Below are 57,671 nucleotides of genomic sequence, written 5' to 3'. Positions count from 1 at the left end.
AATGCTGGAATAACTGGTGTGATGCATATAGGAATAGATACACATGCCTTATCCACTCCTGCGCAAATTACTGCTTTACAAGTATTTTTAGCAAATGAAGTAGCTTGTAAAATAGCAAAAAAAGAGGAGTATACACCAACTCCTGTATTGTCTTTTACAATTTTAGAATCAAATAAAAACACTGATATTTTAAATGATGGTGTAGTTATAACACCTTCACATAATCCTCCAAGTGATGGTGGATTTAAATACAATATGCCAAATGGTGGACCTGCTGATACAGATGTAACTTCACTAATTGAAAATAGAGCGAACCAAATACTTCAAAACGATCTTGTAGATGTAAAACTTATAAGTAAAGATGAGATATTTAACTCTTCATTTTTAGAAGTTTGTGATTTTATAACTCCTTATGTAAAAGCATTAGACACAATTATTGATATGGATATTATAAAAGAAGCAAATCTTAAAATTGGAGTTGACCCTTTAGGTGGTTCTGGATTAGAAGTTTATAAAAAAATACAAGAGATTTATGGAATCAAACTTGATATTGTAAATGAAAAAATTGACCCTACTTTCTCTTTTATGTCTTGTGACCATGATGGTAAAATTAGAATGGATTGTTCCTCAAAATATGCAATGGCTTCACTAATTAAATTAGCCAAGGAATATGATATTGCATTTGCTAATGACCCAGATTTTGATAGACATGGAATAGTTACAAAAAGTGTAGGACTTATGAATCCAAATCACTACTTATCAGTTGTTATTTGGTATCTATTCTCAAGCAGAAATTGGGGAGAAGATTTAGGTATTGGTAAAACTTTAGTTTCAAGTTCTATGATTGATAAAGTTGTTAATTCTTTAGATAAAAAGCTATATGAAGTACCTGTGGGATTTAAATGGTTTGTTGATGGTTTATATAAAGGAACACTAGCTTTTGGTGGAGAAGAGAGTGCTGGAGCATCTTTCTTAAGAAAAGATGGAAGTGTTTGGTCTACAGATAAAGATGGCATCATTTTAAATCTTTTAGCTGCTGAAATGACTTCTAAACTAAAAAGAGACCCAGGTGAAATTTACCAAGAGTTTGAAGAAGAGTTTGGGAAATCTTATTATAGAAGAGTTGATGCACCTGCTAGTTTTGAACAAAAAGCAAAATTAAAAAATCTAAGTGTAGAAGATATTACATCTAAAACATTAGCAAATGAAGAAATAGAAAATATATATACAAATGCAAGCGGAAATAATGCAAGTATTGGTGGACTAAAGGTTACAACTAAAAATGGTTGGTTTGCTGCACGTCCTTCAGGTACTGAAGACATCTATAAGATTTATGCAGAAAGCTTTATAAATGAAGAGCATTTAGAACTACTTATAAAAGAAGCACAGGCTTTAGTTAGTAAAAGTATAGAAAACTAATAAATACTCAATTACACAATTAATAAACTTTTATATTATAAAATATTTTTTAATATAAAGGATTATTAATGAAACTATTAACATTTATTATTGGTATTTCAATTCCACTTTTTGCACTTTTTATTGCCTTACAACTTTCTCCTACTATTGGAAATATTTTAATAAAACCAATCTCATATATATCAAATTTTTTAGAACAAAACTTTAATGAATTATCATATACGACTCATGCATTATTGATTTTTTCTATGGCTATTTTTTCAATATTATTATTCATATTTTCTTCAAAATTCTTTATGAAAAAAATACTAAATAAGATATAATTACTAAAATCTAATTTATATATTAATTTTGCAAAGCCTATGGAATAGTCATTGTCATATATTGTCGTGTATTTTCGTAACCGACAAGCTTAAAAAAACTGTACTATTCGTTTATTAATATAAAGGAAGACAATGAGTATAAAAAACTTAAGAATAAAAAAAGGTTTATCGCAAGAACAATTAGCTGAACTTTCTAATTTAAGTTCAAGAACTATTCAAAGAATTGAAAAAGATAATAAAGCAAGTTGCGAATCATTGACTGCAATTGCAAAAGTATTTGAAATAGAAGTAAATGAACTTGAAAATATTATGAATAAGAAAAATATAAATAGCGATGAAGTAAAAGCTAGTAAAAAAGAGGATAAGAGCTTCTTTTTATATCTAAAAAGCAGTACTAAGACATTTAAATTTCTTATTATAAATATATTTCTAATAGTATTAAATTTAAGTACAAATAGTGAGAATTTATGGTTTCCATATATTTTAATAGGATGGGGATTTTTTCATTTTTATAAAAGATTTATAGAGTATACAGAATATAAAAACCTTAAGTAACTATAATTAGTTACTTAAGAATTTTTACCATCAAAGTTGTTTTTATTTACATTTTCAACAACATCAAGTGCTATACGATTAGTCTCTTTAGCAATTGAATTTGCTCTATCAGCAACTGAAGCATTTTCTTGAGTAAAGCTATCTAATTGATTAATTGCATCTGAAACTTGTGTCATACCAATACTTTGCTCTTTAGCAGCATTTGTAACATCATCAATTAATTTATTAGTTGCAGTAATTTTTTCTTCTAAAGAAGTGAAGCCTTCAATCATTTCAGAACTAATTCTTTTACCTGTATTTGTTTTATCAGTTGCACTTTCAACTAACTCTTTTATCTCTTTAGCAGCTTCAGCAGATCTACTTGCAAGATTTCTTACTTCTTGTGCAACAACAGCAAAACCTTTTCCAGCCTCACCTGCAGTTGCTGCTTCTACAGCTGCATTTAATGAAAGAATATTTGTTTGGAAAGCAATTTGATCAATTACAGAAATAGATTCATTAATATAAATAACTGTATTATTAATATCTTCCATTGCTTTTACTGTGTCACTAGCAAGTTTTTGTCCTTCATTTGCAGAAGATTTTGTATCATTTGAAATATTTGACATTTCTTGAGCTTTTTGGCTTGTTTGCTCAATATTACTTGTTATTTCATCAATTGATGCAGCTGTCTCTTCTAAACTTGCAGCTTGTGATGTTGCATTGTTTGATAAGGTACTTACATTTCGTGTAAGCTCATCTGCGCTTGATTGAAGTAACATTCCATCTTTTTGATTTGTTTGTAAAATCTCTGTAATCATTTGATTCATTTCTATAATTTTATTACCAATATCACCAGATGTTTTAGGGTCTAAGTTAGCTGTAAAATCTCTTTGAGAGTATTTAGATAAAACATCTGTTATTTTTGTTAAATCTTTTCCTACTAAAGACTCAAGATTATCTAACATATCATTTAAAAGATTTTTTAGTAATTCAACACTTTCATTAGATGTTTTTCCCTTAATTCTACTTGCCATATTACCTTTGTTAACTTCTTTAACAATATCAATAGTTGAATTAATAATTACTTCACTCTCTTTTTGTTCTTGATTTATCTTATCCATAGAGTCTTCAGATTCTAACTGTAAACTTTGAGCTAAAATAAACTGTTCAATAGTTGAATAAACAATATAGGCTAATAAAATCACTTCAATTGCAAACATTACAATATGTACAAATGTGATTTCCCAACTACATCCATAACTAAAATATAAAAGGTCATAACCATTTATTTGAACTTGATTTAATTGAATAAAAGTAAATATAATATGTCCAAGTGCAGCTGTTAAGGTTGCTGTTAAAATTGCAGTTAAATCTTTATAAACAGTTAATGCAGCAGCTAAAATAAAGTAACCAAAGTGCATTTCAATCATTCCCATATTTTGAATAATCATTATTGATGGATAACTCATCATAACAATACCAGCAACTGCTCTTGAAACAACTGTTCCTCTAAAAAATCTATAAGAGATAAAAGAGATTAAAAGTAATGGCGCTCCACATACAATACCAATTAAATAAGTATCATAAGGTACTGCTGAAACTGTTGAAACAATAGCAAATAAAATAACAGAAAGTATTAATATATACTTGTCACTTTTTGCATAATCATTTATTAAAGCCTCTTTTATCTTTTTATCTAAATTCATTGTTATAGGAAAGAAAGCAAATAATTTTTTTAACATTAGTAATCCTTTAAAATTTCATTTATGTCATCTTTAATCATATTAAGTTCATAAGAACTACTAAGATACACATATTTTTGAATGTAATTGTCTTTTTCGTTTACAAGTAGATATAAAAAACTTGAGTGATTCATCTCTTTTTCATTAAATATAGATTTAGAAAAGTTTACTTTTAATTTACTAGTAACTAATGAAAGTTCTTTTTTATTAAGAGTTACAGGATTAAAATTTTTATTAAATGAATAGACATAATCTTCTGTATCTTTTTCAGATACATCATCAAGTAGATTTATAAAATAAATAGAAACTTTTTCTTTTTCTAATAGAGGATAGAGTTTATTTAGCCTATTTAAGGCCATTACACAAACATCTGAACAATGTGTATATCCAAAATATAAAAGAACAATAGGCTTTTGTTCTTTTTGTAAAAACTTAAAGTTTGTAGCTACTTTTTTTTCTAATTTTCCACTATCATTAAAAAACAATAAAATAGAATTAATAAAAAAAAACATAAAAAAAGTTATAAGTACTAAGAGTATTCCATATAACTTTTTTGATTTAAATATATTCATATTTTAAAGCCTTGTATTTTAATAAGACATAATTTATCTTTTATAACTAAACTTTATCATTATTTGTCTTTAAAAACAAGTTTATTTATAAGTTTTTTTAATAAATAATTTTTATTAAAAAGAAAATAATTTCATAAACTATTTTAATGATAAAAGTAATTCTGAAATATATTTATTTGATTCTTCTTTTGTGATACCAAATTCTAATGCACCTTCTTTTACTTCTAATTCTTTTATTTTTATTATTGAGCTATCATCTTGAATTTTAAATATAAAATACTTAGTTTGAGTATCATCATTAATATTTAATAACTTAGTGAATTTTCCACTAGTATCATTAATCATAGGGATATTTGAATTTGCATTTAATTCTTCTAATTTACCATTTACTGCAAGTTTTTTAATAAACCATGGAGTTTTTGAGATATTTGCAACTAAAACTATATCTTTTCTATTCTTTAGCTTTAAAGGCTCAACTAGTGATAAAGAGTCGTGATTTAAAACAATAATATATTTTCTATCAACTTTTTTAAATAAATCATATTTTTTTACATATCCTCCAACACCAACAACTTCAAAATGACTTGGAAATAAAGAGGTATTTAAATCAGTATTCTTTACTATTTCACTTTTATTTTCTTGTTCTGGTGCAGTTAAATATACCAATAATCCAAAACCTACTATTCCTAAAAAAACTATTTTCAAAGTATTTATCATTATCTATATTCCTATTATTTTAATTATTGATTTTTGTTCTTTTGTTTTTTTGTTTTTTTGCCCATCTTTTAAATAAACGATATGTAGATATGCTATCTTCAATCTCTTTATTATTTATTATATTTTCAACAAGCTCATTTGCTAAGTATGGGGATAAAACAAAGCCTCTACCACCTACTCCATTAAGGACATAAAGACTTTCAATTTTTTCTAACATCTCTTCTTTTATATGTGTTCCGTTTATTAAATGGGGAAACTTTAAAAAACTTTTTTCTGAGTCAATTAATTTTCCAAGCATTGGAAAATAATCAGTACTTGAAGCTCTAGCTCCAATTTTAACATCTATAACATTTACATCATCTAATTTTATAATATCATTAGCTAATTTTATTAATTTTAGTGAGTCTTTATCCACTATCTGTTTTGAATAACATTTAGCACAATCTTTATTAAGATTTGCAACTTCCACACAATAGTTACAAATATTTTTATCACAATCAAACCTATGATGTGTTGCACCAATAGAAACTTTAAATAATTTTTCATTATCAGATTTTATAGCTTTTGAAACTGAGCACTCTTTATGATAATTCATAAGAACATTAGTACTAGTTGTAATATCTATTTTTTGTCCCCAAACAGCTCTTATATAAAAATATTTTTCTTTTATCAGTTTTGTATTTGCACCTGTACAAAGGATAAGATTTTTTGTTTTAATCTCATTATTTAAAATCCATAAATTCTCTTTTTTCTCAATTAAAGAAATATCATAGGATAATCTTTTATTAATATCTTTTGTAAGTAAATCACATACTTCTAAAGGATTAATCCAAGAACCAATATCAAAAAAATAGCCATCATTTAAGTCTCTATATTCAAAATCCATATAAGGTTTATAAGAGTTGAACTTTTCTCTATCTTCCTCATTTTTAGGAATTCTACAGACACCATCATTTTTAAAAGATTTACTTTTGATTTCTTTATAGAAGCTAGTTGAAAAGTTTAAAGATTTACTAATTAAATCTTTAAACTTATTAGGTTTACCTAATAATGGTGATAAAAAAGCACCTGCAGCTCCACTTGCTCCAAAAGCAACTTTTTCATTTTTATCAATAAGCAAAATTGAATTGGAGTATTTAGATAAAAAATATGCAGTTGAACTTCCTGCAATTCCAGCACCAACAATTACATAGTCATACTCTTCTTGATTAGACATTTTTATCCATTTCATCAAGTAATTGATAATTAGGTCGCCAGTACCCTCTTCCACCTCGTAAACTTATACATTTATAATCAGGAAACTTCTTTTTATAATAAGATAATCTCTCTTTTGTAGTTTTTCCAGTATCACAATAAAAGACAAAAATAGAGCCTTTTGGCATTAAATTCATTTCATAAGGGTTGTAAGTAATAGTCTCAATTCTATCAAGTGGCTTTAAAATAGTATCAATAAGAATAACTTGTATATCCTCTTTTTCTAATTGCTTTGAATATTTGTATAACTCTTGTTGTGTCCACTCATCTTTTTCAAACATTTTAAATACCTATTACTATAAATTGCTAAAATCCTAACTAAATACTTAGAAAATAAGGCTTAAACACTAAAGTTTTTATAAAAAATTATCAATTAATAGATATAATTGCTAATATTAATTCTAAACTTGATTGACTTTGACTCAAGTATTAGATATAATAAAGAAAATTTTAAGAAAATATATTTAAATTTTATAGGAAAAAAAATGGCAAAAAGTTTATATGAGACACTTGAAGTTAGTGAAAATGCATCAAAAGATGAAATAAAAAAAGCATATAGAAAACTAGCAAGAAAATATCATCCAGATGTGAATAAAGATAAAGAAGCAGAAGAAAAATTTAAAGAGATAAATGCTGCTTATGAAGTATTAAGTGATGAGCAAAAGAAACTACAATATGATCAACATGGTGACTCAATGTTTGGAGATCAAAACTTCCATGACTTTGCACAAAGACAAGGTTCAAATGCAGATTTAGATGATATTTTAAGACAAATGTTTGGTCAAGGTGGAGGTGGCTTTGGAGGTGGTGGTTTCTCTCAAGGCGGTTTTGGTGGCTTTAATGAACCAGATTTAGATACAAGTGCACAACTTACTATTGCTTTTGATGTATCAGTTTTAGGTGGAAAGCAACATGTAACTTTAAATAACGACTCTTTTGATATTAAAATTCCAGAGGGGATTCAAGATGGTCAAAAAATAAGAGCAAAAGGAAAAGGGAAGTCTTATCAAGGACAAAGAGGAGATTTAATCTTAAAGATTGTTGTAGCACCCTCACCTGAATATGAAAGAGAAGATGATACTTTAATCAAAAAGTTTGATATTCCTTTAAAAGTTGCATTATTTGGTGGAAAAGTTGAAATCAAAACAATTCATAAAGATATCACTTTAAAAGTTCCACAAAATACTAAACAAAACCAAAAATTTAGAGTTAAAGAGCTTGGAGTTTTAAATAGAAAAGCTGGGGTTAAAGGTGATTTATACTTAAAAGCAAATATCATATTACCTAAAGTTGAAGACTTAGATGAAGATTTAATTGAAGTTCTAAAAGAGAAACTTCCAGAAAACTAAAAGGATTAATCAATGGAAACAAATAGTTATGTTGAACCTGTTTTTTTAATATCAGCAGTTGCTGAAATTTTAGATATTCATCCTCAAACTTTAAGACAATATGAAAGAGAGGGATTAATTACTCCCTCTAGGACAAATGGTAAAATAAGACTCTATTCTCAAAAAGACATAGACCATATAAAATATGTTTTAACACTAACAAGAAAGCTTGGAGTTAATCTAGCAGGTGTTGATGTGATTTTACAGTTAAATGAAAGAATAGCTTCTTTAGAAGAAGAGATACATGCATACAAAGTAAAAATAAAAAATATAAATAATTTAGCAGTAGTTCCAGATACAAAAGCCTTAGTTGTTCAACAAACTTCTTTTGATATTGTAATTGTAGAAAAAAATGAAGAAGATTAATTCTTCATTTTTATTTTTGTAGTCTTATAATTGATATTGTACTACGTAGTCTCTCATTAATGGTGGTACATCTAAATAATTATCATCAGCAGATGACATAGTATTTTGTGTTCCTTCTTCTGTATTTTCAGTACTCTCTTCATGTTCATCATTTTTAGATTCAAATCCAGTTGCCACTATTGTAATTTTAACTTCATCTGTTTCAAGTGTTGAATCAGAAGTAGTTCCAAAGATAATCTCAGCATTTGAATCCATTCTATCATTTATAGTTCCCATTACATCATTAATAGCAAATAGTGATACTTGAGGATGGATATTAAAGTGTATTAAAATACCTTTTGCACCATTTAATGATACTTTATCAAGTAAAGGAGAATCAATAGCATCTTCTAAAGCTCTTTGAGCTGCGTCTTCACCTTTTGCCTTACCAATTCCCATTAAAGCCATACCACGATGTTGCATTATTGTTTTAACATCAGCAAAATCTGTATTAATATCTGAATTTCCTGGATTTAAAATAACCTCAGACATTCCATTTACTGCTTGGAATAAAATATTATCAATAATTTTGAAAGCATCTTTCATACCAACATTTTCATCAATAATTTCTAGTAATCTATCATTAGGAACAACTATAATTGAATCAGATACTTTTTTAAGTTCTTCCAGACCTAAGTTTGCTAAGCCTGCTCTTTTCTTACCTTCCCAAGTAAATGGTTTAGTAACAACAGAAACAGTAAGTGCTCCTATTTCTTTTGCAGCTTTTGCAATAATAGCAGCAGCTCCAGTTCCAGTACCTCCACCAAGACCAGCAGCAATAAAGATAATATCAGCACCTTTTAGTGCAGTTTTAATATCTTCATATGATTCAACAGCAGAATCTCTACCAATTTCTGGTTTCATACCAGCACCTAAACCTTTAGTAAGTTTAAGTCCTAATTGGATTTTTTTAGGTGCTTTTGAAATATGTAAAACTTGTAAATCAGTATTAGCTGCGATTAAATCAATTTTATGAGAACCTTCTTTAATCATGTGGTTAATCATATTACAACCACCACCACCAACTCCAATAACAGCAATTTTTGCTACATTGTCTGATAAAACTTTATTTGGCATATCTTCTTTTATATCTTCTACTTTAAATAAGTTATCCATTAAAACCACTCCGATACTTTACTCCAGAATTTTGAAACACCTTTTTTCTTATCTTTTCTTAAAGGTGTTAAAACTGTGGGATCATCTTTTAAGTTTAAATCTTCTCTGTGATTGTTAGGAGTAGATTTAGTATTAATTGAATCATTGTTTATTACTTTTTCTTCAGCAATAGCCTGTTTTTTAACTGGTTTCATTAATTTTTTACTTGAGTCTAATTCGTAACTTCTGTTAATTCCTAAAGAGTATACAAGTAATCCTATAATTGTTGACATCTTTGGATCATCAAAACTCATATATCCATTTTCAATATTCTTTGGATTTGATAAAGAAATAGGTATTCCATCATAAATTTTTACAGCAAGAGATTTAATACCTTCAAGATTACTCATCCCACCAGTTATAACAATTCCTGAGCCTACATTATCTAGAATTCCACTTTTCTTTAATTGATTTTTCACAAGAATTAATATCTCTTCTATTCTTGCATGAATAATTGTTTGGATATGGTCTAATGCCACTTCAGAATGTGTATCTTCATCTCCGATTCTAGGTATTTTAACTTTTGTAACACCTAAATCATTTGATGAAGAGTAATCTTTTGTTAAAGAACCATATTCTGTTTTAATTTTTTCAGCTGCTGCTGGTGGTGTATGAAGCATTACAGATAAGTCATTTGTTATATGATTTGATCCAACTGGAATAAATCCATTATAAATTAATGAGTTACCTTTATAACATACAAATTCAGTTGTTGTTGAACCTATGTTAATAACAGTTGCTCCAAACTTTTTTTGTTGTTCATCTAAAATAGAGATTGCTGATGCATAACCATCTAAAACAAATCTAGTAATATCAACACCTGATATTTTAAGAGCAGATTTTATGTTAGTTAATGCTGTTCTTTTTGCAGTTACAATATATACAGAAACTTCAAGTCTTGAACCATTCATGTTAAGAGGATTATCAACATCAACAGAATCATCAACTTTAAAGAATATAGGTACAACGTGAACTACTTCATACTCAGGAACTATAGTTGCATTATATAATGCCATTTGCATTACTTGATTAATCTCAGTTTCAGTAATTAGACCATTTGGAACATTTACAGAACCAGAACTTCTAATACTTTTTGTGTAAGAACCTGAAATAGAAACAACAGAGGTATCAATAACTTCTGTAGAACTTCTTTTTGCTATATTAATGGCATCTTTTATAGCTTTAGAAGCCTCTTCTATATTTATGATTATACCTTTATTAACACCCTCACTCTTTTGTACGCCAGTACCAAGGATATTAATATTAGATTCTAAATCATGCTTTGCAATAACAGCTGTTATTGCAGATGAACCAATATCAATTGCTAAAAGAGTATTATTCAATTATTATTCCTTTATTTCTATAGATGATTGTATTTCGTATTTATTTTCTAATCTTTTTACAAGATTATTCATTAATTCTTCACTTTGTAATTGTACAATTGTGCTTTTAATAGACTCATCTCTTGCTTTATCATAAGTTCCAAATTTAGAATTATCAATTCTAAATAATACAACTTTATCATTAACTTTTATTGTTCCAGTTTTTTCTGTAGCTACAAATAATCTACTTAAGAAATCTGCTGCTTCTTGAGGCTCTAATCCTGCAATTTTTGCAATTGATTGTCTTGTAATACCTTTAACTTCTGTACCAACAAAATTTTCTAGTTCTTTTTGTGCTAATTCATCAAGTTTTTTAGCTTTTGCAACTTTTTCATATGAAACCTTTACATCTTCTAATGCTTTTTCGTAAGATAAAGGCTTTGATTCATTTTTAGCAAGTACTCTTACAATAACAAACTTATCATCTTCTAAAAATGGCTTAAGTAAATCACCTGGCTTAGAATCAATTATCTTTTGATTATTAAGAGTAGAGAATGGAAGCTTACTTTCATCAATTGTAGTTGAAGCAGTTAATGTTTCTTCAGCTTTTTTTACTTTTAGATATTTTTTCAATGCTTCTTTTTTTGTAAATTTATTATCTAATTCTTTTATAACTTCAGCTTTTGCTTCATCGAAAGATTTAATTTTTCCATCTTCTTTTTTATAATCAGTTTTAAATTTACTATGATGTTTTTCAATATCTTCAGCACTTGAATTCGAACTTACAACAGGAACATCTACTCTTTCAAAAACATAAGAAACTTCTGACATATAAGCATTTTTATTAGCTTCCCAATGTTTCTTTAAATCATCCTCTGTAGGATTTACAGTAATATCTTTGATATTTAAGATTTTGTAAGAGATATCATCTTCAATGAATAATAACTTACTTAAGTTTTCAACTTCTACACTATTTGGTTTAATATCAAATAATAATTGAACTTTTTGTAATAGAATATTTCTTTTTAATGAATCTTCAAATTTAACAGGAGTAGTTCTATTTTGAGATAAAACTTTTACATAAGTTGCTTTATCAAATTTTCCATCTACCATAAAGGCATTATATTTTAATAACTCTTTTGCAATATCTTGATCTGTTACATCTAAACCTAAAGAATCAGCATAAGATAAAATTAGATTTTTTTGAATTACTTGCTTATATGCAACATCTTTTAAATTTAATTTATCAGCCATATCTTTGTTAAATGTTTCACCAAATAATCTTGCATATTGATCATAAAGACTTGAGTACTCTTGTTGATATTCTTCAACAGAAACTTCTCTATCAGCTACAACGGCTACTGTTCCGCCATCTTTTCCATAATCATAAGAACCCCAGCCCACAAAGCCAGCTCCTACAAACGCTATAGTACTTATCCAAATTGTAATCACAAGCCATCTTTTATGTCTTTGCATCCACGTAATCATAAAATATAATCCTCTTAAAAATTTTAGTTATATTACTAAAGATTTGCTTGAATATTAGTTAAAGATCTATTAGTTTATTTTTAATTTGTGGCTTAGATAATAAATCATTAATAACAGATTCTCTAATTGTAATTTCTAATTTTTTACAAGCACTAATAAAAGCCTCTTCTTCCCCTACTATAAAACACATTCTTTTAGCTCTTGTAATTGCAGTATAAAGTAACTTTGTATTATGCATAATGTAATGTGAAAAGCTCATTGGAATTAAAGCATTTTCATACTCCATTCCTTGTGTTTTATGAATAGTTAAACAGTAAGCTAATGAAAGTAATGATGCAACAGTATCAAAGTCATAAAAGACTACCATATCATCATTTGGATATAACACAATACATTTATTTTCATCAAAATCTAACTTAATTATTAATCCTAATTGTCCATTAAATACTCTTTTTTCAATAAAATCACTTGAACCACTTTTATACATACTCATAGTTTGTGAACGCATATTTTCATTTTTGATATGTATTACTTTATCAGTAATTTTATACTCATAAAGCTTAGTAGAATATGCTTTTCCTTTTGTATGATTAAAAAGTTTTTGAAGTTGCATATTTAAGTTTTCAACTCCTAATAATCCACCTTTCATTGGTGTAATTACTTGAAATAAAGTTAAGGCTTTATTTATTTTTTTACCTTTTATTAAATCAAAATAGTTTTGAATATAAGTTGCAGAAATATTTAATATATTATTTAAAATATATTCTGAATTTTCACCTCTAATGTCAGCAAATTCATTTGAAGAATTAGAGTTTTTTTGTGAGTAATAATTTGCAATTGAAACATTTACAAACTTGAAATCTTCATAATCTTCATCATATTTAGGAACCTCACCTTTTCTTATATCATTTGCAATAACTGCTATTGCTTGATTTTCATTTTGACGATATATTTTTGTTAATTTACAAATAGGAGCTAAATCATATTTTATAGAATCAGCTAAAATATTTCCTGCTCCAATTGCAGGTAATTGTCCATCATCACCAACAATTATAAAGACAGTATCATCATCAATTTTTGAAATAATTTGATAAAAAGTTACTGAGTTAACCATTGAGGCTTCATCAAGTAAAATTACTTTATAAGGAAAAAAATCTTTTTCTTTGTGTTTTACTAATAAAGATTGAATTGTTGCAGATGCATAACCTGTAGTATCAGAAATTCTCTGAGAAGCTATTCCACTTAAGGCAATAGTAATAATATCATCATAAGAAACAACCTCTTCAAGTAACTGTAAAATTGCTTTACTTGATGTTGATTTACCAGTTCCTGCGTAACCTATTAAAAAAAGTGTATTATGCCCCTTATTTATTAGCTCAACTGCTTTCTTTTGCTCGCTACTTAATTCAAAGCCTAAGGTTAATTGCTTTTTAACTAAATAATCATCAAAAGAAGCAATAATTTTACGATTAAGTTCTCCTTCTCTTCTTTGAAAAAACTCTAAAATTCTTTTTTCTGCATAATATAATATTGAAGGTGCATAACGATTCTCTTTTGTTACAAAAATCTCTTCTTCAACTAGCATTTTTGTAAGTGATTCTTCATATAAATCATTTTTGTCACTAAATCTTAAAGAATCATCTAAAAGTTTATATAAATGAAATTTATCAATAGAAGAGTTACCATTGTTATCACAATATTCTCTTAAAGTATAATTTAAACAAGCCATTATTCTAAATTCTGAATATGGGTCAATTCCTAAAGCTTTTGCAATTTCATCTGCACGTTTAAAACCTATTCCTTTTATATTAATTAAAAGATATGGATTCTTTTTGATTTTTTCTATTAAGTTATCTACTTCACCTAAACTTGAGTATATTCGCGTGATTAAATTTGAAGTTACACCAAATTTTGCTAGAAAAGAGCCAAGTTCTCTTAAGTGTTTAAATTTTTGCCAAGAAGAAACAATCATATTAAGTTTCTTCTCTTTTATACCTTTAAATTTTAATAACTCTTCTGGCTTTTCATTTAGTATTTTTACTAACTCTTCTTCAGAATATTTATCAACTAATTCTTTTGCAAATTTTTTACCAACACCTTTTACAATTTTTGTTAAAAAAAAGAATATTTCTGCTTCTTTAAGCTCTAAAGTATCAAATTCAAATTGAACTCCATATTTTTTATGAGTAGTCCAGTTTCCTTTTAAAACAACTTCTTCTCCAACAATTTTTTCAATATCTGTATCAAAATATGCACCACAGATTTTTTGATTATTTTCTAAAACTGCAATTATATACTTAGTCTCTTCATTTGTATAAAGTACTTTTTTTATAACTCCTGAGAGTTTGAAGGTTTTATATTCTTCTTCTTTGGCCATTAGTATTCATCATTAAATTTATTGTTTTTATGTTTGTCTTTACTATAAGATTGATTGTTCTTTTGTTTTTGTAAAAGGTTTGCATCTTTTAATAAAATAGCTCTTTCATTCTCAAAAGTTTTTGAGTGTTCATTTACAAACATCATTGTTTTCTCAATAAAGTTTTTTATATCAGTCATGTAAGAAGAGTATAGTTCCATTTCTTCAGCTTTTTTAAAATCTTCATAGTTTTTTATTGTTCTAATTTTAAATTTTTCATGGTCAAAATTCTCTAATTTTAATAAAGACACTGTTCTAGTAAAGAATTTTTCTGAAACTCTTATATATCTGATTCTTAGCTGTTTTACATGTATTTCTTTAATAATAACTCCATATTTTCAATTGGTCTTGCAATTACTGCTTCATTAGCAATTATAATTATTGGTCTTTCAATTAACTTTGGGTTTTCATACATTGCAGTAATTAGTTCATCTTCATTATCAACATTTTTTAAATCTAATTCTTTATAAACTTTTTCTCCAGTTCTTAAAAGCTCTTTTGCGCTGATTTTTAACAATTTTAAAACATTTGTGATTTGTTCTTTTGAAGGATTTTCTTCTAAGTATTTAAATACTTTTTTATTTATCTTTTTTTCTTCTATTAAGTTTAAAGCATTTCTTGATTTTGAGCATCTAGGATTATGCCAAATTGTTATATCTTCCATATTTAAATAAACCTTTTTCTATAATTATTGTGATTATAGCTAAAAGTTTTTTATAGTATATAAAATTATTACACTTTGTAATGTTTAATATTAAAAGCTTGTGCTAATTCCTACAGTTGGGCCTTTAAATTCAAGTTTTGTATTATCATAATCAACTGTTCTATTTTTGTATCCAAGGTTAAAAATTAAATTATCATTATTAAATATTTTATATCCGAGATTTAAATAATATTCATATGCACTTTTGATTTCATCACTATTTTTTCCATAAAATCCACCATACTCAACAAGAAATCGATCTCGATTATTTTTCATATGAAATTCAAATGTGGGAAATTTTTCTGAATTTTTATCAGATATCCCTAATAAAGATAATTCTAATTTTAAAGAATTAAATCCTAAACCAACATTTAGGTTCTCTATTTTATGCAAATATATCAAACGATACCAATCAGTATCATAATTAAAGGAATTGAGTAATTTTCTATTTACATTAAAATAATCAGCCTTTAAAGTATGATTTTTATATGTAAAAGATATTTCAGGAATAATTTCATGCGTTTTATCAGTATCTTCATCTTCTATTGATGAGGATACATGCATATATGAAAGTTTTGGAGTTATTTTAATATCTTTAATAAAAGTATTATTTGTGATTTTTGTATTATCATTTAAAATATTTTCTTTTTTATATTCTTTTATAGCTTCACTGTTTTTAATATTTACAGTATTTTGAGATATTTGTTTTCTAATTTGACTTTTTTTAATTAGATTTGCTTCATTAGCTTTTTTATAATTTCTAATTTGTGTTTTCTTGATTTTTTTTACTTCTGGAATTTTTTCATTACTATTTTTTTCAATTTTAATAAAGTTATATTCAACTTGTTTTTCTTTTGAAAATTTGCTAAAAGGTACATAATCTGAGCTCGCAAATAAGCTTGCACCAATTGAAAGTAATAAAAATCCTCTAATCATATAAAACACTCCGTAATAAAAAATTTTAAGATTCTATCATAAAAATTATTAAATCATAATTTTGGAAGTAAAGCATCAAAGTTTTCTAAACCTAAATCATTTGCATCTAAGTGGATTTGTCCCATTTTTAAACTTTTATTATTTAAAATTATTGGAGAAAAAGTATTTAAAGAGTTTTCACTATTTGTTCCTTGCAGAACAAATACATAATAAATAGAGATATCATCCATATTTGTAATTTCTAATTTATTCATAAATTCATCAGGTAAGGTAAAAGATATATTCTTTAAAGCACCAAAGCTCATAAGTCTTATCTCTTTTTGCTCTTCTATTGTAGTGATTGTAGAAAAGAAGTCATCGACTTTTTTAAAAATAAACTCTTTTTCATCTTTAAAACCATCAAGAGGTACAGCAACTTCAAACTTCATCTATTTGCCTTAGAATAATTTTGTTATTACATTGTATAAAAATAATTCTTAATATTCTAATAATAAATTTATGAATTATTAATTTTATTAACTTAGTCTTTTATGATATACTTCTTCTATGTTAGTTGCCCAGAATCCATTATTAAATATACTTTTACCAAAAGAGAATAAAGCTCTTAAAACTGTACTTAAAGAAGCTGATGCAAAAACACTTCAACAAATGGTACAAAAAGAATCAGCCTCACCTGCTCAGGTATTAAAAAATCTATTTGACCAAGTAAAAGGTGACTCAAAAGCAAACTCAACAATTGAAAATATGCTTAAAAACTCTTCTTTATTTAAAGACTTAGGCTCTTTTTCTAAAGCTACAACTACACTTTTAAATCAAATTGATTCAAATAGTAGTCTTGCAAAATTCAAGCCATTATTAGAAAACTTTTTAAAAGATATTAAAAATTTAGATGCAAATAGTTTAAAAGAACAATTAGGAAAATCAGGAGTATTTCTTGAATCAAAAATTTCTCAAAATGCACAAAAAGGATTAGGTAGCGGTGTAGATAAAATATTAAGTCAAATACAAAATATTATAAAAGATATAAATTCACCACAAACAAAACAAATAAATGATTTAATTACAAAACTAACAACACCAAATAATCAAACAACAAATACAAATCAATTATCAAATATGAAAAGTTTAGTTTCATTATTACAAAACTTAAGTACTTCAATAGCAGATAAAGGAACACAAAATTTATCAAATTTAACAAATCAATTAAGCTCTTTGATTAACAAAGGTTCTTTAGTAGAATCTAAAATGCAAACATCTCAAAATAGCCAATTAATAGAGAATAAAAACACACTAAATAGTCAAACAAAAGAGCTATTATCACAAATTAAAAATGAAGTTCTAAGCAACAATCCTCAAAATCAAACTAAAAACCTTTTATCACAAATAGATTCTTTAATTAAAACAAATGATTTATTTACAAAAAGTGATAAATTAATTGAGCCAAAAGTACTATTAAATCAACTTATAAATTCAAATGAAATAAAAAATGCTTCTAATACAAACAGTAATATTTCATCTTTAGTTTTAAACCTAAAAAATATTTCTAGTGAAATAACAAACTTAGAACAAAAAGTATTAAATTCACAAACAATAGTAAATGATAAAGTATCACTAATAGATAATTTAAAGCAAAACTTAGGACAATTAAAAACAGAATTATCTAATATGAACAATATTGATAGTAAATCTTTAAATCAAATGATTTCAAAACTTGAAAATATCCAAACTCTTTTTTCAAAAATAGAAAATCCAATTTCTAATTTACAAACAAATATTTCAAGTAATTTAAATAATATAAGTACCTTTACAAATAATTTTGCATCAAATTTATCTACATTACTATTATCTTTAAAAGAAGATATAACAAATTTATCTACTAATCAAAACAACTCTAATACTCAAAATAGTTTACTAAAAGTTGTTGATAAAATCGAAAATATACTTAGAGAAAATATTACAAATACAAACTTAGGACAAAATCTTACAAGAAATGAGACAAACCCCATATCAAATGATATGAAATCAGTTCTATTACAAATGCAAGATGATTTAGCTTCTAAACTTGATCCAAAATCACAAGAGATGTTTAAGCAAGTAGATAAGATGTTAACACAAATAGATTATCATCAACTTCTATCTCATTCTGGAAATTCTAATAATGTTTATGTTCCTTTTTTATGGGATATGCTAGAAGATGGAACAATAAGCATGAAAAAAACTGAAGAAGAAAAGTTTTACTGTCAGATTGATTTAACACTAAAAGATTTTGGAAAAGTTGATTTAATGATGGCTTTATATGATAAAAATAAGATTGATTTAACTATTCATGCTCAAAGAGAACATTTTAAAGTAGCAGTAAGAGACAATCTTATAAATCTAAAAAAAGCTCTTAATGATGTAGATTTAATACCTGTAAATATAAAACTTCTTGATTTAAAAGAAGATAATGAAAAAACAAATATAGAGAAAAAAACTGATGCCTTTGTAAATCCTTACAATAATCAAAATAGTACAAGTGTTGATATAAGAGTTTAAAATGGAAGAAAAAAATATAAAACAAAACCAAAGTACTCCTGCTAAAGCTGTTGCTTTAAAATATGATATTGAAAAAGACAATGCACCTAGTATTCTTGCAAAAGGAAAAGGTGAAACTGCCTCAAATATTATTAAACTTGCAAATGAACATGATATTCCAATTAAAAAAGATGAAGATTTAGTTGAGCTTTTATCTCAAATTGATATAGATAAAGAAATACCTGGAAGTATGTATAAAGCAGTTGCTGAAGTATTCTCTTTTATTTATGATTTATCTAATAAAAATAAAAAGTAATTTGATATAGGTATAAGACTCTTTATAATATAATCGCGATAAATTAAAAAGAAGTATTATATTTTATGACTCGAAACAATTTAGATAATCCTATTTTTCTATTTACCTTATTACTAGTAATAATTACTATAAATACGATATCTTCAATACATTTTTTATTGATTATGATTGCTGGAGTTACTTTTATTTCATTTTATGTATGTCTTAAAAGAAAATATCTTTATTCACTTTTTTTTATAGTTTTAACATTTATTTTTATAGAAATAAACTCAGGGTTAAGACCTTTATCTTTAACCTTATTATCACTATTTATTTATATTTTTATTATTCCAAATATCGATAGAATGATGTCCTTTAGTAAATTAAATGAATATATTTATATTTTAATTTTTTACCTTGGTGTATTTTTTATTTGGGTTATGACAATTGGAATGTCTGATAGTTTTATTGCTATAATATTTGTAAATATTATTATTGATTTATTATTTTTTGGAGTATTTATTTGATAAACAGACTAAATATTATATTTTTATTTATTATTATTATTATGATTACTTTACTTTCAAGAGTATATTTTTTAAGTATAAAATCAAATACTTACTATGAAGAACTATCAAAAAGAAACTATATTAGTAGAGTACAAAAAATTCCTGTTAGAGGAGTTATTGAAGATAGACATGGAAAAAAATTAGCTGTAAATCAAATGGGATTTTCAATTCTTATCAAGCCACACTTAAACTCTAAAAAAAATAAACAAAAACTAGAAGATGCACTTGATTTAATAGTTGAACACTTTCCAGATATTGAAAAGAAAAAACTTCTAAAAACATATAACAGAAAAAACTCAGCTTATAATCACGATTTTGTAAAAGTTGTGGAGTATATTCCTTATCAAGATTTTTTTCCTAAATATACTCTATTTTCATCAAAAGATTCAATGAAAATTGAATCAGCTGTAAAAAGATTTTATCCATATAGAAAAGCAGCTTCACATGTTATTGGTTATGTAGGAAAAGCTTCAAGATTAGATATTTTGAAAAATGAACTTTCAGCTCATAATGGAATTATTGGTAAAAATGGTTTAGAAAAGTTTTATAATGACAAGCTTCAAGGGCAAATTGGATACAAAGATATTAAAGTAAATGCATTAAATAAAGAAATTGCAATAATTGATGAAAAAGAACCCTCAATTGACAATAGTATTAAAATATCATTAGATATCGAACTTCAAAAATATATTCAAAAGATTTTTGGGAAAAGAAGTGGTGCAATTATTGTAATGGATGCAAATAATGGTGAAATATTATCTGCAACTTCTATGCCTGAGTTTGATAATAATATTTTTGCTTCTGGAATCTCGGTTAAAGAGTGGAATATTATGAGAAATGACCTTAATCATCCTTTTACAAATAAACTAATTAATGGGTTATATCCTCCAGGTTCTATTATTAAAATGGGAGTTGCCTTATCCTTTTTAGAGAATGGAATAGAAGATAATTATACTATTAATTGTTCTGGTTCTATTAGAATAGGAAATAGAAACTTTAGATGTTGGAAAAGATTTGGACATGGAAAAGTAGATTTTAGAAAAGCTATTAGAGAAAGTTGTGATGATTTCTTTTATAAAGGTAGTCTTAGAATTGGAATTAATAAAATATCTCAAACATTAGATAAATTTGGCTTTGGTAGACAAACAGGTGTTGATCAAGTAAATGAGTTTTTTGGTGTAAATCCAAATAAATTATGGAAAGAAAAAAAGTTTAAACAACCTTGGTATGTAGGTGAGACAGTTATTACATCTATTGGACAAGGGAATATGCTAGTAACTCCTATGCAAATGGCAAGATATACTGCTTTTATTGCTACAGGAAAACTTCCTAAACCACATTTTTATAAAGCAAATTATGAAGAACCAGAAGATTTAAAAATGCCTGAAGCACAATTAAATACCTTAAGACGTGGAATGTATGATGTAATTCATCATCCTAAAGGAACAGCTACTAAATATGTTAAAACAAAAATAGCAATAGCAGGGAAAACAGGAACAGCACAAGTTGTTAGTATTCCTCAATCAGAAAAAGTAAGAATGAAAGAGAGTGAACTTAAATACTTTCAAAGATCACATGCATGGCTTACTACTTATGGACCTTATAAAAATCCTAAATATGTTGTAAATGTATTAGTAGAACATGGAGGACATGGTGGTTCAGCAGCAGGTGAAGTTGTAAGTAAAATATACGATAAGCTTTATGAGATGGGATATATAAAAAGTAGAAACTAACTATTTTTTTGATATTATGATTTTAATTATTACATAGGAATTTTTTTGAAACTTTTATTAACACTATTACTTTTTACTGTATACACTTTTGCTGCTGATACAGCTCCTATTGTAAACCTTTCTGTTGCAGCGCTTGATGACCCAGCACAGTTTGTAAAAACAATCAATATTGCAATTATTTTAACACTATTTGTACTAGCTCCAACGCTAATTTTAATGGTTACATCATTTACAAGAATTGTAATCGTTTTTTCACTTTTAAGACAAGCTATGGGACTACAGCAAACACCTCCAACACAAATAGTAATCTCTCTTGCATTAATATTAACTATTTTTATTATGGAACCTTATGCAAAAAAATCATGGGAAGATGGTATTGAACCATATATGGATAAAAAAATTGGTTATGAATTAGCATTTGAAAGGGGTATTAAACCTTTTAAAGAGTTTATGATAAAAAACACAAGAGAATCTGATATCGCCCTATTTTACCGTATAAAAAAAGAACCAAATCCTAAAAATATAGATGATGTTCCTTTAACATTATTAATGCCTGCATTTATAGTAAGTGAACTTAGAACAGCTTTTGAGATAGGGTTTTTAATTTTCTTACCATTTTTAGTTATTGATATTATTGTAGCCTCTATTCTTATGTCCTTAGGTATGATGATGTTACCTCCTGTAATGATATCCTTACCTATTAAAATCATCTTCTTTATTGTAATAGATGGTTGGCAATTAATTATTGGAAATCTCGCCCAGTCCTTTAAGTGATGGGCTAAAAAACACTCTTTTACTAAAGTAAAGAATCAATCTTAACTTTATAATCTAAATCTTTTCCAGCTAGAGGATGATTAAAATCAACAGTAACTTGTGTTTCATTTATCTCTTTTACAATAATTTGAGTAAGTTCACCATCATCATCTTCACCTTGAATTTGCATTCCAACTTTTAGATTTTCTATATTCGCGAACTCTTCTATAGGTAATACTTGAATGGCAGAAGGATCATACTCACCATAAGCTTCAGCAGCAGGAACTCTAATACTTGCAGCTTCACCTACGTTCATATTTATTATTCTTTTTTCAAGTCCAGCAATTACTTGCCCTACTCCAAATGAAAACTCAAAAGGTTTATTGCTTCTACTTCCATCTACTAATTCACCATCAACTCTAACTTCAAACATAATTTTAACTGTTTGATTTATTTCAATAGGCATTAATCGCCTCCTAATTTTAATTTACGAACTATATAATGTTTAAGATAAAATATCAACTAAAATAACTTTACTTCTTTTCTAAGGGTAAAACTATTCTAAACTCTGCTCCACTTAAGATTTTTCTATTGTTTTCAAACTCAATATTACTTACAAATATTTGTCCATTAAACTGTTTTGTTATAATTTGGTTTGTCATATAAAGACCTATACCTGTTCCAACTGATGAGTGTTTAGTTGTAAAGTATGGCTCAAATATCTTATCGATTATATTTAAAGGTATTCCATATCCTGTATCTTTTATTAAGATTTCTAATTTTTCATTAACTACTTTTGTTTCAACAAATAAAAATCTATCATCACTATTTTCTATATTATCAACCATTGCATCTTTTGCATTATTATAAATATTAATCAAAGCTTGAATAAAAAGATTTTCATTTAATACTAGAGTTAAGTCTTCAATTTCTGTTTCATATTTAATATAATTATTATGCAAACTATCTTTTGTTAGTTGCTCTAACTTACTAAAAGCATCTTTTAAAGTAAACTCTTGAATATCATTTGTATCACCTTTAAAAAAGTTTCTAAAATCATCTATAGTTTTTGATAAGTATTGTACTTGTTTATTGATATTTTCCATTGATTCACAAATTTCTTCTTTTTCTAAATTTGCTTCAAGTTCTAATTTTAATTTGATACCAGTAGCATGAGTACTAATAACAGATAAAGGTTGTCTCCATTGATGAGATATATTTCCAAGCATTTCTCCAACTGCGGCTACTTTTGATTGAGTCATAAGCATTTTTTCATCAGATTTTTGTTGTGTAATATCACTAAAAATTCCTATATAGCCATTTACTTCTTTGTTAATCCCATAAATTACATTTATAGTTAAAAACTCATAATAATTACTTCCATCTTTTTTCTTATTTATTATTTCACCACTCCAAACACCTTTAGTATTTAAATCACTCCACATTTTTTTATAAAAACTATCTTTATTTAAATCAGTTTTTAACATACTTGGTTTTTTATTTATAACTTCTTTTAAACTATAACCTGTTGTAATTTCGAAAGATTTATTTACATTAATAATATTAGTGTTTTTATCAGTTACTAGTATTCCATCATTTGTATTTTCAAATACCATCATAGCTTGAGTAAGTTCTTCTTCTGTCTTTTTTCTTTCATCTATATTTTGTATTGTTCCAAACATAGTTATAGGATTATGATTTTTATCCCTTGAAATCTCACCTAAAGCTACAACCCAAATGATTTCTTTTGTTTTTTGATTAATAAATCTATACTCTATTTTATAATCAACTCCTTTATTAAGACAAGAAGCCCAATAAAGTGCAACTCTTTGCTGATCATCAGGATGAATACACTTTATCCATAAATCAACATTTTTTACACTATTCTCTTCTATACCAATAATTTCATCAATTTGCTTAGAACATACAAAAAGGTCTTTATTAAAAGAGTAAGAGTAATGCCCTAATTTTGCAATTTCTTGAGCACTATTTAATTTTTTTTCTAGTTTTTTTTGTTTTTTATATTGTTCTTTTAACTTATTATTCCCATATATATAAATAAATAATATGATTAAAACTATTACTAATATTATTAGGATTTTATAAAAAGTACTTTGGGATATTGTATTGATATCTTTTTGTGAAAACCAATGTGAATATATTGTTTGAAAAGTACCCTCAACTTTTAAATCAGTAATTGCTTCATCTAAAAGTGGCAATAAATCAAAGTTTTCTTTTGTTAATCCTAATCCTCTTTTTACTTCAATTAAAGGCTTTTCAAAAGAGACTATTTTATTCTCTAAACTTAACTCTTTTAACTTCATATTTAAAGAAGAGTCTGGATAACAAAGAGCATCTAACTCACCAGAAGTTAAAGAAGAAATAGCTCTTGATAAATCAAATAAAACAATTTTATTATCAGTGATTTCTTTTGAAATAAGTACATTACAAATATTATTAAGTAATACCCCTAGTTTTTTTGTTTTTAAGTCTTCGATTTTTGTAATATCATAAGAGTCTTTTCTTTTAAAAAGTTTGATTTTTAAAGTATCTGTAGGTTGCGAAAAGTTAAATAATTCTTCTCTATTTTTTGTAATTCCAATATTTGGAACTATATCAATTTTATTATTTTTAGCTAACTCAAATATCTCTTGCCAAGTATTTACTATTTTATATTCAAATTTTAGATTTGTTTTTTTGATATTTCTTCAAATAATTCATATACATAACCATCAATCTCACCTTTATTGTTAGTTATATAATAAGGTTTCCAATCTTTTAAAAAAGCTACAGTATAAACTTTGTCAAAAGAAGAAGAAAATAAAGATATCAAGAAAAAATTTAGAATAAATAATATTTTTATCATAAGAAAGGCTTTCTAATAATTTACTTTTATTATAGCTAGAAATTACTTTATCCATAAAATATAAAAAATTAAATAAGTTAATTTTATAATAAAAATAAAGAAACTATATATAACTTTTATTTATAATATAAAAGCTAAAATGAAGTAATTTATTTACTTTTTTACTATATAATAAATAAAATATACATTTAGGAAAGCTATTATTATGCATAAGATATACTTATCATTACTACTAACATCATTTACTTATGCTCAAACAGTTAATTTTGAACAAGCTTTAAATTTTACCTTTAAAAATAATAAGGATTTAAAAAAACAAAAATTAGATATAGAAGTAGCAAATTTAAATATAGAAAAAGTAAATTCCATTTCTTATGGAAAACTATCCTTTGAAGAGCAAATAAACAGAACAAATCATGCTGGATATGTATTTAATTCAAAACTTTCATCAAGAGAAGCTAGTTTTAATGATTTTGGAGCAAGTGAATTTGATCCAAATAATTTAGGAGTTATAGCAGAAGATTTAAATAATCCAGAGGATAGAAATAACTTTAATACAAAATTAAATTATGATATTCCCTTATTTACAGGTTTTAAGTTATCAAATCAAAAGGAGATTTTAAAACTTCAAAAAAAAGCAAATGAAGTTAAATACAATTTAGATAAAAGACAACTATCTTATGAGGTATTAAAAGCTTACAACCAAGCTGTTCTTGCAAAAGAGTTTATAAAAACTACAAAAAAAGCAAAAGAATCAATTGCTTTTATAGTTAAATCTGCAAATGCTTTTTATAAAGAGGGTTTAGTTACAAAAATTGATGTTAAACAAGCACAAGTACATGAATTAAATATAAATACGAAGAACCTTGAATCTGAAAATAAATTTCAACTAGCTCTTGCATATCTTAAATTTTTAACATCAAAAAATGAAATAAATGATGTAGAAAAATTAAAATATATAAAAATAAAATATTCTAACTTTAATGTCTTATATGAAAATGCTTTAAAAAATGCAGATGAATTAAGAATGCAAGATATTAATATAAAAGCAAAAAAGAAAAACATAGAGATATCAAAAGCAGAATATTACCCTACAGTTTATTCACATTTAGAGTATGGATTTAATGACGATAAATTAACACTTGATTCAAAAAAAGATTATTACAATGCAGTTCTTGGATTAAAATACACTATTTTTGATAATACAAGAGATGTAGATATGCAAAAAAGTCAGATTCAATATAAAAAATCTCTTTTTGATTATGAAAAATTAAAAGATGCTATTAAACTACAATTACAAAAAGCACTTCTTGATTTAGAAATAAAAGAAAAAATCTTAAAAGAGAGAGAAGAAACACTAGTTTTGGCAAATGATATTTATAAACAATCACAACTTATGTATAAGAATCATTTAATAGCAATGACAGATTTACTACAACAAGAAGCAAATTTAAGAAATACAAAAACACAGTTAATAGCTGCAAAATATGAAAAATCTTTAGCACTTGCAAAAATAAATCTAATAAGTGGAAATAGTTTTCTAAGTAATAACACAATTTTAAAGGTAATAAAATGATAAAAAATATATTAATACTTTGTATTTCAACTATTTATATATTCGCAAATAATATAGAGTTATCAGGAACTGTAATATCTGATAATGAAAAAGTAATTACAAGCAGAAATATGGGCTTTATAAAAGATGTATATGTAAGTGAAGGTTCTTTTGTAAAAAAAGGCCAGTTACTTTATGAGATTGATTCTTCAAGTATTGATTCTTTAAAACAAGAGGCCTTACTAAATCTTAAGATGCAAGAGAACAAACTAGCAAATATAAAAGTAAATTACAATAGATACAAACGTTTATATAAGCAAGATTTAGTTCCAAAATATGATGTAGAACAATTAGAACTTAATCTTATAAATATGAAAAATATGATTTTAATTGCAAAAGCAAAACTAAAAGAAGTAAACTTTCAATATAATTATTTAAAAATTAAAGCACCAAATGATGGACTCATCATAAAAAAATCAATAAAAGCTGGTGAAATGTCAATGCCAAGTGCACCTGCATTAATTCTTTCAGACCTTTCAAGTTTAAAAATAAAAACAGATATTTCAGAAAATAACTTAGGAAAAATAAAAATTAATCAAGAAGTGAAAGTTTCTATTCCCTCAATTAATTTAGAAACAAGAGGTAAAATTGATGCAATAATTCCTAATATAAACACAGTTACTCACTCTTTTATTTTAAAAATTTCTTTTGATAAAAAAGAGTTAAAAGTTTATCCTGGTATGTATGCTAAACTACTTATAGAACCTTTAAGATAAGGTATTTGTATGGAAAATAAAGAGTTTAAAGATACTATTGATAAAGATTTAAATATTGCAGGAAAATTATCACTTTCGTTTATAAATCATCCTTTGACACTTATCTTTGGAATATTTATTTTAATTCTTGGTTATATCTCTTTAGTATTTATGCCAAGAGAAGAGAACCCTCAAATAAAAGTAAGTGGAGGTGCTGTTATAGTTGTACTTCCAGGGGCAAGTCCTAGTGAAATACAAAAAGTTATAATCGAGCCTTTAGAGAAAAAAATTAAAGAGATAAAAGGTGTTGAAAATATTTACTCTTTTGCTAAAGATTCAATGGGAATTGTTCAAGCACAATACTTTATAGGACAAGATAAAGAAGAATCAAATCTTAAACTTTATGACCAAGTTATGAGAAATATGGATTTAATGCCAAGCGGAGCAATGCAGCCAATTATAAAGACAATGGATATTGATACAGATATACCAATAGCAACTATGGCTTTTTATTCAATGAAAAAAGATGGTAAAGATTTAATAAGCCAAACTCAACTTTATAAAGAAGTAAATAAGATTACTAAAGAAGTAAATAAAATCACAAATGTAGCACTTGTTGATTTAAAGGGTGAAAAAAAAGAGCAATATAATATTTTAATTGATTCAAATAAAATTTCTGCATATAACTTATCAATTGCTCAAGTTATGAAACAAGTACAAGCATTATCATATAAAACTGCAAATATAAAAGGAAATACAAAAGCTGGAGATATTGTTGTTTTTGGGATAAAACAAGCTATTGAATCTAAAAAAGATATAGAAAATATAATTGTTTCATATCAAAATAGTGTTGCAATTTATTTAAAAGATATAGCAAGTGTTCAAAGATCTTATGATATTCAAAATAATAAAGAAGCACAGATTTATCAAAAAAACTCACAAGGAGTTTATGAAGAGATAGAGCAAGTTACAATGAGTATTTCAAAATTAAATGGTTCAAACTCAGTAGTTATAAATGAAAAAATATTTGAATATATGAATTTAATAAAAGAGGATTTAATTAAAAAAAATATTGCCTTTACAATTACAAGAGATGATGGATATACTGCAAATAATGCAGTAAATTCTCTTGTTCAAAACTTACTTATTTCTATTGTAATTATTGCTATTTTACTTATTTTTACTTTAGGATTTAAAGAAGCTATGATTGTTTCACTTGCAGTTCCTATGATTTTATCATTAACACTATTTGCAGGTTTTTTACTAGATGAAACAATCAATAGAATTACCTTATTTGCACTTTTAGTCTCTCTTGGAATGCTTGTTGATGCAGCAATTATTGTAATTGAAAACATTCATAGACATAGAAAAGAGAAGCCTGGTACTGATATATCAATACTTGCTATAAATGCCACAAATGAAATTGGTAATGCTACAAATATTGCAACTTTAGCAATAGTAATGACTTTTATACCTATGTTTTTTGTAGGTGGAATGATGGGACAATTTATGCACCCTCTTCCAATTTTTATATCTATCTCACTTGTTATGTCCTTATTTGTAGCTTATGCTTTTACTCCATATTTAATTAAAAAAATTTATAAGGTTAAAAAATGAAATTAGAAAACTTTATATTTAATATTTTAGAAAGTAAGGCAAAATCTTTTTTAGTCTATTTTATAACCTTTGTATTATTTGCTTTAAGTATTGCAACTTTCCCAAATGAAATTATAAAAGCAAAAATGTTACCAAGTAAAGACTCAGATACTTTTTCTATTTATGTAGATTTAAAAGATGGTTCAAGTAAGTTACAAACTAAAGAAGTTACAAGATGTATTTCTTCAAAGCTTCAAAAAAATGAATTTGTTACTAATATTTCTATTTTCATAGGAGAAGGCCAACCTTTAGATTTTGCAGCAATGGTTAAGCAAAGTGCTTTAAAAGATAAGCAATCTCAAGCTGAAATAATGGTAAACATTAAAAAAGCAGAAAATAGAGAAATTACAAGTTATAATTTAATTAGTAATATTAGAGAAAATATTCAAAAAAATTGTTCTTTATATGAGGCAAATATAAAGTTTATAGAACTTCCAGCTGGTCCTCCTGTACTTGCTTCCATAGTTGCAGAGATTTATGGGGGTAATAGCTTTGAAACAAGAAGAAATTTTTCTTTAAAAATAGCAAAGATTCTAAAAGAACAAGCTACATTAGTTGATATTGATGTAATGGCTGATAAAGATTATATAAAATATCAATTAGAACTTGATAATAATAAAATCATAAAAAGTGGTATTAGTCTAGAGCAGGTAAAGAATATCCTTTACTTAGCATATGAAGGTATGGAAATCTCTGTTGTAAATGAAGAAAAAGCAGAGAATCAAATACCAATATTTTTAAGATTAGATGACTCAAGACTTTTAGAAAACTCTACAAAGAAAAGTTTAGAAAGTAAACTACAAACTTTAAAACTAGTAAATAATCAAGGATTTATGATAAATTTAGCCTCTTTTATTACAATAAAAGAGATTATTAAAGAGCCAACACTTACATCAAAAAATCTAAATATGATGATAAATGTAATAGCTGAAACAAATAAAGATAGTCAAATTTATCCTCTTTTAGATTCAAGAAATCAGATGTTAAAAGAGTTAGAAAAAGAGTTTATAATTACAAAAACAAATATGTTAAATCTTTCATTTGAAGATAAAAATACAAAGGAAAAGTTTGATTTAGTTTTTGATGGAGAATTAAAAGTTACAATTGATACCTTTATAGATTTAGGTGGAGCTTTTATCATTGCTTTAGTTCTGATTTTTTTCTTAATGGTAATGTATTATAAAAGTTTTGCTCTTTCAGGTGGAATTGTTTTAGCAAGTTTTATATCAATAGTTGGAGTAATTTTTGCTCATGTTATTATGGATATAATCACAGAAGATACTTTTTATTTAACAGCAACATCTTTGATAGGATTTATTGGACTAATTGGAATTAACTCAAGAAACTCTACACTAATAATAGATTTTTCAAAACAATTAGTAAAAGAAGAAAACTTAAGTATTAACCAAGCAATTGCACGTGCAACAGCAACACGTTCTAAGCCTATAATATTAACAGTTCTTACAATGGTATTCGCAAGTTCTCTCTTAGCAACTGATGCTGTTTTTGGAGGATTAGGAGTTGCTTTAATTGGAGGAACATTAATATCATATATTGTATCAATGTTCTTTGTTCCTGTAATTATAAAAAATCAACTACATAAAATCATCTAAAAAAGTCTTAGAAGCCTTGGTCTTCTAAAGCTTTTGAGTAAGAACAAGCTTTTACATATCCAAGAGTACAAGCTTTTTTAAATAATATTTTTGCTTTTACTTTTGATTTTTCAATACTTCTTCCCTCATAATAAGAAACTCCTAAATTCATACAAGCATTTGAAATATTGTTATCACAGGCTCTTTTATAAAGTTTATTTGCTATATTATAGTTTTTACTAAGGCCCTTTCCTTTTGCATATAATAAAGCTAAATTATAACAACTTATATCAATTCCTGCATTACATGCTTTTTCATATAAATCATGTGCAATTTTATAGTCTTGCTTTACACCTAAACCTTGTTTGTATAAAACACCTAAATTCATACATGAGTAATTTACATCATTATCACAAGCTTTTTTAAAGTAAACACTTGCTTTTTTATAATCTTGATACTCTTTTTTTGTATATAAAGAAGCTAAGTTATGACAACTTCTATAAGCTCCCCCCTCACATGATTTTGTATATAATTTTATTGCTTTTAACTTATCTTCAAAAACACCCTTTCCTTTATCATACAACAATCCTAAGTTATAGCAAGCGTTATAAACATCGCCATCACATGCTTTTTTATAGTATTCTACTGCTTTACTATAATCTTTTTGTTTTGTATGTCCACTCTCATAAGCAAAGCCCAAATTATAACAAGCTACATATCTATTTTCAGCACAAGCATCTTCATAAAAAGAGTAAGCTTTTTCATAATCAGCTTTTAAATAAGCTTCATTACCCATTGTTAAGTTGCTTGAATTTAAATTCAAGATAAATAGAAGTATTAATATTATTATTTTCATATTTATTTCCTAGTAAAATCTTATTAAATAGTACTTAACTATTTTTCTTATTTTAACAAGTTATAAATAAATTATAAATATCTAAATATATTATTATATTATATAAAAAAGTTTAAATTTGAGTGATTATTGCTTATATAAAACTATTTACTTGTGATTATGGATTAATTACTTTTTTTGAGATTATAAAAAGTATAAAATTATTTTTTAAATTTATGAAATAAAAAGGCTATTAATCTATAATGTTTAATAGATTGTTAGCCTTTTTTTATAAATCAAAGACCATTGCAATTTCATCACAAACAGGAAAATGTTTACAACGAATACAATCAGCCCATATTTTATGTTCAGGAATGGCTTCTTTTTCAATTACTCGAAAGCCTGCTTTTTCGAAAAAACTTTGTGCATAAGTTAAGGATAATACTTGTTCTAACTTATATACTCTTCCTTCTTTAATACACTCTTCAACAAGTCTTAAGCCAAGGTCTAAGCCTCTAAACTTTTTAGATACAACTAAACTTCTAACTTCAGCAAGTCGTGCAGAGTGAATATGCAAAGCTGTAAAACCTGCCATAACACCATCAACTTCTACAATTGTATATGATCTAATTGTATTAGCCATTTCATCTTCAGTTCTTAAAAGAATATTCCCATTTTCAACTTCTGCTTTAACAAGCTCTTGCATTGAAGCTATTGAAGTTACATCAGGCTTATAAAACTTAACTTCCAAATAAGTACTCCGTAATTCTATTTTGAAGAGCTTCTACACCCTTTTTCTTTAAATTAGAGATAAATATCCCATCAGGATTTTCTCTTTTTAATTTTTGTAAATCATTTTGTTTTAATTTATCTATTTTTGTAAATGCATTAATAATAATTTGATCGCCTCTTTTATTAGCTTTTAAAAACTCATCAACATTTTTATCAATTGGTAAATCAGTATGTCTAGAATCAATTAAGTGTACAAAAATCTGTAAACATTGTCTTTGCTCTAAATAACCTGTTAAATTAGAATTCCAATCTTTTTTTAAACTTTTAGAAACTTTTGCATAACCAAATCCAGGTAAATCCACAAATCTTGCATAAAGAAAAGGAACTTCTTCTTTATCAGTTTTAAACTTAATATTAAAATAGTTAATTAGTTGAGTTTTACCAGGAGTTGATGATGACTTAGCTAAACCTTTTCTATGTGTTAATGTATTTAATAAAGAGGATTTTCCTACATTTGATCTACCTAAAAAAGCAACTTCTGCTTTATCTGGACTTGGTGAGTCCTGAATGCTTTGAGCTGATTCCATAAAATTTGCTTCAACTATTCTCATTTAATATTTTCCTTACTTTTGTGAGCCACGCTCAATATTTATAATAAATCTTACTGGTTTATTACCACTTCCATTTACTTTTGCTTCACCTGATAATTGATTTACATAAATCTTTTCACCATAAATCTTTTTATCATCATTTTTTTCTTGTAAAAAGCCATTTCCAAGTATTGTATACTCTTGCTTTATTGGAGAATATATAACTTTATCTCCTTTTCCCGCATAATGTTTTACATCTGTTACAATTTCAAAATCTACTTTTCCTGTTGCTATATATTTTGAAGGAACCTTTCCTGTACTTCCTTTCTTAGTAACAAAATATATATCTACTTTTTGGGCATTTAATCTATCTTTTCCCATTTGTATTTTAACATTTCCTGTAAAAGTTGAAATACCTTTTTTATCATTTGCTTCAAAATTTTGTGCATCAATTATAAGCTGTTGTGTTTGTGCTAATAAAAGTGTTGAACATACTAATAAACCTGCTAAAAACTTCATTGTTTACCTTTATTTTTTATTTTTTACTTCTACTTCAAAATGAACTTTATTAGATTTCATATAATTTTTTGTTCCATCTAAATATAAGTTTGTGCCTTTTATAGTATTGTTATAATAATACCCATCATAAGGCACACTATTTTTTGCTACTTTTGTTATTATATTATAATCTAAGGCGTCAGTATTTAGATTTATAAAATCATCTCTATTATATTTAACATCTTTTCGTAATGTTAAATCATCACCTTTTTTTATAATAACTTGAGCCTTTAAAGTTTCAACTTTATAATCTTTTTCTTCTAAATTATTTTTCAAAAGAATATTAGCATCATACATTTCATCTCTTGATTTATATCTTACTGCATGACTTGCATCAACTACTCTTGATAAGTTTTTATCATTTAATGTATACATTAATGGCTTTTCAAATATTACTAAGGGAATATCTTTAATATCACTATTCTTAGCTACATTATCAACTGGAATAAAATATGCTCCAACAGCTAAAAGCAATAATGAATAATTAAAAAACTTTATATCCATGCGTTTAAAAAATCCTCTTCAAGTCCATCTTCTTTACAAATATGCTCAATCATTTCTCTAACAGCTCCACTACCACCTTGATTTTTACAAACTACATGTACAAAATCTTTTAAGTATTGTGTTCCATTTAAAGGAGTAAATGAAAGTCCTGCTTTTTTGAGCATTTTATAGTCATTTAAATCATCACCAATTGCTGCAACTTGATTCCATGAAAGTCCCTCATCATCAAGAATTTTTTGTAAGACTTCATCTTTATTATGAATTCCTTGATGTAAGTGTTCTATTTTTAAATCTTTAGCACGACGTTCAACAATTAAAGAGTTTCTTCCTGTAATAATAGCAGCTTTTTTTCCAAGCTTTTTTGTCCAAGTTGCTACTGCTAAACCATCTGCTACATCAAAAGATTTTAACTCATCTCCTGAATTAGTATATGTTATTTGTCCATTTGTTAATGTACCATCAACATCTAATACAATAAGTTCAATCATAAAACACCCTTTGTACTAGGAATTCCTAATCTTTCATTTTTAACTAGTGCTCGACGTAAGGCCACAGCAAAGGCTTTAAAACTTGCTTCTAAAATATGGTGTTTATTTCTTCCTCTATCTTGAATAATATGAACAGTTAATCCAGCATTTCCACTTAAGGCGTGAAAAAACTCTTCAGCTAATTCAACATCAAAATCTCCAACTTTTCCACTTACATTTACTTCATAAACTAAATAAGGTCTATTTGATAAATCTAAGGCACAAGTAGTTGCTGCTTCATCCATTACAACGGTTGCATTTCCATATCTTTCAACTGCTTCAATAGGAAATATTTCTTGTTTTAAGGCTTTTCCTAAAACAATTCCACAATCTTCAACTGTGTGGTGTGCATCAATATGTAAATCCCCATCACAAGATAAATCGATATCAATTCCACTATGTTTTGATAAAGCTTCTAACATATGGTCAAAAAAACCTACACCAGTATTAATATTAGACTTTCCACTACCATTTACATCTAGTTTACATTTAATATCTGTTTCTTTTGTTTTTCTATTTTGTTCTACCATTCTTAACCCTATTTTCTTATTATAATTGCACTATTTAAGCCATTTGAATCTTTAAATATTTGTGCTTGATTTTGTGAATTAAAACCTCTAATTAAAACTTTATGTAAAAATCTATCATTAGAAACTACTTTTACAATATCAATTTTATATTGATTATTTAACATTGTTTCATATTTTCTTTTTGTTTGTAATGCACCCTCAAGTTTAGAAAAAGCACCAACTTGTAAATTATAATTATCATGAATTATAGTTTTCTCTTCTATTGCCATTGAAGAAACAGGAGTAATTGGATTAACTACTGGAACTACTTTCTTAGGAACAATAGGTGCTTTATATGCTTGCTTAATAGGAGCATTATAATTTTGTATTTCGCCATTATATCCTAAAACAGTTATTTTTACCCTTGCAGTACCTTTTCTTACCATATCAATTGCATGTGCAGCTGTATTTGATAAATCAATAATTCTTCCATCAACAAAAGGTCCTCTATCATTAATTCGTACAACTACATTCTTACCATTTTCAAGATTATCAACTCTTACAACTGTATTCATAGGCAGAGTCTTATGTGCAGCAGTTAATGCATACATATCATAAGTTTCACCATTTGAAGTCTTTTTAGCATGAAAATTTGGCCCATACCAAGATGCAATTCCTGTAAACTCATCATTTACGTTTGCTATAAAAGGATAATATCTCTCTCCAAATACTGTATAAGGACGAAGTGTTGCTCTATGCATTGCTTTTGAATTTCTAATTTTACTATTTGATGTATTTTTATATATCTTATTTATATCAGAAGAGCTTACTTTATATTTTTTTGATGAACAACCTGTTATTAAAAATGCTACTATTACTAAACTAGTTATTGTTCCGTATTTTAAAAATTTATTTATATATTGCAATTTTATCTCCAATTTTTATTTTATTTGATTTTAGACTATTGTCTTTTTTTATTTTTTTTACACTAATATTAAATTTATGTGCAATTGTACTTAAAGAATCGCCTTTTTTTACTTTATACAATCTCTTATTTGCTATTTTTCTTCTTGTGTTTTTTGACTTATTTTTAATAACAGGAATAACAAGTTTTTGTTTTAAAGATAAACGATTTGATTTCAATTCATTAAACTTTTTTATTAAACTATATTTTACTTTATATTTATATGCAATACTTGATAAAGTATCACCTTTTTTTACTCTATAAATTACAAAAGATTCATTTTTTATTTTATTTTTATTTTTACTATAAATACCTAATTTAGAATAAGGAATATTAACATCATAACTTTTTACATCAAAAGGCAAAATCTGCTGTTTTATATGCAAATTCATTTTTGATAAAGTACTATATTTCATATTTAATACTTTTGAAATACTTCTTAAGTGTAATCCACCTTTTAATTTTACAGTTGTAATTGTAGAGTTTATATCTCTATCAAAAATATAACCTTTTTTTAAAAAGTTTCTATTAGCTATCATTGCTAAAACTACAATTTTTCTTAAGTAAATACGACTTTCTCTTGGTAAGTATTGTCTATCTAATTTTTCTTGTATTTTTAAAAGATCTCGTGCAGTTACATGAATATTTAAATCTCCTAAATCTTTATAGATATTGTTGATTTTATAAAAATTTTTTTTAGTTCGTAAATACTCTTTGATAATATTTCTGTACTCTTTAATTTTTAAAGAGTTTTTTTTATCAGGATAACGTTCTATATATTTATCAATACTAGCTCTTGTAAGTGCTTCAATTACTCTACCCTCACCACAATTATATGCCAAAATTGCTAAATACCATTTACCAAATCTCTTATAATGTGCTCCTAAATATTTTGAAGCTGCATGTGTTGATTTAATAAAATCTAATCGCTCATCAACATATTCATCATTTCTCAAATTATATATTTTCGCAGTTTGAGGCATAAATTGCCATAAGCCAAGAGCATTTGTTGAAGATTTAGCATCAACTCTAAAATTTGATTCTGCCATTGATAAGTATAAAAAGCTTGAGGGTAAACCCTCTTGATTTAAAACTTCTTTTATTTTTGAAATATAGATTGATGATTTTTTTAAATTTCTTTTGTATATATATAAATGGTTTTTATTTGATAGTTCATTATATAAATCTTGAAGATGTTCATCATGTACAAAAGATTTTTCTATATCTAAATCTTTTAAAACCTGATAATCTTTTTTTGTAAATGCAACTGCACTTAAATTAAAAGAAAAGGAGCTAAGAGATAAAAATATAATTAATAATATCTTATTCAAATAACATCCTATTTTAGTATTACTAGATATCCTTTTTAAGATAGGCTAGAAAACTCTTTAAATAATTTAATAGCATTTTTTGTAGTAAGATTATCAATCTCTTCTCTAGTCATTTCTAATAATTCAGCCATTTTATCAGCTACAAAAACTGTATAGTAAGGTTCATTTCTTTTTCCTCTAAAAGGATGAGGAGTTAAATAAGGTCCATCTGTTTCTATAATTAGTTTATCTTTTGGGATTTTAGGTAAAACCTCTATTAGTTTTTTAGCATTTTTAAAAGTTAAAACACCACCTATTCCAAAGTAAAAATTATGCTCAGCTAGTGGTAGTAAATGCTCACTTGCATTATAACAGTGAAGTACTCCACCTACTTGCTTTGTATCATAATCAATTAATATCTGCTTTGAATCATTTGAAGCTTCTCGAACGTGAACAATTAAAGGTTTATTTACTTTTTTAGCAAACTCTATTTGAGCTATGAAAACTTCTTTTTGTTTTGCGATATTAGCTTTTTTTTCTTCTTCATCTTCAGGAAGTCTAAAATAATCTAAACCACACTCACCTACGGCAATACATTTAGGATGATTAATATACTCTTCTAAAACTTTTTCATCATACATATGAATATCATAAGGATGAATTCCAACAGCAAAAAATACTTCATCATATTTTTCAGCAAGCTTAATAGCTTGTGGAAGATCATTAAAATCAGCACCAGGAATTAAAAAGCCTTTTACATTATGATCTAAGGCATTTTTAATTACTGCATCAACATCTTCATAATATTGTTTGTTGTCTAAATGACAATGTGTATCTATAATTATACTAAAAACCTTTTTTCAAGTAAGTTTAATAATCCATTTATTTCAGATAAATCAGAATTTAAAATCCATGCATCAATACCAAAGTTTTTAAATGCATCATAATCTTCTTCATCATCAATAACGGCTACAGAAACAGACTTTACTTTACAAACTTCAGATTTATTTTCTTCAAATTCAAAAATTGAATCAATATTCAAAATTATAATATCTGCTTTTTCACTCACGCCACTATGAAAATGTTCAACTTTATGATCATCATTAAATAATGAATCATCAATTTCACAAAATGTAATTATATTCATATAAAATCTCCTAAATTTCTTTAATAGTTTATTCTATCTAAAAGATTATTAATTTCAAAACTACAGTATATATCTGGCTGTATCTTCGTTATCTACAATCTCATCTAGTTTATCTTCAACTAAAGTTTTTGTTATGATTACTTTCTCACCTTTTTTTTCATTCGCTTCAAAAGAGATATCTTCAATAACTTTTTCAATTACAGTATGTAATCTTCTAGCACCTATATCTTCAGTCATTTCATTTGCTGTTACAGAATACTTTCCAAAGGCTCTAATTGCACTATCATCAAACTCTAATTCTACTTCTTCAACAGCTAATAGTGCTTGATACTGTTTTAATAAAGAGTTTTTTGTATTAGTTAAAATTTTATATAAAGATTCTTCATCTAATGATTCAAGTTCAACTCTTAAAGGAAATCTTCCTTGTAATTCTGGTAATAAATCACTTGGTTTTGAAACATGGAATGCACCAGCTGCAATAAATAAGATATGGTCAGTTTTAACTTGACCAAATTTAGTCTGAACAGTACTACCTTCAACAATAGGTAATAAATCTCTTTGAACACCCTCTTTACTTGGATCTTGATTTTGATTAGTTTTACCAGATGCAATTTTATCAATTTCATCTAAAAATACAATTCCACCATTTTCAGCTCTTTTAACAGCTTCAATTTTAATAGCTTCTTGGTCAAGTAAAGATTCACTAGCTTCATCTCTTAATAAAACCTTTGCATCTTTTATACTAACTTCTTTTTTAATTTTATCTTTATTAAGTCCGCCAAGCATTTTATTTAAGCTTTCTTGCATTGAACTCATATCCATTGGCATATTAGAATCTAAAATTTCTACATGTGCTTTTTTAGAAACTTCTATTTCAATTTTTTTATCATCTAAAGAGCCATCAAGAAGTTTTTTCTCCATCACATTATATGTTTTGATAAATGACTCTTTTGCATTATCTGTAGCAGTTTGTGGAAGTGGAGGTACAAGTATTTCTATAATTTTTTTATGAACTTCATCTTCAATTTTATCTTTGATTTTGTCTTCATATTCTCTTGTTACAATATTTATTGATTCATATACTAAATCTCTAATCATTGACTCAACATCACGACCTACAAATCCAACTTCAGTATATTTACTAGCTTCAACTTTTACAAATGGTAATGACATCATTTTTGCTAATCTTCTTGCAATTTCAGTTTTACCAATACCAGTACTACCAATCATAAGAATATTTTTTGGCATTATCTCTTCTTGTAATTCTGGTTCTACTTTCATTCTTCTATATCTATTTCTTAAAGCTAATGCAATTGTTTTTTTAGCATTAGTTTGTCCAATAATATAATCATCTAAGTATGCAACAATTTGCTTTGGTGTTAAATCCATACTTTATTAGTCCTCTATTTTCAATAATTTAATATTTTGATTTGTGTAAATACATAGTTCACCTGCAATCATTAAAGACTCTTTTACAACATCTTCTTCATCTAAGTCAGAATGTTTTGCAAGAGCCCTAGCAGCAGAAATAGCAAAGTTTCCACCAGAACCAATTGAAGCAATAGCTCCATCTTCAGGTTCAACAACATCACCATTTCCAGATAAAATAAAAATATGATCTTTATTTAAAACTATCATCATAGCTTCTAATCGTCTTAAAACTTTATCCTTTCTCCACTCTTTAGAAAAAGCAATTACAGCTTTTAATAAATCACCTTTTGTACTTTCAAGATGAGTTTCGAACATATCATAAAGATTAAAAGCATCAGCAGTGCTTCCTGCAAAACCAGAAAGTATTTGATCTTTGTAAAGTTTTCTGATTTTTGTAGCATTACCTTTTAAAACTGTATTACCAAAAGTAACTTGACCGTCACCTCCAATTACAGCTTTATTTTTGCCCTTGTAAGCAAGTATTGTAGTAGCATCAAACATTCTGCTTATTCTCCAATAATTATAACTTCTAAATCAGCATGAATGCCATGACCTAATTTACAATCAACAGTAAAAGTACCCTCAGCTTTAATTTTTTTATCTAAAGATAAATTCTTTTTATCAACTTCAATTGAGAATTGAGTATTTAACTCTTCAGAAATCTCTTTATTTGTAACAGAACCAATTAAGTGACCATTTGCACCAATTTTATGTTTGATAGTAAGTTTTGTAGCATTTAATTTTTCAGCTAACTCTTTTGCAGCAGCTAATTCTTCCGCTTCTTTTGCATCTTTTCTTTTTTGCTCAGCTTTGTATTTTGCTAGTACATCGTTTGTTGCATGTAATGCTAAACCTTTTCCAATTAGAAAGTTTTTCCCATATCCATCTTTAACTTCTTTAACTTCACCAGCTTTTCCAGTACCTTGAACATCTTTAATTAATAAAACTTTCATATTTTCTCCATATATCTAAATTGGCAGTATTTTACTATAAGTTATATGAAGTAAGAATAAATCATACTACTCTTGCTATTTTAAATATAGTTTTACTAACTTGCAATATCAAGAGTATTAGGCAAATTTTGTCTAATATTCCTTTTTTTAACATAATTATTTAAACCAATATGATTGTTATATCCTAATAGCTTTGCAATTTTTCTAACAGATAAACCAACTGATAGTAACTCTTCAATTTTATCTCTTTGCTTATCAAATTTTGATTTTTGAATAGTTCCAACAGGTTTACCTAAAGCAACACCAGATAGTTTTTTTGCTGTTAATGCTTCTTTTGTTCGTAAACTCATTAAATCCTTTTCTAATCCAATAGTCATAGAAATCATTCCTAGAATCATTTGAGTTAGCATATCTTTATCATCAACTAAATCAAGATTTTGATTCACTACTAATATTCTTATTTTATTAGATAAAAGAAATTTTACAATCTCTAAAATTGTTTCAATTGTTCTCCCAAAAACATTTAAGTCATAAACTATAATTGTTGTATTTTTTTCACAATTTTTTAGTAATTCTAGAATGTTTTTTTCATCACTTGGAGTACTTATATCTATCTCAATATTTTTATAAATATCTATATTATGTTTTTTAACATAACTATCTAATATAACTTTTTGTTGCTCAGTATATTTTTCATTATTTTTGTTTATTCGAGTATACGTGAAAACATTTGACATGATTTAATCCTTTAACATTAAGTATATTATTTAAATACATAAAAACATAATGTTTAATTATATATATTTAAAGTTTATACAAAATGTTAACAAATAACTTATTAAATTAAGCTTAATTTAATCAATATAAATGCCCAATATTCCCCATTTATCAAATATGTCTTTACACATATAATTATACAGTTTGAATTAAAAGCCTTTTTTTGATATTATCTTTTTAAATATATACGATGAGAAAGGTATCTTTTGAAAATCACTGTCGCAATCTCAGGGGCAAGTGGAGCTAACTTAGGGCTTACATTTGTTAAAAATATTCCTAAGGATATTGAAGTATTTTTAGTACTTTCAAAAAGTGCAAAAATTGCATTGAAGTTAGAAAATGGGATGTCTGTTAAGAAGAGTTTTGAAGATTATAAAAATGTTAAAATATTTTTAGATACAAATATTGCAGCACCTATTGCTTCTGGTTCTTTCAAAGTAGATAAGATGATTATCCTTCCATGCTCAATGAACACACTTGCAAAATGTGCAGTTGGAATCTCAGATTCCCTTATTACAAGAGCTTTTACCGTTATGTTAAAAGAAAAAAGAGATATAATTCTAGCACCTAGAGAAATGCCTCTTAATTCAATTGCCTTAGAAAACATGTTGAAATTATCTAACTTAGGAGTTACTATAGCACCCCCTATTCTTGGGTATTATTCAACACAGCAAACATTAGAAGAGATGGAAAACTTTTTAATTGGTAAATGGTTTGATTTACTAAAAATTGACAATAATTTATATAAAAGATGGAAATAAACATGCCTAGAAATATAATAGATAGAGAATCTTATAGAAAAGCCATATACAGTGGTACTTTTGACCCTATTACAAATGGACATTTAGACATTATCGCTCGAGCTGCAAATATATTTGATGAAGTTATAATTGCTGTTGCACAAAGTGAATTAAAAGGTCCTATGTTTTCTCATGAAAAAAGAGTAGAGTTTGTTAATGCAGCAACTCATCACCTTCCAAATGTTAGAGTAGAAGGTTTTGATACATTACTTGTTGACCTTGCAACACAATTAAATGTAAACACTATTATAAGGGGTTTACGAGCTGTTTCAGATTTTGAGTTTGAACTACAAATGGGTTATGCAAATGCTTCAATCAATGATAAAATTGAAACTCTTTATTTAATGCCAACACTTGAAAATGCCTTTGTATCTTCTACAATAGTAAGAGAAATTATTAGATTTGATGGAAAATTTCAGCATCTAGTTCCCAAAGAAGTTTTAAAATGTATGTAGTTGTTGAGGGTATTGATACAGCTGGAAAATCAACACAATTAGATTTATTACAAAAAAAATATACAGATGCAATCTTTACAAAAGAGCCAGGTGGTACGGATATAGGTCTAAAACTACGGTCAATGGCTTTAAATGGTGAAGCAAAATCACCAATTGCTGAAATGTTTTTATTTTTAGCAGATCGTGCTGAGCATATTGAAGAAGTAATACTTACTAATAAACAAAAACTTGTAATTTCTGATAGATCTATGATTTCAGGAATTGCTTATGCATCAACTTTTCCATTAGAAAAGATGATTGAACTTAATTTATTAGCTACAAATAATATATTACCAAGTCATGTAATTTTATTAGAATTATCACCTAAAGAGCTTGAATATAGACTTTCTCAAAAAGAAAATGATGCAATTGAGTTAAGAGGAATTGAGTACTTAATTAATATTCAAAATAGAATGAAAGAAACAATAATTAAGCTTGGAGTGAATCATCTTTTTATAGATGCAGGAAAAAAAATAGAAGATATAGAAAAACAAATAGAGGATTTTTTAAATGAGTAAGGTTGAAAAAAAGGCAATTATACAAAGTCTTAGAGGTATGAAAGATATTGTAAATGATGAGAGTACATTATTTACATATTTTGTTGATAATGCATCAGCAATTGCTAAAAGATATGGATTTTCTTATATGGAAACACCAATTTTAGAAGAGACTGCTTTATTTAAAAGATCAGTTGGTGAGAGTTCAGATATTGTAAACAAAGAGATGTATAACTTTACAGATAAAGGTGAACATGAAGTTTGTTTAAGACCTGAAGGAACTGCAGGAGTTGTAAGACACTTTGTACAAAAGAAACTAGATCGTGCTGGTGGAACTCAAAGATGGTATTATTATGGACCTATGTTTAGATATGAAAGACCACAAAAAGGTAGGTTAAGAGAGTTTCATCAATTTGGTTGTGAAGTATTTGGAGTAGCTTCTGTTATTGAAGATGCAAATATTATTATGATGATAAAAGAGATTTTAGACTTCTTTGATATTGGATTTAAATTACAATTAAACTCATTAGGTGATGAAAATTGTATGCCTCAATATAAAGAAAATCTTGTAAAACATTTAACTTCTTTTAGAGAAGAATTATGTGAAGACTGTCAGGTAAGAATTGACAAGAATCCTATTAGAGTATTAGATTGTAAAAATGAAAACTGTCAATTAAAGTTATCCAATGCACCAAAAATCACTGATAATCTATGTGAAGCATGTAATACTGACTTTGAAAAACTAAAAGAGATTTTAGACTTTAATAATATTGAATATGAAATTGATACAAATTTAGTTCGAGGATTAGACTATTATTCAAAAACTGCATTTGAGTTTGTTTCAGATGAAATTGGAGCACAAAGCGCAATTGCTGGTGGTGGAAGATATGATAAACTTGTAGAATTCCTAGGAGGTCGTCCAACTCCTGGTATTGGTTTTGCTATAGGAATAGAGAGATTACTTGAACTAGTTATTATGAAAGAAGTAAAAGAAGACATCATTTACATGGGTGCTTTAGATGAAACTTCACTTAATACAGTTTTAAAAACAGCAAACTCGAAAAGAAAAACAACTACTACAATAGTAGAATATACACCAAGAGCTTTTTCAAAACACTTTAAACTAGCAGAAAAAGCGAATGCTAATATATTTGCAGTAATTGGAGAGAAAGAGCTTGAAGAAGGAACTATCTATCTTAAAAACCTAGATACAAAAGAAGAAAAAACTATTAAACTAGAGGAATTTTAATATTGAATAATTATGGAATTGATATATGGAGTGATGATAACTTTGTAATAGAAAAAGGACTTGCAAAAGTAAATTTTAAAAGTAAACCATCATTGATATCTATAGTTAAAGAAGTAAGAGAACAAGACTTTAAAGGTCCTTTACTTTTAAGATTTCCACATATAACAAAAAAACAAATAACTACACTTTATGATACTTTTAATACAAGTATTGACGAATATAATTATAATGGAACATTTAATGCAGTCTTTCCTTTAAAGGTAAATCAACTGCCTACTTTCATACATCCACTTATACAAAATGGTAAAGAATATAATTATGGTTTAGAAGCTGGAAGTAAGGCTGAACTTGTAATTGCAATGACATATAACAACCTTAATTCCCCTATAACAGTTAATGGATTTAAAGACAAAGAAATGATTCATTTAGCTTTTATTGCAAGAAGTAAGGGCCATAATATAACACTTATTATTGAAGGTATTAATGAACTGGAAACAATAATAGGGATACAAGAAGAAACACATCTTCCTTGTCCTAATATTGGATTAAGAGTTAGACTTCATAGTGGTGGAAGTGGTATTTGGGCTAAAAGTGGTGGGATTAATTCTAAGTTTGGATTAACATCAACTGAGATACTTGAAGCTTATGAAATGATAAAAGAAAATGAAATGATTGAGTATTTAACAATGATTCATTTTCATATTGGTTCAGCTATGAATTCAATTAAACCATTAAAAAAAGCATTAAGAGAATCTGGTCATATATATGCAGAACTTAAGAATCTTGGAGCAGAGAATTTAAACGCTATTAATATTGGTGGTGGATTAGCTGTTGAATATAGTGCTTATGAAAGAAATAGATTCTATTCATTAAGAGAGTTTGCAAGTGATGTAATTTTTACATTAAGAGATATTGCTAAGCAAAAAGGTGTTGATGAGCCTAATATTTTTACAGAATCAGGAAGATTTATTTCAGCTGCATCTACAGTTTTAGTAACTCCTGTATTAGAACTTTTTTCTTCAGAATATGATTTAGAGCATCTAAAACTAAAAGAAAGCAACCCTCCTTTAATTGAAGAGTTAAATTTACTTTTTAAAGATATGGTAAAGAAAACATCTTATGAGTATATGCATGATGCAATTGATCATATGGAATCATTATTAACTTTATTTGATTTAGGTTATATTGATTTACAAGATAGATCAAATGCTGAAATTTTAACTCATCAAATTATTAAAAAGGCAATTTCTCAACTTGAAGTTGAAGATTATGAAGAGTTAAAAAGATTAGATGAAAATATACAAGAAAAATATTTACTTAATTTTTCTATGTTCCAATCTCTTCCTGATTATTGGGGAATAGACCAAGAGTTTCCAATTATGCCATTAACACATCTTAATAAGAAACCAACAAGATCTGCATCTTTATGGGATATTACTTGTGATAGTGATGGAGAGTTACCTTTTGATTCAAAAAAAGCTTTATATTTACATGATATAGATTTAAATAAAGAAGAATACTTTTTAGGTTTCTTTAATGTTGGTGCTTATCAAGATACCTTAGGAATGAAGCATAATCTATTTTCTCATCCAACTGAAGTAAATGTTGTATTTAAAGATGAAGAAGTTGTACTTGAAAAAGTTATTGAATCACAAACTATTATTGATATTCTTGAAGATATTGATTATGATACAAGTGATATTAAAAATAGACTTAAAGAAAATTTAGATATAAACACATACAAAATATTAGAAAAGTATCTAAACGAAAACAATTATTTAAAAACAATTTGGAGTTATAATGACTAAAGAGAATGAGAAACAAGAAGAAAAAGATAATAGTATTTCTTTTTGGGCTCAAATAAAAGAAGACTTTCTTGTCCCTAAATTAAATGATCCAGCACTAGATTCAAGTATAGAGCTATTTTTTAACTATCCAGGTGTTTGGGCTATTATTAATCATAGAGTTACAAACAAGTTATATACAAACGGATGGAAAAGAACAGCAAGAGTATTAGGAGGAATATCTTCATTACTTACAAAAACAGATATTCATCCAGCAGCAACAATTGGAAGACGTGTATTTATAGATCATGCAATTGGAGTTGTAATAGGAGCTACTACTATTATTGAAGATGATGTACTAATTTATCAAGGTGTAACTCTAGGTGGAGTAAGTTTAGATAAAGGGAAACGACATCCAACTGTAAAATCAAATGCAGTTATTGGAAGTGGTGCAAAAGTTTTAGGAAATATAACAATTGGGAAAAACTCAAAAGTTGGAGCTAATTCAGTTGTAGTTTGTGATGTTCCAAAAAACTCAACAGCGGTAGGAGTTCCTGCAAAAATTCTTAAAAGAGATAATAAAGATTGTAGATTTACTCATGATGACTTACCTGATATTAATAAAGAGATGTTTAAATATCTAATTGAAAGAATTCATGTCTTAGAAACTGCTGTTAAAGAAGAAGATGGAATTGATGTAAGTAAAAAAGATAAAAAACTTGAAGAAGATTATAATAAATTCATTAATGCAATGAATTCTATAAAGAAAAAATAACCTAGATGTATGATTTAGCTGCTTTTGGAATTATTACAGGTTTTATATCAGGCTTTTTTGGAGTTGGCGGAGGTATGATACTTGTACCAATGCTTTTACTTTCAGGCTTTGTAATGAAAGAAGCAGTTGCCATTTCTATTATGCAAATGGTATTTTCATCAATTTACGGTTCTTTTTTAAACTCTAAAAAATTTACTTATGTCATAAAAGACGGAATTATTATAGGAATTGGTGGTTTTGTTGGAGGTTTACAAAGTGGATATATTGTAACAAATGTATCTAATGAGACTTTACAATATCTTTTTATTCTTATTTTACTTTACTCAATAATAAAAATATTTATAACTCCAGCAGAGCATGATTGCGATAAAAAATCAAAAAATAAACTTACACTTTTTATTATTGGTTTTTTTACAGGAATAGTTGCTATGAGTATTGGAGTTGGTGGTTCTGTAATTTTAACTCCTATTTTAATTGGTTTTTTAAAATATGATTTAAAAGCAGCAACCGCACTTGCTTTATTCTTTGTAATATTTTCATCTGTTGCTGGATTTACATCTTTATCATTAAGTGGACATATGCTTTATACTCAAGGTGCTATTATTGGAGTTTGTTCTTTAATAGGTGTTTACTTTGGAATTATGCTTAAAAATAAAGTTCATTCAAATTCATATAAAAAATATATTCTAGTTTTAAATAGTATTATTTTAGTGACTATGATTTATAAAACATTTTAATTATAGTTTAATTGTTTTGTAATCATCTTGTAATTAAAATTATGTATAATTCTCTTACAGACATTAATTTAAATAAAAAAGATTACGCGAACAATCTTTTTTATCTTCTTTTTAAATACAACTGCAATTGTATTTAAAACTTGTCTTTAATCTATTAAAGTATCTTTTAATAAGTATTCTAAAACCCCACCATTTTTATAATATTCTAATTCCCTATCATTTTGTATTTTTGATAAAACAGTAATGACTTTACATTGTTCACTTCTACAAATCTCTAACTCTATTTTATCATTTGCTTTTAATCTTTTTGATTGAATATTGATAATCTCATCTCCTTTTAACTTTAAAGATTCAATATCATCATCAATAAACTCTAAGGGTAAAATTCCAAGCTTAAGAAGATCATTTTTATAACTTTTTGAAAAAGATTTAGCGACAATAACATCAACACCTAATAATTTTAATCCTTTTACAGTCCAGTCATTTTTATCTTCAATACAAAAACTACTTCCAGAAAATATTATTAAAGGGGTATTATTATTTTTTATTTTAGTACAAAAATCATATATTGACATAATTTCACTAGTTTCAAAATCTTTTGTATATCCACCCTCTTTTGGTTTTACTATTTTATTTTGTAGTTTACTATCTGATAAAATTGATGTTGTCATTACAAGAGAGTTTGCATATCTATTTTCAAAAGTATCAAATTCATCAGGAAGTAAGCCTTTTAATTTTAAAAATAATGCTGTTGAAGAGTATGAAGATATTTTACCTTTTGGAGAAATTTGTTCAGATGAGATATCTTCATCAAAAAGTGCTAATATTCTTAAGTTTTTTATATCAATAACATTTCTATCTTTTTTATCAAAAAGTTCAGTTTTACAAAGATATGTAGAGTTCTTATCCCATGTATAAGTATCAGATTTATCAAAAGTTAATGATTGCCAATACTCATTACCTACAAAAATATATTCATATAAATCTTTATAAATAGAGTAATCAAGTTTTTCTAAATACTCATTCACTTCAGTCATACTTGGCCAAATATCACTTAAGTAAATATCTTGTGAAATATTTTCTTTAGTTATATCAAAGTCCATATTTCCTTTTAAACAATATGCAATTACTAAAGCAGGCGAAAATATCCATTTAGATTTTACAAATTTATTATCTAAAATCTTTTCCATATTATTTGAATATGAGATATATGACACATCTAAGTTAAATTTTTCTACATCTAAAGAGATACTTTCACTTATAGATATTTCTTCTTTTTTAACAATAAGAAAACCTAATTGTTCTAAGTATTTTAGTAAATCAAGTTTTTCTAAAAACTGTTTTTGCACTTGCGAATGAAAAGTTATAAACTTAGAAATATTTTTATTTATACTAATACCTAAACCACATGCTTTTTTTGCAATTAAAGAAGCTTGAATTAATAAAGAAGGATTTGTTGTATTTGAGCAAATATCAATAAGTGCTAAAACGATATCATTATCTTTTACAAAATTTCCTTTTTTAAAAGTCTTTAATTTTTTAGATACATCACTTACAAAAAACTCTTCGTAAGAGTTTTTTACAAGAACTCCTATTGGTAGAACACTTGATAAATCAAGTTCTAAAAACTCTTCATACTCCATTGAATTATTTAATAAATCCTTTGATAAAAACAAACCTTGTTTTTCATAATATGTTTTGATTAAAGATGCATCAACACCTCTTGTTTGTTCTATAAAAAAGATTGTATTATTATCAACAGGAAAATATCCTCCAATTCCACTATATTCTAAAATTAAATTAGATAAGATAGTTCTATCTTCTAAAGATATATTTTTTAAGCCCTCACCATAAAACTCTACAATCTTTCCATCTATTTTATTGTGTATAACAAGATTTTTCAATGTTAATAAAACATCATTAAAACTCGTTCCTTGAGCTAAAGAACCTTTGATTTGAATTCCTATAGTTTTAGGTAATTCTAAAAAAACTGAAGACTCTAGCATAACTGATTGTATATCAATTCGACTAACACATAAAGAGAGTACTCCAAGTGAATTTAGCATTGAACTGTGTAAATCAGTTCCTACTATTGATTCTGGGAAAAGAACAACTTTGTCTTCTTCTCTTTTTAAAGAAAGCATAGTTGATAAATATTCTAAATTCACTTGCTTTAAAGGATTATCATTTGGAGGAATAATAGATATATTTTCAAAAGTATTTCCAATATATTTTAAGAAGCTATATCTTTCTTTATTTTTTTCTTCTTTATTATTAATACTATCAACATTATCAATAACTACATCAATCATTACTTTTAGTTTTTTAGATATATTTTCACTAATTGAAATAAAATCTACTAAAGTAGGAACAGCATTAAATTCATTCATTATAATTCTATTTGCATTAAAGCTAATTTGTTTTAAATGATTTCTTGTTATAAAAACATCTATAATATCATTAACATCATTTTCATCTGCATTTCTAATATTTGCTTCAAGCAAAACTTTTAAACAATAAGGTAGTTTTTTTAATTTTGGAAAATATTCATATACTTTTTCTAAATCACAGTAATAATATTTTTTTTCATTGAATTCAAAACTATTTAAAAATCTATTCAAAGCTCTTTATCCTCTACATTTTATTAAGTAAAAAGTATCTAAATTTTCTTTAATAATTTATTATAAATAATTTAAACTTTAGAATTAGAACATAAGTTTATAATTTATATAAAAGCATAGAATATTTAATCAGTAATTAGTTAAGAGTATAATATAATATTAGCTTCAAAAATTTAAAGGCTAATATAATTATGACAGATACTATAAAAATTTTTAACGCTAAAGAAAACAACTTAAAAAATATTAATTTAGAAATACCAAAAAATAAACTAATCGTATTTACAGGACTATCAGGAAGTGGGAAATCTACTCTTGCTTTTGATACACTTTATGCAGAAGGACAAAGAAGATATATAGAGTCTTTATCTGCTTATGCTAGACAATTCTTAGATAAAGTAGGAAAACCTGATGTTGAAAGAATTGAGGGATTAACACCTGCAATTGCAATTGATCAAAAAACTACTTCAAAAAATCCACGTTCTACTGTTGGAACTATTACTGAAGTTTACGATTACCTAAGACTTTTATATGCAAGAATTGGAAAACAACATTGTCATAAATGTGGAGAACCAATTTCACAAATGAGTGCATCTGATGTAATTTCACAAGTTTTAACACTTCCTCAAAATTCAAAAATTGTAATACTAGCTCCACTTATCAATAGAAAAAAAGGAACATTTGCAGACTTACTTGAATCTTTAAGAGGAAAAGGTTATGTTAGAGCCATGATTGATGGAGTAATGGTTAGACTTGATGAAGAGATAGAACTTGGAAAATCAAAAATGCATACTATTAAAGTTGTAATTGATAGAGTTGTAGTAAAAGAAGAAAACAAAGAAAGAATTGCTCAAGATGTTGAAAAAGGACTAAAAGAGAGTTTTGGTGAGCTAGAAATTGAAGTACTAAATCATGAAGATGTTGGAGTTGAAAAACACATCCACTACAGCGAGCATATGGCATGTTTTGATTGTAAAATCTCTTTTGAACCCTTAGAGCCTTTATCATTTTCTTTTAACTCACCAAAAGGTGCATGTTCGTCTTGTGATGGCTTAGGTATTAGATATGCTTTAGATATGAAAAAAGTAATCAATGAAGAACTTCCAATTGAAGAGGGAGCTGTTAGAGTAATATATGGTTTCAACAAAGGTTTTTACTTTAAAATGCTTACTGCTTTTTGTGAAGCATCTGATATTGATATGACGATTCCTTTTAAAGATTTAGAAGAGTATCAAAGAAAAGCTATTTTACATGGTGGTATTGAAGAAGCAAAATTTGTATGGAAAAAACATACTTTAAAAAGAAAATGGGAAGGTGTTGTAAAAATAGCCTATGACATGATAAAAGATGAAAAAGAAATGGCTGAGTACATGACTGAAAAAGCATGTGATGATTGTAATGGAAATAGATTAAAACCATCATCTCAAAGCGTTTATGTCGCAGGTAAAACAATAGGAGATATTTTAAATGTTCCTATTGAAGACTCTCATAAGTTTTTCCAAGATAGTGAAAACTTCAAATACTTATCAGATCAAAGTAAATTAATTGCAAAACCAATATTAAAAGAAGTACAAGAAAGAGTCTATTTCTTATATGATGTTGGACTTGGATATATAACACTTGGACGTGATGCTAGAACAATTTCAGGAGGAGAAGCTCAAAGAATTAGAGTTGCTTCACAAATTGGTTCAGGATTAACAGGAGTTATGTATGTTTTAGATGAGCCATCAATTGGTCTTCATGAAAGAGATACAAATAAACTTATTAAAACACTTCGTGCTCTACAAGAAAAAGGAAATACTGTAATTGTAGTTGAACATGATAAAGAGACTATTGAAGCTGCAGATTATATTGTAGATATTGGTCCACATGCAGGAAAATTTGGTGGTGAAATTGTATTTGATGGAACACTAGATCAGATGTATAAAGCAAAGACTTTAACTGCAAAATACTTAACAGGTGAAAAAAAAATAAGTTATTTACATAATAGACCACAAGAAGAGTTTATTGAGATAAAAAATGTATCAATCAATAATATTAAGGATTTAAGTTTACAAATACCTTTAAAAAACTTATGTGCAATTACAGGAGTTTCAGGAAGTGGAAAATCTTCACTAATCTTGCAAACACTTTTACCTGTAGCAAAAGAGTTACTAAACCATGCTAGAAAAGTTAAAAAAGTTGATGGTGTAGAGATTGAAGGACTAGAAAAACTTGATAAAGTAATTTATCTAGACCAAAGTCCAATAGGAAGAACTCCAAGAAGTAATCCTGCAACATATACAGGATTAATGGATGAATTAAGACTTCTATTTTCTAAAACAAAAGAAGCAGAAATTAGAGGCTATAAAATAGGACGTTTCTCTTTTAATGTTAAAGGTGGTCGTTGTGAAAAATGTCAAGGTGAAGGTGAAATTAAAATAGAAATGCACTTCTTACCAGATATTATGGTTAAGTGTGATGATTGTCAAGGTCAAAGATATAATGCTCAAACTTTAGAAATATTATATAAGGGTAAAAGTATTTCTGATGTTTTAAATATGAGTGTTGATGAAGCTCTTGAATTCTTTATAAAAATTCCAAAAATCCATGCAAAACTTCAGACACTTAGTGATGTGGGACTTGGATATATTACTTTAGGACAAAATGCTGTAACTCTTAGTGGTGGAGAAGCACAAAGAATTAAACTAAGTAAAGAATTAAGTAAAAAAGATACAGGAAATACTCTATATATTTTAGATGAACCAACAACTGGACTTCATTTTGCAGATGTTGATAGACTTACAAAAGTATTACACCATTTGGTTGATTTAGGAAACTCTGTAATTGTAATTGAGCATAATTTAGATGTAGTTAAAAACTCTGATTGGGTTATTGATATGGGACCTGAGGGTGGAAATAAAGGTGGCTTACTTGTTGATGAAGGAACACCAGAACATCTTGCCGCAAATCATAAAAAATCTGGTTCACATACAGGTTATTATTTAGCAAAAGAGATTAAATAAATGTATGACAAAACAAAATTTACACAAGATTTAGCAATTGATAGATTTATTTATGCAGTTGAAAATAATTTTTACGTTGAAGCACATGAACTATTAGAAGATGATTGGAATGAATACAAAAAAATTGGCGAAAAAAATAAAGCTTTAGTACTAAAAGGCTTAATAAATGGGGCTACTGCCCTAGCCTTGTATTTTGAAAAGAAAAGACCAAGTGGCTATGAAAAAGTTTGGCCTGTTTTTAATAAATATATGCCTTTATTAGATGAAGTTTCATTAGATAATAAGGACAGATTTTATTATGCAAAAGAGTTATTGATTAAAAAGAATAGTTTAATTAATAATTAACTATAGTAAAGTCAAAGGTTTACATGTATGAATAAAGTCAAATTTTTATTGTTTTTTTTAATATTTACAAACTGCTTATTTGCAAATGAAATAATTGATTATGTAAAACTAACTCCTAAAGAAGAAGCTTTCTTAAGAAACACAAAAATCAAAGTTATTACATCAAATACCTGGGCACCAATAAATATGTATAATGATAAAGATGAATTAAGTGGGATTGCTATTGATTTTTGGAATAAGATTAAAGAGCGTGCACATATTAACTCAGAAATAGTAACTGCAAAAGATTGGAATCATGTTTTAAATTCCATAAAAAATAAAGAAGCTGATATTACAATTGGTACATCTTATGACAAAAACAAACTAGATTATGCAAATTTCACAAGCTCTTATATATCTTTTCCTATAGCCTTTGCCACACTGTTTGATAAAAGATTTATTCCAAATGCTTCATTTTTAGAAGGCAAAAAAGTTGCAGTTGGAGAAAACTACAGTTCTCATAATATTTTAAAAGAGCATTTTCCTAATATTGATTTTGTAACAGTAAAAAATACAAAAGAAGCTTTAGAGCTTTTAAGTGCAGGAAAAGTTGAAGCTGCAGTTGATATTTTACCAACAATTGCTCATTTAATTTCTGTAAATGGCTATTATAATCTTAAGATATCAGGAACAAGTGAACATAAAGTTCATGTTTCTTTTATGATTAGAAAAGATTATAAACAACTACAAACAATTATAAATAAACATATTGCTATGTTAAGTCCTGAAGATAAAAACAGTATTATTAGGCAATGGCTTATTGTTAAGTTTGATAAAACATTTGTTGGATATGAATATTTAGTTCAAATTTTGATTTTGATTTTACTTGCAATTTTATTTTATTCATTTAAACAAAAAGACTTAAGAGAATATAATAAAAAATTAAAAAAGCTATCAACTACAGACTCTTTAATAAATCTTCATAATAGAAGAAAACTAGATGAACTATTAAATGATTCTAAAAACAAAAAATATTCATTAATTCTTTTAGATATTGATCACTTTAAAGAAATAAACGATATCCATGGACATTTAGAAGGAGATAAAGTTTTAGTTGAATTATCACGTCTATTAAAAAATAGTCTAAATAAAAATGATGAAATTGGAAGATGGGGTGGCGAAGAATTTTTAATTATTTGTAAAAACACTACAGAAAAAGATGCCTCAGTAATTGCTTTAAGACTTAAAAAACTAATTGAAGAGTATGATTTTAAAATAAGAAAAGTTACTGCTTCATTTGGTGTTTCTGAAGCAAAGAAAGAGTTGACGCTAAAAGATATTCTAGCAAATGCAGATAATGCTTTATATAAAGCAAAACAGCAGGGAAGAAATCAAGTAGTATTAGCTTCTAGTTTATAAATCTCAAGGGATTATTCTAATCCCATTAAATAAGATTTTAATCGCATCATATCTTCTGTTGGATATTGATTTTCACTATTTCCTCTAACTGCTTTTACAAAAAAATCTTTTGATGAATCATTAAAACCAAAATTAGTGTTTGTAAGTACAATCTCATGATGAACTTTTGTTGTTTCACTACTTGTTTTTTCAACATTTGAAACAGCTTGTGTATTTGTAAATTGTTCTTTTTGAACCTCTTTTAATTTAGATTGTTGATCTAAATTAGAACTTGTATTAATTGATTGAATTTGCTGTGCTTGTACAAGTTTATTATCACTAAACTGATTAATATTTGACATTAAACCATATTCCAAAATAAGCTCCTTTCTTTAAATCAATTTATCTCTTTTAATAATTATACATCAATTTCAAATATTTTGTCAAAAAAAATTTAATTATTAAGTTTTTTTTGATATTATTAGCTATAAACTTTCAAAAATAAAGGAGTCCTTATTGGAAGATAATTCCCGAAGGCGTGATTTAATTAAGAGTGAGAAAAAATGGATATTTTAATCTTACTATTTATTGCTGTTGTAGGAGTGTCATTTTTATGTTCTATTTTAGAATCTATTCTACTTTCTACAAATCTATCGTATGTATCTGTTCTTGAAAAGAAAAATAAAAAAGCAGGACAATTACTCAAAAAATTAAAAACTGACATAGATGTTTCAATTGCTTCAATTCTAATTTTAAATACAATTGCTAATACTTTAGGTGCTACTGCTATTGGAGTTCAAGCACAAAATGTATTTGATGGTGATAAAACTATTGTAATGGTAGTTTCTATTATTTTGACATTTATGATTTTATTTTTTGCAGAAATAATACCTAAAACAATTGGAGCTGTTTATTGGAAAGAACTAGCACCTTATGCAGCAAGAATTATTAATATATTCATATTTATTACCTACCCTATTATTTTAATTACACAATTTGTAACTAAAAAAATTGGTTCAAATATGAGTGATACAATTTCAAGAGAAGAGCTAATTCACTCTACACTATTAAGTGAAGAAGAAGGGGTTATTGGAGATTTAGAATCTGATATTATTGAAAATACTCTAACTTTAAATAATATGAAAGTTAGAGAAATATTAACTCCTAGATCAGTTATGTATGCAATAGATAAAAACACACCTATTAAAGATATTATTGAAGATAAGAGAACTTTTAAGTTTTCGAGAGTTCCTATTTATGAAGATACTATTGATAATATCATTGGTATCGTATTAACAAAAAAACTATTTAAACAAGCTCTTATTGATAAAGGTGTTGCAGTAGAGACTATTATGAAACCAGCTATACCTATAAATGAAAACATACCTGTTTCAAAAGCTTTAAATATGTTTATTCAAAAGAAAGAGCATATGTTTGTAGTTTATGATTCTTATGATCAAACTGAGGGTATTGTTACACTTGAAGATTGTATAGAAACATTATTAGGTTTAGAAATCATGGATGAATCAGATACAACTGCTGATATGAGAAGACTTGCTTTAAATAAAATGAAAGCAAAAAGAAAAGAAAAAGAAAAGGAATATAAATGAGTTTAAAGAACACTATAATTAGTATTTTTATTGTTTTTGTTGTTGCACTTATGTTAAGTGGGACTTCTGAAGAAAAAGGCGCACATTGGGATTATACTGAAGATTTAGGACCAAAAGAATGGGCTAATCTTGATGAAAAATATAGTATGTGTGAAAATGGTTTAAATCAATCACCAATCAATATTACCAATGTAATACCTGCAAAGTTAAATCCTTTAGAGTTTGAAGGTAGTGCAAAAGCAACAACATTTGAAAATAATGGTCATTCACTTCAAGTAAACTTTACAAGTGCTAACTCTTTAGCAATTGACAATGAAAAATATTACTTAAAACAAATTCATTTTCATACACCAAGTGAAAATCAAATTAATGGAACTTCATACCCTATGGAAGCTCACTTAGTTCATGCAAATAGCGCAGGAAACTTAGCTGTTGTTGCTGTAATGTTTGAGATTATAGAAGACAATTTAGTTTTAAATAAACTATTAAGAAACTTACCTGAAAATAAAGGTGATAAAAATAGATTAAAATCTGAAGTTTTAGGATATGATATTTTACCATCAAATAAAGATTATTATAGATTTAATGGTTCTTTAACAACTCCTCCTTGTAGTGAGGGTGTTAAATGGTTCGTATTAAAAACACCTGTTGGAATTTCAAAAAGTCAATTAGCTGACTTTGATGCAGTAATGCCAACAAACAATAGACCTCTTCAAAAAATAAACGCTAGAACTATTCTAGACTAATTAAAAAAATATATACAGAATTTTTTCTGTATATATGCCTACTTTAAAAATTTAATAAACAACTATATTACTATTTTTATGTTATACTTTAATTCATTTAAAAAAGAATTAAAAATATGACTAAAGGTAAAA

General features: G+C 26.4%; 59 protein-coding genes (1 of these 59 running past the window's edge). 26 read left to right on the top strand and 33 right to left on the bottom strand.

Annotated elements, in window-relative coordinates; genetic code table 11:
• The 3 genes from pgm to GBG18_RS03850 form a co-directional block, all read left to right on the top strand.
• A protein-coding gene (pgm, locus tag GBG18_RS03860) for a phosphoglucomutase (alpha-D-glucose-1,6-bisphosphate-dependent) (protein WP_152188572.1) crosses the window boundary here: on the top strand, window positions 1-1,419 show its 3' portion. The gene continues 216 nt to the left of window position 1, outside the view; the window shows 1,419 of its 1,635 coding nt (coding positions 217-1,635); its start codon lies off the left edge, out of view; its stop codon occupies window positions 1,417-1,419.
• 68 nt (window positions 1,420-1,487) lie between these two features.
• On the top strand, window positions 1,488-1,742 hold the full coding sequence (locus GBG18_RS03855) for a hypothetical protein (protein WP_152188570.1): 255 nt from the start codon (window positions 1,488-1,490) through the stop codon (window positions 1,740-1,742).
• Window positions 1,743-1,874: 132 nt separating this feature from the next.
• Window positions 1,875-2,297, top strand: a complete 423-nt coding sequence (locus GBG18_RS03850; RefSeq protein ID WP_152188569.1) for a helix-turn-helix domain-containing protein — start codon at window positions 1,875-1,877, stop codon at window positions 2,295-2,297.
• A gap of 14 nt (window positions 2,298-2,311) precedes the next feature.
• Here GBG18_RS03850 and GBG18_RS03845 read toward each other — a convergent pair whose 3' ends face one another.
• The 5 genes from GBG18_RS03845 to GBG18_RS03825 form a co-directional block, all read right to left on the bottom strand.
• Window positions 2,312-4,021 carry a methyl-accepting chemotaxis protein gene (locus GBG18_RS03845; protein WP_152188567.1) on the bottom strand — a complete coding sequence of 570 codons (1,710 nt, stop codon included), beginning with the start codon at window positions 4,019-4,021 and terminating at the stop codon, window positions 2,312-2,314.
• A complete protein-coding gene (locus GBG18_RS03840; protein ID WP_152188565.1) occupies window positions 4,021-4,593 on the bottom strand; it encodes an SCO family protein in 573 nt (190 codons plus the stop codon). The genes GBG18_RS03845 and GBG18_RS03840 overlap by 1 nt, the downstream gene beginning before the upstream one ends.
• Before the next feature lie 138 nt (window positions 4,594-4,731).
• Window positions 4,732-5,310: a hypothetical protein gene (locus GBG18_RS03835; RefSeq protein WP_152188563.1), complete on the bottom strand. Its 579-nt coding sequence runs from the start codon at window positions 5,308-5,310 to the stop codon at window positions 4,732-4,734.
• 19 nt (window positions 5,311-5,329) lie between these two features.
• Complete coding sequence (locus GBG18_RS03830) at window positions 5,330-6,526, bottom strand: FAD-dependent oxidoreductase (protein ID WP_152188562.1); 1,197 nt, start codon at window positions 6,524-6,526, stop codon at window positions 5,330-5,332.
• Window positions 6,519-6,845 carry a hypothetical protein gene (locus GBG18_RS03825; protein WP_152188560.1) on the bottom strand — a complete coding sequence of 109 codons (327 nt, stop codon included), beginning with the start codon at window positions 6,843-6,845 and terminating at the stop codon, window positions 6,519-6,521. The genes GBG18_RS03830 and GBG18_RS03825 overlap by 8 nt, the downstream gene beginning before the upstream one ends.
• Before the next feature lie 204 nt (window positions 6,846-7,049).
• On the opposite strand from GBG18_RS03825, the gene GBG18_RS03820 reads away from it, so the two are divergent.
• Both GBG18_RS03820 and GBG18_RS03815 read left to right on the top strand, forming a co-directional pair.
• On the top strand, window positions 7,050-7,913 hold the full coding sequence (locus GBG18_RS03820; RefSeq protein WP_152188558.1) for a DnaJ C-terminal domain-containing protein: 864 nt from the start codon (window positions 7,050-7,052) through the stop codon (window positions 7,911-7,913).
• 12 nt (window positions 7,914-7,925) lie between these two features.
• Window positions 7,926-8,318 carry a heat shock protein transcriptional repressor HspR gene (locus GBG18_RS03815; RefSeq protein WP_152188556.1) on the top strand — a complete coding sequence of 131 codons (393 nt, stop codon included), beginning with the start codon at window positions 7,926-7,928 and terminating at the stop codon, window positions 8,316-8,318.
• Window positions 8,319-8,342: 24 nt separating this feature from the next.
• Here GBG18_RS03815 and ftsZ read toward each other — a convergent pair whose 3' ends face one another.
• The 8 genes from ftsZ to fliW all read right to left on the bottom strand — a co-directional run bounded on the left by ftsZ (window position 8,343) and on the right by fliW (window position 16,805).
• Window positions 8,343-9,473, bottom strand: a complete 1,131-nt coding sequence (gene ftsZ / locus GBG18_RS03810) for a cell division protein FtsZ (RefSeq protein WP_152188554.1) — start codon at window positions 9,471-9,473, stop codon at window positions 8,343-8,345.
• On the bottom strand, window positions 9,473-10,855 hold the full coding sequence (gene ftsA, locus GBG18_RS03805; RefSeq protein WP_152188552.1) for a cell division protein FtsA: 1,383 nt from the start codon (window positions 10,853-10,855) through the stop codon (window positions 9,473-9,475). The genes ftsZ and ftsA overlap by 1 nt, the downstream gene beginning before the upstream one ends.
• Window positions 10,856-10,858: 3 nt before the next feature.
• A complete protein-coding gene (locus GBG18_RS03800; protein ID WP_152188550.1) occupies window positions 10,859-12,322 on the bottom strand; it encodes a peptidylprolyl isomerase in 1,464 nt (487 codons plus the stop codon).
• 58 nt (window positions 12,323-12,380) lie between these two features.
• Window positions 12,381-14,699: an AAA family ATPase gene (locus GBG18_RS03795; protein ID WP_152188548.1), complete on the bottom strand. Its 2,319-nt coding sequence runs from the start codon at window positions 14,697-14,699 to the stop codon at window positions 12,381-12,383.
• A complete protein-coding gene (locus tag GBG18_RS03790; protein ID WP_226896467.1) occupies window positions 14,699-14,989 on the bottom strand; it encodes a hypothetical protein in 291 nt (96 codons plus the stop codon). The genes GBG18_RS03795 and GBG18_RS03790 overlap by 1 nt, the downstream gene beginning before the upstream one ends.
• Window positions 14,990-15,042: 53 nt before the next feature.
• Window positions 15,043-15,402, bottom strand: a complete 360-nt coding sequence (gene arsC / locus GBG18_RS03785; RefSeq protein ID WP_152188544.1) for an arsenate reductase (glutaredoxin) — start codon at window positions 15,400-15,402, stop codon at window positions 15,043-15,045.
• A 90-nt stretch (window positions 15,403-15,492) separates the two neighbouring features.
• Complete coding sequence (locus GBG18_RS03780) at window positions 15,493-16,377, bottom strand: hypothetical protein (RefSeq protein ID WP_152188542.1); 885 nt, start codon at window positions 16,375-16,377, stop codon at window positions 15,493-15,495.
• Window positions 16,378-16,430: 53 nt separating this feature from the next.
• Entirely contained in the window at window positions 16,431-16,805 is a 375-nt protein-coding gene (fliW, locus tag GBG18_RS03775) for a flagellar assembly protein FliW (RefSeq protein ID WP_152188540.1), read from the bottom strand.
• A 118-nt stretch (window positions 16,806-16,923) separates the two neighbouring features.
• Here fliW and GBG18_RS03770 point away from each other — a divergent pair, with 118 nt between their 5' ends.
• From GBG18_RS03770 to fliP, 5 genes are all read left to right on the top strand, one after another.
• Entirely contained in the window at window positions 16,924-18,912 is a 1,989-nt protein-coding gene (locus GBG18_RS03770) for a flagellar hook-length control protein FliK (RefSeq protein ID WP_152188539.1), read from the top strand.
• 1 nt (window position 18,913) lies between these two features.
• Window positions 18,914-19,207: an EscU/YscU/HrcU family type III secretion system export apparatus switch protein gene (locus GBG18_RS03765; protein ID WP_152188537.1), complete on the top strand. Its 294-nt coding sequence runs from the start codon at window positions 18,914-18,916 to the stop codon at window positions 19,205-19,207.
• 65 nt (window positions 19,208-19,272) lie between these two features.
• Complete coding sequence (locus GBG18_RS03760) at window positions 19,273-19,713, top strand: hypothetical protein (RefSeq protein ID WP_152188535.1); 441 nt, start codon at window positions 19,273-19,275, stop codon at window positions 19,711-19,713.
• Window positions 19,710-21,488 carry a penicillin-binding protein 2 gene (gene mrdA / locus GBG18_RS03755; RefSeq protein ID WP_152188533.1) on the top strand — a complete coding sequence of 593 codons (1,779 nt, stop codon included), beginning with the start codon at window positions 19,710-19,712 and terminating at the stop codon, window positions 21,486-21,488. Before GBG18_RS03760 ends, mrdA begins: the two co-directional genes overlap by 4 nt.
• A gap of 45 nt (window positions 21,489-21,533) precedes the next feature.
• Entirely contained in the window at window positions 21,534-22,262 is a 729-nt protein-coding gene (fliP, locus tag GBG18_RS03750) for a flagellar type III secretion system pore protein FliP (RefSeq protein ID WP_152188531.1), read from the top strand.
• Between the two features lie 22 nt (window positions 22,263-22,284).
• On the opposite strand, the gene GBG18_RS03745 is transcribed toward fliP, so the two are convergent.
• The 3 genes from GBG18_RS03745 to GBG18_RS03735 all read right to left on the bottom strand — a co-directional run bounded on the left by GBG18_RS03745 (window position 22,285) and on the right by GBG18_RS03735 (window position 25,107).
• Window positions 22,285-22,707 carry an FKBP-type peptidyl-prolyl cis-trans isomerase gene (locus GBG18_RS03745; RefSeq protein WP_152188529.1) on the bottom strand — a complete coding sequence of 141 codons (423 nt, stop codon included), beginning with the start codon at window positions 22,705-22,707 and terminating at the stop codon, window positions 22,285-22,287.
• Between the two features lie 67 nt (window positions 22,708-22,774).
• Entirely contained in the window at window positions 22,775-24,889 is a 2,115-nt protein-coding gene (locus GBG18_RS03740; protein ID WP_255467357.1) for a PAS domain S-box protein, read from the bottom strand.
• Between the two features lie 35 nt (window positions 24,890-24,924).
• Complete coding sequence (locus GBG18_RS03735; RefSeq protein WP_152188525.1) at window positions 24,925-25,107, bottom strand: hypothetical protein; 183 nt, start codon at window positions 25,105-25,107, stop codon at window positions 24,925-24,927.
• A gap of 205 nt (window positions 25,108-25,312) precedes the next feature.
• Here GBG18_RS03735 and GBG18_RS03730 point away from each other — a divergent pair, with 205 nt between their 5' ends.
• Genes GBG18_RS03730 through GBG18_RS15625 form a run of 4 tightly spaced genes read left to right on the top strand, consistent with a single transcriptional unit; the run spans window position 25,313 to window position 30,686 of the window.
• The gene (locus GBG18_RS03730) at window positions 25,313-26,683 is read left to right on the top strand and encodes a TolC family protein (RefSeq protein ID WP_193311064.1); all 1,371 of its coding nucleotides are present in this window, start codon (window positions 25,313-25,315) and stop codon (window positions 26,681-26,683) included.
• The gene (locus GBG18_RS03725) at window positions 26,680-27,438 is read left to right on the top strand and encodes an efflux RND transporter periplasmic adaptor subunit (RefSeq protein WP_193311063.1); all 759 of its coding nucleotides are present in this window, start codon (window positions 26,680-26,682) and stop codon (window positions 27,436-27,438) included. Before GBG18_RS03730 ends, GBG18_RS03725 begins: the two co-directional genes overlap by 4 nt.
• A gap of 9 nt (window positions 27,439-27,447) precedes the next feature.
• Window positions 27,448-29,034, top strand: a complete 1,587-nt coding sequence (locus tag GBG18_RS15630; protein WP_152188521.1) for an efflux RND transporter permease subunit — start codon at window positions 27,448-27,450, stop codon at window positions 29,032-29,034.
• Window positions 29,031-30,686: an efflux RND transporter permease subunit gene (locus GBG18_RS15625; protein WP_152188519.1), complete on the top strand. Its 1,656-nt coding sequence runs from the start codon at window positions 29,031-29,033 to the stop codon at window positions 30,684-30,686. The genes GBG18_RS15630 and GBG18_RS15625 overlap by 4 nt, the downstream gene beginning before the upstream one ends.
• Window positions 30,687-30,693: 7 nt before the next feature.
• On the opposite strand, the gene GBG18_RS03710 is transcribed toward GBG18_RS15625, so the two are convergent.
• From GBG18_RS03710 to GBG18_RS03640, 15 genes are all read right to left on the bottom strand, one after another.
• Entirely contained in the window at window positions 30,694-31,521 is an 828-nt protein-coding gene (locus GBG18_RS03710; protein WP_152188517.1) for an SEL1-like repeat protein, read from the bottom strand.
• A 268-nt stretch (window positions 31,522-31,789) separates the two neighbouring features.
• On the bottom strand, window positions 31,790-32,251 hold the full coding sequence (locus GBG18_RS03705; protein WP_152188515.1) for an N-acetyltransferase: 462 nt from the start codon (window positions 32,249-32,251) through the stop codon (window positions 31,790-31,792).
• Window positions 32,241-32,843 (bottom strand): ribosome biogenesis GTP-binding protein YihA/YsxC, encoded by a 603-nt coding sequence (yihA, locus tag GBG18_RS03700; RefSeq protein WP_152188513.1) that lies wholly within the window; start codon window positions 32,841-32,843, stop codon window positions 32,241-32,243. The genes GBG18_RS03705 and yihA overlap by 11 nt, the downstream gene beginning before the upstream one ends.
• A 12-nt stretch (window positions 32,844-32,855) precedes the next feature.
• Window positions 32,856-33,341, bottom strand: coding sequence for a lipopolysaccharide transport periplasmic protein LptA (gene lptA, locus GBG18_RS03695; protein ID WP_152188511.1), 486 nt, complete (start codon window positions 33,339-33,341; stop codon window positions 32,856-32,858).
• 9 nt (window positions 33,342-33,350) lie between these two features.
• Window positions 33,351-33,884 (bottom strand): LPS export ABC transporter periplasmic protein LptC, encoded by a 534-nt coding sequence (gene lptC, locus GBG18_RS03690; RefSeq protein ID WP_152188509.1) that lies wholly within the window; start codon window positions 33,882-33,884, stop codon window positions 33,351-33,353.
• Window positions 33,875-34,372 (bottom strand): KdsC family phosphatase, encoded by a 498-nt coding sequence (locus GBG18_RS03685; protein WP_152188507.1) that lies wholly within the window; start codon window positions 34,370-34,372, stop codon window positions 33,875-33,877. Before GBG18_RS03685 ends, lptC begins: the two co-directional genes overlap by 10 nt.
• Window positions 34,369-34,941, bottom strand: a complete 573-nt coding sequence (hisB, locus tag GBG18_RS03680) for an imidazoleglycerol-phosphate dehydratase HisB (RefSeq protein ID WP_152188505.1) — start codon at window positions 34,939-34,941, stop codon at window positions 34,369-34,371. Before hisB ends, GBG18_RS03685 begins: the two co-directional genes overlap by 4 nt.
• Before the next feature lie 8 nt (window positions 34,942-34,949).
• Complete coding sequence (locus GBG18_RS03675; RefSeq protein ID WP_226896435.1) at window positions 34,950-35,846, bottom strand: septal ring lytic transglycosylase RlpA family protein; 897 nt, start codon at window positions 35,844-35,846, stop codon at window positions 34,950-34,952.
• Complete coding sequence (locus tag GBG18_RS03670; protein WP_152188503.1) at window positions 35,830-37,215, bottom strand: lytic transglycosylase domain-containing protein; 1,386 nt, start codon at window positions 37,213-37,215, stop codon at window positions 35,830-35,832. The genes GBG18_RS03675 and GBG18_RS03670 overlap by 17 nt, the downstream gene beginning before the upstream one ends.
• Window positions 37,216-37,250: 35 nt before the next feature.
• A complete protein-coding gene (locus GBG18_RS03665) occupies window positions 37,251-38,033 on the bottom strand; it encodes a TatD family hydrolase (RefSeq protein ID WP_308418455.1) in 783 nt (260 codons plus the stop codon).
• Between the two features lie 2 nt (window positions 38,034-38,035).
• Window positions 38,036-38,341: a hypothetical protein gene (locus GBG18_RS03660; RefSeq protein ID WP_152188499.1), complete on the bottom strand. Its 306-nt coding sequence runs from the start codon at window positions 38,339-38,341 to the stop codon at window positions 38,036-38,038.
• A 60-nt stretch (window positions 38,342-38,401) separates the two neighbouring features.
• The gene (gene hslU / locus GBG18_RS03655; RefSeq protein WP_152188497.1) at window positions 38,402-39,730 is read right to left on the bottom strand and encodes an ATP-dependent protease ATPase subunit HslU; all 1,329 of its coding nucleotides are present in this window, start codon (window positions 39,728-39,730) and stop codon (window positions 38,402-38,404) included.
• 6 nt (window positions 39,731-39,736) lie between these two features.
• Window positions 39,737-40,273, bottom strand: coding sequence for an ATP-dependent protease subunit HslV (gene hslV / locus GBG18_RS03650; RefSeq protein ID WP_152188496.1), 537 nt, complete (start codon window positions 40,271-40,273; stop codon window positions 39,737-39,739).
• A 5-nt stretch (window positions 40,274-40,278) separates the two neighbouring features.
• On the bottom strand, window positions 40,279-40,725 hold the full coding sequence (gene rplI / locus GBG18_RS03645; RefSeq protein WP_152188494.1) for a 50S ribosomal protein L9: 447 nt from the start codon (window positions 40,723-40,725) through the stop codon (window positions 40,279-40,281).
• Between the two features lie 95 nt (window positions 40,726-40,820).
• On the bottom strand, window positions 40,821-41,462 hold the full coding sequence (locus GBG18_RS03640) for a recombinase family protein (protein ID WP_152188492.1): 642 nt from the start codon (window positions 41,460-41,462) through the stop codon (window positions 40,821-40,823).
• Between the two features lie 246 nt (window positions 41,463-41,708).
• On the opposite strand from GBG18_RS03640, the gene GBG18_RS03635 reads away from it, so the two are divergent.
• Genes GBG18_RS03635 through GBG18_RS03605 form a run of 7 tightly spaced genes read left to right on the top strand, consistent with a single transcriptional unit; the run spans window position 41,709 to window position 47,838 of the window.
• Complete coding sequence (locus GBG18_RS03635) at window positions 41,709-42,263, top strand: UbiX family flavin prenyltransferase (protein ID WP_152188490.1); 555 nt, start codon at window positions 41,709-41,711, stop codon at window positions 42,261-42,263.
• 2 nt (window positions 42,264-42,265) lie between these two features.
• Window positions 42,266-42,757: a pantetheine-phosphate adenylyltransferase gene (coaD, locus tag GBG18_RS03630; RefSeq protein ID WP_152188489.1), complete on the top strand. Its 492-nt coding sequence runs from the start codon at window positions 42,266-42,268 to the stop codon at window positions 42,755-42,757.
• Entirely contained in the window at window positions 42,748-43,314 is a 567-nt protein-coding gene (gene tmk, locus GBG18_RS03625) for a dTMP kinase (RefSeq protein WP_152188487.1), read from the top strand. The genes coaD and tmk overlap by 10 nt, the downstream gene beginning before the upstream one ends.
• Entirely contained in the window at window positions 43,307-44,542 is a 1,236-nt protein-coding gene (hisS, locus tag GBG18_RS03620) for a histidine--tRNA ligase (protein WP_152188485.1), read from the top strand. The genes tmk and hisS overlap by 8 nt, the downstream gene beginning before the upstream one ends.
• The gene (speA, locus tag GBG18_RS03615) at window positions 44,542-46,350 is read left to right on the top strand and encodes a biosynthetic arginine decarboxylase (protein ID WP_152188483.1); all 1,809 of its coding nucleotides are present in this window, start codon (window positions 44,542-44,544) and stop codon (window positions 46,348-46,350) included. Before hisS ends, speA begins: the two co-directional genes overlap by 1 nt.
• Window positions 46,343-47,101, top strand: a complete 759-nt coding sequence (cysE, locus tag GBG18_RS03610) for a serine O-acetyltransferase (protein WP_152188482.1) — start codon at window positions 46,343-46,345, stop codon at window positions 47,099-47,101. The genes speA and cysE overlap by 8 nt, the downstream gene beginning before the upstream one ends.
• A 5-nt stretch (window positions 47,102-47,106) precedes the next feature.
• Window positions 47,107-47,838 (top strand): sulfite exporter TauE/SafE family protein, encoded by a 732-nt coding sequence (locus tag GBG18_RS03605; RefSeq protein WP_152188480.1) that lies wholly within the window; start codon window positions 47,107-47,109, stop codon window positions 47,836-47,838.
• A gap of 146 nt (window positions 47,839-47,984) precedes the next feature.
• On the opposite strand, the gene GBG18_RS03600 is transcribed toward GBG18_RS03605, so the two are convergent.
• Window positions 47,985-50,459, bottom strand: coding sequence for an aconitase family protein (locus GBG18_RS03600; RefSeq protein WP_152188478.1), 2,475 nt, complete (start codon window positions 50,457-50,459; stop codon window positions 47,985-47,987).
• Between the two features lie 191 nt (window positions 50,460-50,650).
• Between GBG18_RS03600 and uvrA the strand changes: the two genes are divergently transcribed.
• From uvrA to GBG18_RS03585, 3 genes are read left to right on the top strand one after another with little or no spacing between them, the layout of a single operon-like run.
• Window positions 50,651-53,461 (top strand): excinuclease ABC subunit UvrA, encoded by a 2,811-nt coding sequence (gene uvrA / locus GBG18_RS03595; RefSeq protein ID WP_152188476.1) that lies wholly within the window; start codon window positions 50,651-50,653, stop codon window positions 53,459-53,461.
• Window positions 53,462-53,806, top strand: coding sequence for a DUF309 domain-containing protein (locus GBG18_RS03590; RefSeq protein ID WP_152188474.1), 345 nt, complete (start codon window positions 53,462-53,464; stop codon window positions 53,804-53,806).
• Window positions 53,807-53,833: 27 nt separating this feature from the next.
• Window positions 53,834-55,204, top strand: coding sequence for a transporter substrate-binding domain-containing diguanylate cyclase (locus GBG18_RS03585; protein ID WP_152188472.1), 1,371 nt, complete (start codon window positions 53,834-53,836; stop codon window positions 55,202-55,204).
• Between the two features lie 11 nt (window positions 55,205-55,215).
• Here the strand turns inward: GBG18_RS03585 and GBG18_RS03580 are convergent, their stop codons facing one another.
• Window positions 55,216-55,560: a hypothetical protein gene (locus GBG18_RS03580; protein WP_152188471.1), complete on the bottom strand. Its 345-nt coding sequence runs from the start codon at window positions 55,558-55,560 to the stop codon at window positions 55,216-55,218.
• Window positions 55,561-55,746: 186 nt separating this feature from the next.
• Here GBG18_RS03580 and GBG18_RS03575 point away from each other — a divergent pair, with 186 nt between their 5' ends.
• Both GBG18_RS03575 and GBG18_RS03570 read left to right on the top strand, forming a co-directional pair.
• A complete protein-coding gene (locus GBG18_RS03575; RefSeq protein ID WP_152188469.1) occupies window positions 55,747-56,793 on the top strand; it encodes a hemolysin family protein in 1,047 nt (348 codons plus the stop codon).
• A complete protein-coding gene (locus GBG18_RS03570; protein ID WP_152188467.1) occupies window positions 56,790-57,539 on the top strand; it encodes a carbonic anhydrase in 750 nt (249 codons plus the stop codon). Before GBG18_RS03575 ends, GBG18_RS03570 begins: the two co-directional genes overlap by 4 nt.
• The last annotated feature ends 132 nt before the right edge of the window (window positions 57,540-57,671 follow it).

Origin of the sequence: Poseidonibacter ostreae (assembly GCF_009208075.1) — a bacterium.
In the GTDB taxonomy this organism is placed as follows: Bacteria; Campylobacterota; Campylobacteria; order Campylobacterales; family Arcobacteraceae; genus Poseidonibacter; species Poseidonibacter ostreae.
Note: the sequence above shows the minus strand (reverse complement) of the source record. Positions and strands in the feature narration are given on the sequence as shown.

Coding starts and splice junctions, on each gene's coding strand:
- GBG18_RS03855 (WP_152188570.1), top strand. CDS start 1,488: ATGAAACTATTAACATTTATTATTGGTATTTCAATTCCACTTTTTGCA.
- GBG18_RS03850 (WP_152188569.1), top strand. CDS start 1,875: ATGAGTATAAAAAACTTAAGAATAAAAAAAGGTTTATCGCAAGAACAA.
- GBG18_RS03845 (WP_152188567.1), bottom strand. CDS start 4,021: ATGTTAAAAAAATTATTTGCTTTCTTTCCTATAACAATGAATTTAGAT.
- GBG18_RS03840 (WP_152188565.1), bottom strand. CDS start 4,593: ATGAATATATTTAAATCAAAAAAGTTATATGGAATACTCTTAGTACTT.
- GBG18_RS03835 (WP_152188563.1), bottom strand. CDS start 5,310: ATGATAAATACTTTGAAAATAGTTTTTTTAGGAATAGTAGGTTTTGGA.
- GBG18_RS03830 (WP_152188562.1), bottom strand. CDS start 6,526: ATGTCTAATCAAGAAGAGTATGACTATGTAATTGTTGGTGCTGGAATT.
- GBG18_RS03825 (WP_152188560.1), bottom strand. CDS start 6,845: ATGTTTGAAAAAGATGAGTGGACACAACAAGAGTTATACAAATATTCA.
- GBG18_RS03820 (WP_152188558.1), top strand. CDS start 7,050: ATGGCAAAAAGTTTATATGAGACACTTGAAGTTAGTGAAAATGCATCA.
- GBG18_RS03815 (WP_152188556.1), top strand. CDS start 7,926: ATGGAAACAAATAGTTATGTTGAACCTGTTTTTTTAATATCAGCAGTT.
- ftsZ (WP_152188554.1), bottom strand. CDS start 9,473: ATGGATAACTTATTTAAAGTAGAAGATATAAAAGAAGATATGCCAAAT.
- GBG18_RS03800 (WP_152188550.1), bottom strand. CDS start 12,322: ATGATTACGTGGATGCAAAGACATAAAAGATGGCTTGTGATTACAATT.
- GBG18_RS03795 (WP_152188548.1), bottom strand. CDS start 14,699: ATGGCCAAAGAAGAAGAATATAAAACCTTCAAACTCTCAGGAGTTATA.
- arsC (WP_152188544.1), bottom strand. CDS start 15,402: ATGGAAGATATAACAATTTGGCATAATCCTAGATGCTCAAAATCAAGA.
- GBG18_RS03780 (WP_152188542.1), bottom strand. CDS start 16,377: ATGATTAGAGGATTTTTATTACTTTCAATTGGTGCAAGCTTATTTGCG.
- fliW (WP_152188540.1), bottom strand. CDS start 16,805: ATGAAGTTTGAAGTTGCTGTACCTCTTGATGGTTTTAAAGATGAAAAA.
- GBG18_RS03770 (WP_152188539.1), top strand. CDS start 16,924: ATGTTAGTTGCCCAGAATCCATTATTAAATATACTTTTACCAAAAGAG.
- GBG18_RS03765 (WP_152188537.1), top strand. CDS start 18,914: ATGGAAGAAAAAAATATAAAACAAAACCAAAGTACTCCTGCTAAAGCT.
- GBG18_RS03760 (WP_152188535.1), top strand. CDS start 19,273: ATGACTCGAAACAATTTAGATAATCCTATTTTTCTATTTACCTTATTA.
- GBG18_RS03745 (WP_152188529.1), bottom strand. CDS start 22,707: ATGCCTATTGAAATAAATCAAACAGTTAAAATTATGTTTGAAGTTAGA.
- GBG18_RS03735 (WP_152188525.1), bottom strand. CDS start 25,107: ATGATAAAAATATTATTTATTCTAAATTTTTTCTTGATATCTTTATTT.
- GBG18_RS03730 (WP_193311064.1), top strand. CDS start 25,313: ATGCATAAGATATACTTATCATTACTACTAACATCATTTACTTATGCT.
- GBG18_RS03725 (WP_193311063.1), top strand. CDS start 26,680: ATGATAAAAAATATATTAATACTTTGTATTTCAACTATTTATATATTC.
- GBG18_RS15630 (WP_152188521.1), top strand. CDS start 27,448: ATGGAAAATAAAGAGTTTAAAGATACTATTGATAAAGATTTAAATATT.
- GBG18_RS15625 (WP_152188519.1), top strand. CDS start 29,031: ATGAAATTAGAAAACTTTATATTTAATATTTTAGAAAGTAAGGCAAAA.
- GBG18_RS03710 (WP_152188517.1), bottom strand. CDS start 31,521: ATGAAAATAATAATATTAATACTTCTATTTATCTTGAATTTAAATTCA.
- yihA (WP_152188513.1), bottom strand. CDS start 32,843: ATGAGAATAGTTGAAGCAAATTTTATGGAATCAGCTCAAAGCATTCAG.
- lptA (WP_152188511.1), bottom strand. CDS start 33,341: ATGAAGTTTTTAGCAGGTTTATTAGTATGTTCAACACTTTTATTAGCA.
- lptC (WP_152188509.1), bottom strand. CDS start 33,884: ATGGATATAAAGTTTTTTAATTATTCATTATTGCTTTTAGCTGTTGGA.
- GBG18_RS03685 (WP_152188507.1), bottom strand. CDS start 34,372: ATGATTGAACTTATTGTATTAGATGTTGATGGTACATTAACAAATGGA.
- hisB (WP_152188505.1), bottom strand. CDS start 34,941: ATGGTAGAACAAAATAGAAAAACAAAAGAAACAGATATTAAATGTAAA.
- GBG18_RS03660 (WP_152188499.1), bottom strand. CDS start 38,341: ATGAATATAATTACATTTTGTGAAATTGATGATTCATTATTTAATGAT.
- hslU (WP_152188497.1), bottom strand. CDS start 39,730: ATGGATTTAACACCAAAGCAAATTGTTGCATACTTAGATGATTATATT.
- hslV (WP_152188496.1), bottom strand. CDS start 40,273: ATGTTTGATGCTACTACAATACTTGCTTACAAGGGCAAAAATAAAGCT.
- rplI (WP_152188494.1), bottom strand. CDS start 40,725: ATGAAAGTTTTATTAATTAAAGATGTTCAAGGTACTGGAAAAGCTGGT.
- GBG18_RS03640 (WP_152188492.1), bottom strand. CDS start 41,462: ATGTCAAATGTTTTCACGTATACTCGAATAAACAAAAATAATGAAAAA.
- coaD (WP_152188489.1), top strand. CDS start 42,266: ATGCCTAGAAATATAATAGATAGAGAATCTTATAGAAAAGCCATATAC.
- tmk (WP_152188487.1), top strand. CDS start 42,748: ATGTATGTAGTTGTTGAGGGTATTGATACAGCTGGAAAATCAACACAA.
- hisS (WP_152188485.1), top strand. CDS start 43,307: ATGAGTAAGGTTGAAAAAAAGGCAATTATACAAAGTCTTAGAGGTATG.
- cysE (WP_152188482.1), top strand. CDS start 46,343: ATGACTAAAGAGAATGAGAAACAAGAAGAAAAAGATAATAGTATTTCT.
- GBG18_RS03605 (WP_152188480.1), top strand. CDS start 47,107: ATGTATGATTTAGCTGCTTTTGGAATTATTACAGGTTTTATATCAGGC.
- uvrA (WP_152188476.1), top strand. CDS start 50,651: ATGACAGATACTATAAAAATTTTTAACGCTAAAGAAAACAACTTAAAA.
- GBG18_RS03590 (WP_152188474.1), top strand. CDS start 53,462: ATGTATGACAAAACAAAATTTACACAAGATTTAGCAATTGATAGATTT.
- GBG18_RS03585 (WP_152188472.1), top strand. CDS start 53,834: ATGAATAAAGTCAAATTTTTATTGTTTTTTTTAATATTTACAAACTGC.
- GBG18_RS03575 (WP_152188469.1), top strand. CDS start 55,747: ATGGATATTTTAATCTTACTATTTATTGCTGTTGTAGGAGTGTCATTT.
- GBG18_RS03570 (WP_152188467.1), top strand. CDS start 56,790: ATGAGTTTAAAGAACACTATAATTAGTATTTTTATTGTTTTTGTTGTT.